This window comes from Sporosarcina limicola (assembly GCF_014873855.1).
Lineage (GTDB): Bacteria > Bacillota > Bacilli > Bacillales_A > Planococcaceae > Sporosarcina > Sporosarcina limicola.
The window spans coordinates 57,672-115,342 of the sequence record NZ_JADBEL010000001.1; the positions used below are offsets into that span (position 1 = coordinate 57,672).

At 41.5% G+C, this 57,671-nt stretch carries 55 protein-coding genes, 1 CRISPR repeat array and 1 riboswitch (1 of these 57 only partly in view); of the genes, 18 read left to right on the plus strand and 37 right to left on the minus strand.

Annotated features, from left to right (window positions below):
• The 5 genes from H4683_RS00315 to H4683_RS00335 form a co-directional block, all read left to right on the plus strand.
• A protein-coding gene (locus tag H4683_RS00315) for a DUF917 domain-containing protein (protein WP_192596835.1) crosses the window boundary here: on the plus strand, nucleotides 1-567 show its 3' portion. 540 nt of this gene lie to the left of the window's left edge; only the last 567 of its 1,107 coding nucleotides appear in the window; its start codon lies off the left edge, out of view; the stop codon is at nucleotides 565-567.
• A gap of 99 nt (nucleotides 568-666) precedes the next feature.
• Nucleotides 667-2,286 carry a BCCT family transporter gene (locus H4683_RS00320; protein ID WP_192596836.1) on the plus strand — a complete coding sequence of 540 codons (1,620 nt, stop codon included), beginning with the start codon at nucleotides 667-669 and terminating at the stop codon, nucleotides 2,284-2,286.
• Nucleotides 2,287-2,328: 42 nt separating this feature from the next.
• Nucleotides 2,329-3,852: an HAL/PAL/TAL family ammonia-lyase gene (locus H4683_RS00325; protein ID WP_192596837.1), complete on the plus strand. Its 1,524-nt coding sequence runs from the start codon at nucleotides 2,329-2,331 to the stop codon at nucleotides 3,850-3,852.
• Between the two features lie 84 nt (nucleotides 3,853-3,936).
• Nucleotides 3,937-5,292, plus strand: coding sequence for a dihydroorotase (locus tag H4683_RS00330; protein ID WP_192596838.1), 1,356 nt, complete (start codon nucleotides 3,937-3,939; stop codon nucleotides 5,290-5,292).
• Nucleotides 5,289-6,569, plus strand: coding sequence for a Zn-dependent hydrolase (locus H4683_RS00335; RefSeq protein ID WP_225941796.1), 1,281 nt, complete (start codon nucleotides 5,289-5,291; stop codon nucleotides 6,567-6,569). The genes H4683_RS00330 and H4683_RS00335 overlap by 4 nt, the downstream gene beginning before the upstream one ends.
• 126 nt (nucleotides 6,570-6,695) lie before the next feature.
• Here H4683_RS00335 and H4683_RS00340 read toward each other — a convergent pair whose 3' ends face one another.
• The 5 genes from H4683_RS00340 to H4683_RS00360 all read right to left on the minus strand — a co-directional run bounded on the left by H4683_RS00340 (nucleotide 6,696) and on the right by H4683_RS00360 (nucleotide 9,313).
• Nucleotides 6,696-6,854 (minus strand): hypothetical protein, encoded by a 159-nt coding sequence (locus H4683_RS00340; RefSeq protein ID WP_192596839.1) that lies wholly within the window; start codon nucleotides 6,852-6,854, stop codon nucleotides 6,696-6,698.
• Nucleotides 6,851-7,327 (minus strand): hypothetical protein, encoded by a 477-nt coding sequence (locus tag H4683_RS00345; RefSeq protein WP_192596840.1) that lies wholly within the window; start codon nucleotides 7,325-7,327, stop codon nucleotides 6,851-6,853. The genes H4683_RS00340 and H4683_RS00345 overlap by 4 nt, the downstream gene beginning before the upstream one ends.
• Before the next feature lie 43 nt (nucleotides 7,328-7,370).
• On the minus strand, nucleotides 7,371-8,024 hold the full coding sequence (locus H4683_RS00350; RefSeq protein ID WP_192596841.1) for a pentapeptide repeat-containing protein: 654 nt from the start codon (nucleotides 8,022-8,024) through the stop codon (nucleotides 7,371-7,373).
• A 129-nt stretch (nucleotides 8,025-8,153) separates the two neighbouring features.
• Nucleotides 8,154-9,014 (minus strand): putative RNA methyltransferase, encoded by an 861-nt coding sequence (locus H4683_RS00355; protein WP_192596842.1) that lies wholly within the window; start codon nucleotides 9,012-9,014, stop codon nucleotides 8,154-8,156.
• 53 nt (nucleotides 9,015-9,067) lie between these two features.
• Nucleotides 9,068-9,313: a hypothetical protein gene (locus H4683_RS00360; protein WP_192596843.1), complete on the minus strand. Its 246-nt coding sequence runs from the start codon at nucleotides 9,311-9,313 to the stop codon at nucleotides 9,068-9,070.
• A 62-nt stretch (nucleotides 9,314-9,375) separates the two neighbouring features.
• Here H4683_RS00360 and H4683_RS00365 point away from each other — a divergent pair, with 62 nt between their 5' ends.
• On the plus strand, nucleotides 9,376-10,500 hold the full coding sequence (locus tag H4683_RS00365; protein WP_192596844.1) for a CAP domain-containing protein: 1,125 nt from the start codon (nucleotides 9,376-9,378) through the stop codon (nucleotides 10,498-10,500).
• Nucleotides 10,501-10,914: 414 nt separating this feature from the next.
• Here H4683_RS00365 and H4683_RS00370 read toward each other — a convergent pair whose 3' ends face one another.
• The 7 genes from H4683_RS00370 to H4683_RS00400 all read right to left on the minus strand — a co-directional run bounded on the left by H4683_RS00370 (nucleotide 10,915) and on the right by H4683_RS00400 (nucleotide 17,882).
• On the minus strand, nucleotides 10,915-11,466 hold the full coding sequence (locus tag H4683_RS00370; protein WP_225941797.1) for a superoxide dismutase family protein: 552 nt from the start codon (nucleotides 11,464-11,466) through the stop codon (nucleotides 10,915-10,917).
• A gap of 174 nt (nucleotides 11,467-11,640) precedes the next feature.
• Nucleotides 11,641-12,363 (minus strand): amino acid ABC transporter ATP-binding protein, encoded by a 723-nt coding sequence (locus H4683_RS00375; RefSeq protein ID WP_192596845.1) that lies wholly within the window; start codon nucleotides 12,361-12,363, stop codon nucleotides 11,641-11,643.
• Nucleotides 12,360-13,016 carry an amino acid ABC transporter permease gene (locus H4683_RS00380; RefSeq protein WP_192596846.1) on the minus strand — a complete coding sequence of 219 codons (657 nt, stop codon included), beginning with the start codon at nucleotides 13,014-13,016 and terminating at the stop codon, nucleotides 12,360-12,362. The genes H4683_RS00375 and H4683_RS00380 overlap by 4 nt, the downstream gene beginning before the upstream one ends.
• A gap of 195 nt (nucleotides 13,017-13,211) precedes the next feature.
• Entirely contained in the window at nucleotides 13,212-14,024 is an 813-nt protein-coding gene (locus tag H4683_RS00385; protein WP_225941798.1) for a basic amino acid ABC transporter substrate-binding protein, read from the minus strand.
• 70 nt (nucleotides 14,025-14,094) lie between these two features.
• Entirely contained in the window at nucleotides 14,095-15,672 is a 1,578-nt protein-coding gene (gene gcvPB, locus H4683_RS00390) for an aminomethyl-transferring glycine dehydrogenase subunit GcvPB (RefSeq protein WP_192596847.1), read from the minus strand.
• Nucleotides 15,673-15,688: 16 nt separating this feature from the next.
• Nucleotides 15,689-17,098: an aminomethyl-transferring glycine dehydrogenase subunit GcvPA gene (gcvPA, locus tag H4683_RS00395; RefSeq protein WP_192596848.1), complete on the minus strand. Its 1,410-nt coding sequence runs from the start codon at nucleotides 17,096-17,098 to the stop codon at nucleotides 15,689-15,691.
• A 22-nt stretch (nucleotides 17,099-17,120) separates the two neighbouring features.
• Nucleotides 17,121-17,882, minus strand: coding sequence for an SDR family NAD(P)-dependent oxidoreductase (locus H4683_RS00400; RefSeq protein ID WP_192597157.1), 762 nt, complete (start codon nucleotides 17,880-17,882; stop codon nucleotides 17,121-17,123).
• 410 nt (nucleotides 17,883-18,292) lie between these two features.
• On the opposite strand from H4683_RS00400, the gene H4683_RS00405 reads away from it, so the two are divergent.
• The gene (locus tag H4683_RS00405) at nucleotides 18,293-19,696 is read left to right on the plus strand and encodes a sigma-54 interaction domain-containing protein (RefSeq protein WP_192596849.1); all 1,404 of its coding nucleotides are present in this window, start codon (nucleotides 18,293-18,295) and stop codon (nucleotides 19,694-19,696) included.
• 51 nt (nucleotides 19,697-19,747) lie between these two features.
• On the opposite strand, the gene H4683_RS00410 is transcribed toward H4683_RS00405, so the two are convergent.
• Nucleotides 19,748-20,431 (minus strand): phosphoribosylaminoimidazolesuccinocarboxamide synthase, encoded by a 684-nt coding sequence (locus H4683_RS00410; protein ID WP_192596850.1) that lies wholly within the window; start codon nucleotides 20,429-20,431, stop codon nucleotides 19,748-19,750.
• Nucleotides 20,432-20,848: 417 nt separating this feature from the next.
• A riboswitch (TPP riboswitch) is annotated at nucleotides 20,849-20,957 on the plus strand.
• A gap of 77 nt (nucleotides 20,958-21,034) precedes the next feature.
• On the opposite strand from H4683_RS00410, the gene thiS reads away from it, so the two are divergent.
• From thiS to H4683_RS00430, 4 genes are all read left to right on the plus strand, one after another.
• The gene (thiS, locus tag H4683_RS22090) at nucleotides 21,035-21,853 is read left to right on the plus strand and encodes a sulfur carrier protein ThiS (RefSeq protein WP_192596851.1); all 819 of its coding nucleotides are present in this window, start codon (nucleotides 21,035-21,037) and stop codon (nucleotides 21,851-21,853) included.
• A 2-nt stretch (nucleotides 21,854-21,855) separates the two neighbouring features.
• Nucleotides 21,856-22,623, plus strand: coding sequence for a thiazole synthase (locus H4683_RS00420; protein WP_225941799.1), 768 nt, complete (start codon nucleotides 21,856-21,858; stop codon nucleotides 22,621-22,623).
• A complete protein-coding gene (locus tag H4683_RS00425) occupies nucleotides 22,620-23,636 on the plus strand; it encodes a ThiF family adenylyltransferase (protein WP_192596852.1) in 1,017 nt (338 codons plus the stop codon). Before H4683_RS00420 ends, H4683_RS00425 begins: the two co-directional genes overlap by 4 nt.
• Before the next feature lie 964 nt (nucleotides 23,637-24,600).
• On the plus strand, nucleotides 24,601-25,320 hold the full coding sequence (locus tag H4683_RS00430) for a YebC/PmpR family DNA-binding transcriptional regulator (protein ID WP_192596853.1): 720 nt from the start codon (nucleotides 24,601-24,603) through the stop codon (nucleotides 25,318-25,320).
• 145 nt (nucleotides 25,321-25,465) lie between these two features.
• Here H4683_RS00430 and H4683_RS00435 read toward each other — a convergent pair whose 3' ends face one another.
• The 13 genes from H4683_RS00435 to H4683_RS00495 form a co-directional block, all read right to left on the minus strand.
• Entirely contained in the window at nucleotides 25,466-26,299 is an 834-nt protein-coding gene (locus H4683_RS00435; protein WP_192596854.1) for a hypothetical protein, read from the minus strand.
• A 221-nt stretch (nucleotides 26,300-26,520) separates the two neighbouring features.
• Complete coding sequence (locus tag H4683_RS00440; protein WP_192596855.1) at nucleotides 26,521-27,588, minus strand: toxic anion resistance protein; 1,068 nt, start codon at nucleotides 27,586-27,588, stop codon at nucleotides 26,521-26,523.
• A 5-nt stretch (nucleotides 27,589-27,593) separates the two neighbouring features.
• Nucleotides 27,594-29,222, minus strand: a complete 1,629-nt coding sequence (locus H4683_RS00445; protein WP_192596856.1) for a YceG family protein — start codon at nucleotides 29,220-29,222, stop codon at nucleotides 27,594-27,596.
• A 56-nt stretch (nucleotides 29,223-29,278) separates the two neighbouring features.
• Nucleotides 29,279-30,085 carry an HAD family hydrolase gene (locus H4683_RS00450; RefSeq protein ID WP_192596857.1) on the minus strand — a complete coding sequence of 269 codons (807 nt, stop codon included), beginning with the start codon at nucleotides 30,083-30,085 and terminating at the stop codon, nucleotides 29,279-29,281.
• Nucleotides 30,082-31,197 (minus strand): cysteine protease StiP family protein, encoded by a 1,116-nt coding sequence (locus H4683_RS00455; protein ID WP_192596858.1) that lies wholly within the window; start codon nucleotides 31,195-31,197, stop codon nucleotides 30,082-30,084. Before H4683_RS00455 ends, H4683_RS00450 begins: the two co-directional genes overlap by 4 nt.
• A 13-nt stretch (nucleotides 31,198-31,210) precedes the next feature.
• Nucleotides 31,211-32,587, minus strand: coding sequence for a phosphoribosyltransferase family protein (locus H4683_RS00460; RefSeq protein WP_192596859.1), 1,377 nt, complete (start codon nucleotides 32,585-32,587; stop codon nucleotides 31,211-31,213).
• Nucleotides 32,538-33,728, minus strand: coding sequence for an HpcH/HpaI aldolase/citrate lyase family protein (locus H4683_RS00465; protein WP_192596860.1), 1,191 nt, complete (start codon nucleotides 33,726-33,728; stop codon nucleotides 32,538-32,540). The genes H4683_RS00460 and H4683_RS00465 overlap by 50 nt, the downstream gene beginning before the upstream one ends.
• Before the next feature lie 200 nt (nucleotides 33,729-33,928).
• Entirely contained in the window at nucleotides 33,929-34,684 is a 756-nt protein-coding gene (locus H4683_RS00470; protein ID WP_192596861.1) for a TerC family protein, read from the minus strand.
• Between the two features lie 51 nt (nucleotides 34,685-34,735).
• The gene (locus H4683_RS00475) at nucleotides 34,736-35,314 is read right to left on the minus strand and encodes a TerD family protein (protein ID WP_192596862.1); all 579 of its coding nucleotides are present in this window, start codon (nucleotides 35,312-35,314) and stop codon (nucleotides 34,736-34,738) included.
• 57 nt (nucleotides 35,315-35,371) lie between these two features.
• Nucleotides 35,372-35,950, minus strand: coding sequence for a TerD family protein (locus H4683_RS00480; RefSeq protein ID WP_192596863.1), 579 nt, complete (start codon nucleotides 35,948-35,950; stop codon nucleotides 35,372-35,374).
• A gap of 27 nt (nucleotides 35,951-35,977) precedes the next feature.
• Entirely contained in the window at nucleotides 35,978-36,598 is a 621-nt protein-coding gene (locus tag H4683_RS00485) for a TerD family protein (RefSeq protein WP_192596864.1), read from the minus strand.
• Nucleotides 36,599-36,732: 134 nt separating this feature from the next.
• A complete protein-coding gene (locus H4683_RS00490) occupies nucleotides 36,733-38,082 on the minus strand; it encodes an RNA-binding domain-containing protein (RefSeq protein ID WP_192596865.1) in 1,350 nt (449 codons plus the stop codon).
• 155 nt (nucleotides 38,083-38,237) lie between these two features.
• The gene (locus tag H4683_RS00495; RefSeq protein ID WP_192596866.1) at nucleotides 38,238-38,474 is read right to left on the minus strand and encodes a hypothetical protein; all 237 of its coding nucleotides are present in this window, start codon (nucleotides 38,472-38,474) and stop codon (nucleotides 38,238-38,240) included.
• Between the two features lie 149 nt (nucleotides 38,475-38,623).
• On the opposite strand from H4683_RS00495, the gene H4683_RS00500 reads away from it, so the two are divergent.
• Nucleotides 38,624-39,094, plus strand: a complete 471-nt coding sequence (locus tag H4683_RS00500; protein ID WP_192596867.1) for a DinB family protein — start codon at nucleotides 38,624-38,626, stop codon at nucleotides 39,092-39,094.
• A 27-nt stretch (nucleotides 39,095-39,121) separates the two neighbouring features.
• Here H4683_RS00500 and H4683_RS00505 read toward each other — a convergent pair whose 3' ends face one another.
• The 7 genes from H4683_RS00505 to H4683_RS00535 form a co-directional block, all read right to left on the minus strand.
• The gene (locus H4683_RS00505; protein ID WP_192596868.1) at nucleotides 39,122-39,508 is read right to left on the minus strand and encodes a hypothetical protein; all 387 of its coding nucleotides are present in this window, start codon (nucleotides 39,506-39,508) and stop codon (nucleotides 39,122-39,124) included.
• Between the two features lie 322 nt (nucleotides 39,509-39,830).
• The gene (locus H4683_RS00510; protein WP_192596869.1) at nucleotides 39,831-40,283 is read right to left on the minus strand and encodes a GNAT family N-acetyltransferase; all 453 of its coding nucleotides are present in this window, start codon (nucleotides 40,281-40,283) and stop codon (nucleotides 39,831-39,833) included.
• Complete coding sequence (locus tag H4683_RS00515; RefSeq protein WP_192596870.1) at nucleotides 40,280-41,200, minus strand: aminoglycoside phosphotransferase family protein; 921 nt, start codon at nucleotides 41,198-41,200, stop codon at nucleotides 40,280-40,282. The genes H4683_RS00510 and H4683_RS00515 overlap by 4 nt, the downstream gene beginning before the upstream one ends.
• Nucleotides 41,190-41,936, minus strand: a complete 747-nt coding sequence (locus H4683_RS00520) for a nucleotidyltransferase domain-containing protein (RefSeq protein WP_192596871.1) — start codon at nucleotides 41,934-41,936, stop codon at nucleotides 41,190-41,192. Before H4683_RS00520 ends, H4683_RS00515 begins: the two co-directional genes overlap by 11 nt.
• Before the next feature lie 24 nt (nucleotides 41,937-41,960).
• Nucleotides 41,961-42,359: an NUDIX domain-containing protein gene (locus tag H4683_RS00525; protein WP_192596872.1), complete on the minus strand. Its 399-nt coding sequence runs from the start codon at nucleotides 42,357-42,359 to the stop codon at nucleotides 41,961-41,963.
• Nucleotides 42,356-42,913: a GNAT family N-acetyltransferase gene (locus tag H4683_RS00530; RefSeq protein ID WP_192596873.1), complete on the minus strand. Its 558-nt coding sequence runs from the start codon at nucleotides 42,911-42,913 to the stop codon at nucleotides 42,356-42,358. Before H4683_RS00530 ends, H4683_RS00525 begins: the two co-directional genes overlap by 4 nt.
• Nucleotides 42,913-43,725: a VanW family protein gene (locus tag H4683_RS00535; protein WP_192596874.1), complete on the minus strand. Its 813-nt coding sequence runs from the start codon at nucleotides 43,723-43,725 to the stop codon at nucleotides 42,913-42,915. Before H4683_RS00535 ends, H4683_RS00530 begins: the two co-directional genes overlap by 1 nt.
• 197 nt (nucleotides 43,726-43,922) lie before the next feature.
• On the opposite strand from H4683_RS00535, the gene H4683_RS00540 reads away from it, so the two are divergent.
• The 4 genes from H4683_RS00540 to H4683_RS00555 all read left to right on the plus strand — a co-directional run bounded on the left by H4683_RS00540 (nucleotide 43,923) and on the right by H4683_RS00555 (nucleotide 46,325).
• Nucleotides 43,923-44,642: an ABC transporter ATP-binding protein gene (locus H4683_RS00540; RefSeq protein WP_192596875.1), complete on the plus strand. Its 720-nt coding sequence runs from the start codon at nucleotides 43,923-43,925 to the stop codon at nucleotides 44,640-44,642.
• A gap of 12 nt (nucleotides 44,643-44,654) precedes the next feature.
• Nucleotides 44,655-45,398 (plus strand): ABC transporter permease, encoded by a 744-nt coding sequence (locus H4683_RS00545; protein WP_192596876.1) that lies wholly within the window; start codon nucleotides 44,655-44,657, stop codon nucleotides 45,396-45,398.
• 61 nt (nucleotides 45,399-45,459) lie between these two features.
• The gene (locus H4683_RS00550) at nucleotides 45,460-45,918 is read left to right on the plus strand and encodes a LytTR family DNA-binding domain-containing protein (RefSeq protein WP_192596877.1); all 459 of its coding nucleotides are present in this window, start codon (nucleotides 45,460-45,462) and stop codon (nucleotides 45,916-45,918) included.
• Nucleotides 45,915-46,325 (plus strand): DUF3021 domain-containing protein, encoded by a 411-nt coding sequence (locus tag H4683_RS00555; RefSeq protein ID WP_192596878.1) that lies wholly within the window; start codon nucleotides 45,915-45,917, stop codon nucleotides 46,323-46,325. The genes H4683_RS00550 and H4683_RS00555 overlap by 4 nt, the downstream gene beginning before the upstream one ends.
• Nucleotides 46,326-46,566: 241 nt before the next feature.
• On the opposite strand, the gene H4683_RS00560 is transcribed toward H4683_RS00555, so the two are convergent.
• A complete protein-coding gene (locus H4683_RS00560) occupies nucleotides 46,567-47,763 on the minus strand; it encodes a class I SAM-dependent rRNA methyltransferase (RefSeq protein WP_192596879.1) in 1,197 nt (398 codons plus the stop codon).
• A 122-nt stretch (nucleotides 47,764-47,885) separates the two neighbouring features.
• A complete protein-coding gene (locus tag H4683_RS00565) occupies nucleotides 47,886-49,982 on the minus strand; it encodes a DUF2339 domain-containing protein (protein WP_192596880.1) in 2,097 nt (698 codons plus the stop codon).
• A 271-nt stretch (nucleotides 49,983-50,253) separates the two neighbouring features.
• On the opposite strand from H4683_RS00565, the gene H4683_RS00570 reads away from it, so the two are divergent.
• Both H4683_RS00570 and H4683_RS00575 read left to right on the plus strand, forming a co-directional pair.
• Nucleotides 50,254-50,778, plus strand: coding sequence for a PadR family transcriptional regulator (locus H4683_RS00570; RefSeq protein WP_192596881.1), 525 nt, complete (start codon nucleotides 50,254-50,256; stop codon nucleotides 50,776-50,778).
• 13 nt (nucleotides 50,779-50,791) lie between these two features.
• The gene (locus tag H4683_RS00575) at nucleotides 50,792-52,315 is read left to right on the plus strand and encodes a DHA2 family efflux MFS transporter permease subunit (RefSeq protein ID WP_192596882.1); all 1,524 of its coding nucleotides are present in this window, start codon (nucleotides 50,792-50,794) and stop codon (nucleotides 52,313-52,315) included.
• A 194-nt stretch (nucleotides 52,316-52,509) separates the two neighbouring features.
• On the opposite strand, the gene H4683_RS00580 is transcribed toward H4683_RS00575, so the two are convergent.
• Together H4683_RS00580 and cas2 are read right to left on the minus strand one after the other, a co-directional pair.
• A complete protein-coding gene (locus H4683_RS00580) occupies nucleotides 52,510-53,106 on the minus strand; it encodes a hypothetical protein (protein ID WP_192596883.1) in 597 nt (198 codons plus the stop codon).
• A 320-nt stretch (nucleotides 53,107-53,426) separates the two neighbouring features.
• Nucleotides 53,427-57,205: direct repeats of the CRISPR family, unit length 32 nt; unit sequence ATTTCAATCCACGCACTCACGAAGAGTGCGAC.
• Between the two features lie 167 nt (nucleotides 57,206-57,372).
• Complete coding sequence (cas2, locus tag H4683_RS00585; protein ID WP_192597159.1) at nucleotides 57,373-57,663, minus strand: CRISPR-associated endonuclease Cas2; 291 nt, start codon at nucleotides 57,661-57,663, stop codon at nucleotides 57,373-57,375.
• Nucleotides 57,664-57,671: the final 8 nt, after the last annotated feature.

The following is a 57,671-nucleotide window of genomic DNA, read 5'->3' on the forward strand; positions in this document are numbered from 1 at the left end:
ACAGCTTCTAACATGTCGGGTGGGTTTATTGCTTCTGCACGCCATCCAATTCCAGCAAGTTATGTAAAAGAGCATGCAGCAGTTGGTGGGATTACAATGGCTATTGAATTAGGCGAAGCAATTATAGCGGCTGAACTAAACGGCCCGGAAGCAATTATTCAAGCCATTTGCGATAAAACAAATGGTGAAGTAATCGGGCGTGGAAAAGTTAAAGCGTTCAATGTTAAATATACCGATGAAGCGTTTGATATCGGGACTGTCACTGTCGAAACAGCGGATGGTAGTCTGACACTGCATGTTATGAATGAATATATGGCAGTAGACAATGGAAGTGGAAAAAGAGTAACTACTTACCCTGATATCATTACAACTATTTCGACAGAAACAGGCCGTCCGTTAAGCGTTGGCGATTTAAACGAAGGAATGGACATAGCTGTTTTCAGTATTAATAAAAAACATGTACCCATCAGCTCAAGCGTACGGGATGCAAGTGTGTACCCTGATGTCGAAGCTGCACTTGGTATCAATATTTCTGATTATGCATTAGAAAAAGACACGGTTAAATAAAGTAAAAATGAATTTAAGTCCTCTAGTATTCTTTTGAACCTAGAGGCGTTGTTTCTTGAATAGACGGAATATACTTAAAAATGAAGGTGGGTTATTATAATGAGAATCTTCCAGAACTTAAGGTTATCAGTTTTTGTTCCTATGTCGATTATTCTTTTACTATCAATAGTTGTTGGAGTAGTAGCACCTGAGGCTTTTTATAATGTTGAAAATACGATAGTGCAGTTTGCTTTTGAAAAATTCGGATGGCTATTTCAATTATCAAGTGTGCTATTTTTAGCTATTTGTATCTTCTTAACAGTTTCAAAGTATGGGAATATTAGGATTGGAGGTCCTGAAGCGAAACCCGATTTATCTACATGGAATTGGTTCGCTATAACATTGACTGCAGGTATCGCAACAGGAATTTTATTTTGGGGGATTGCGGAGCCAATCACTCATTTTATGAGCCCGCCAGAGGTTTTAGGATTAGTGCCAGGAAGTGAAGCGGCCGCGATGTTCTCAATGACTCAAACCTTCATTCACTGGACGTTCTCTCCATATGCAATTTACGGATTGGCAGGGGTTGGAATCGCATTTGCCATTTATAATGCAAAACTCCCTTATCAAGTTAGTTCAGTATTATACCCAGTGTTCGGAAAGAAAATTAAAGGTTCGATAGGAGCCATTGTTGATAGTTTATGTTTATTCGCTATTGTTGGCGGTGTCGCTGCTGTACTGGGTGTAGGAACGATGCAAATTGCAACTGGATTAAACATAGTTACCGGCATCCCCAATGGGAAAGTAACCTGGATTATTATTGTCAGTATTATTGTGGCGACATACATCTTTTCAAGTTATACCGGACTTAATAAAGGGATTCGTTGGCTTTCAGATAAAAATACAAAAATCTTTATTGGCATAGTAATCTTTGTATTTATTTTCGGTCCGATGCAATTTATTTTATCACTTGGAACACAGTCATTTGGCCATTATATTCAAGACTTTTTTGTTAGATCTCTTTATTTAAGTCCAATCGATGGATCAGAGTGGCCTAGATGGTGGCCAATCTATTATTGGGCAATATGGTTGGCATATGCACCACTAATGGGAATGTTTTTAGCAAGAATATCGAAAGGACGCACCATTAAACAGTTTATGACTATGAACGTAGGCGTACCAGCTATGGCCGGTGTCATATGGTTTTCCATTTTTGGTGGTTCAGCTATAAGCCTTCAGTTAAAAGGGGTGGGTATTTGGGAATCTATTCAACAAAATGGCATGGAAGTATCCGTGTTTTCTTTCTTGGAGCATTATCCTTTATCCACAATAACTAGCCTTATTTTTATCATCACCGTGTATATTTCAATCGTTACGATGGCCGATTCGATGACATCCACTGTATCTTCATTAACAATAAAAACTTTAGGCGGTGGGGTTTCCGAAGCTCCGGGTAGAGTGAAAATTTATTGGGGTATCATTATGTCCTCAATGGCGATTATTAACTTATTGTCAGCCGGTGGGAAAATTAGTGGAATTGATGCCACAAAGCAGATTGCTACTATTGCAGGTTTCCCGATTTTATTTTTCATGCTTCTCTTAGCTTATTCAACTTTAAAATTCATTACGCAACAAGAAAAGTACGATGTCGCGACGTATCCTGAAACAGCAAAAGTTTCATTGGAGGATGAAAATGAAAAAGTTCCTGAAATAACGTCGAAAGAAAGTAATGAAGCATAAAAGATAATGTATGAAGGACGATTAGAAGCGGAGGTAAAGAGGATGTACAAACAATCTATCTTGTTGAATGGACAGCAACTAAGTATCGAAGATGTTCATAAAGTTGCTGTTCTAAAAGTAAATGTAGAAATTTGTCCGCAAGCATTATCCAAAGTAAAGGAAGCTAGAAAGGTAATATTGGAAATGTTGGATAGCGATATCCCGATTTATGGCTTTAACAGAGGGGTCGGAGCAAATAAGGATCGGGAAATCGAACCAACCTTCTATGAGGAATATAATAGGAATTTAATTCTTTCACACAGCGCTGGTGTGGGACCAGAAGCCAGTGAGGCCGTTGTAAGAGCGACAATGTTAGCAAGGTTAAATACATTATTACTTGGTTGTACAGGAATTCAGCCTGAAATAGTAATGATGTACAAGGAATTCTTGAATAAGGAAATACATCCCGTCGTTCCTGAAAGAGGTTCAGTAGGCGTTGGCGACATTACATGTCTTTCCCATATCGGGCTTGCCATGATTGGTGAAGGAGAAGTCCATTATAAAGCCGAAAAAAAGACAGCAGCCGAGGCGTTGAAAAAGGCCAGATTACAACCAATAAAATTAGGACCCAAAGACGGCTTAGCCATTGTGAGTTCCAACGCACTTGCAGCCGGAAAAGGGGCACTCGTTCTAAAAGAGGTAACCGATATTCTTGAGATGGCTGAAATTATTTACTCCTTATCACTTGAAGGGCTTAATGGAAATGTAAGTCCACTAGATAAAGGTGCCTATAAAGTAAGACCTTTTCCAGGGCAAGAAGTAAGCGCTTCGAATGTTCGTAAATACTTGCAAAATAGCTATCTATGGCAATCCAACCAAACTAAAGCACTTCAAGATCCCCTCTGCTTCAGGGATGCCTGTCAAGTTCACGGAACAGTTCGTGATTCTTTAGAATACGTATCGAACTATATGAATTTGCAGTTAAACTCATCTGATGATAATCCCTGTCTATTATTTGAAGAGAAGCGGATTATTGCATGTTCTAATTATGAAGTTCTTACATGGGTGCTCGGTTTTGAAATGTTAGGCAATGCATTAAATCATCTTGCTAAGATCGCTTGCTATCGGACCATTAAACTTTCTACACCTTCTTTTACCGGCTTGCCAAGGTTTTTATCCCCCAGTAAAGAAACGATAGCATTCGGAACGATTCAAAAGACATTTACTTCTTTGGCAAATGAAATTAGACATTTGTCGAATCCATCATCTTCAGATTACTTTTCATTAGCTGAAGATATTGAAGATCATGCAAGCAATTCTATGCATGTCGTAACAAAAACAGCAACAATCATTGATAATCTCTATTATATTTTAGGAATTGAGGCGATGCACGCCGCTCAGGCTATTGATTTGAGAAGAGAGAATAATTTAGGTGTTGGGACTGCTACAGCATATACTCTTTTCCGGTCAAAAGTACCTTTCTTGGATAAAGACAGGAACCTTTCGATAGATATTAACGAAGCCTACAAGCTTTTGAAATCCGGGGAACTTCTAGAAAAGGTTAAGCTAGCAACAAATAAAGGTTAAGTGAATTGTTTAAGTAATAAACTTCGACGATCCAGTCAATAGATATAGATGTCCACGATACGTAGACTTGTTAGGAGGATTTATATGTACGATTCCATAACGATTAAAGGAAACATTGTTTTACCAACCGAGGTTCTATTTGATTCTTATTTAACGATAAGTAACGGAAAGATCACATCCATTTCCAAAGAAAAACAGGATGACTCCGAGATTATCGATGCTACCAATCAGTATATTCTACCCGGAGCAATCGATGCGCATGTTCATTGTTATAGTTCAATGTTAGAGGGATTTTCCAATGCGACCAAGTCGGCTGCTGCCGGCGGGGTAACAACAATCATTGAAATGCCTTATGATGCAGATAAATTAATTTGTACGCAAGCTCTTTTTGAAGAGAAAAAAATACTTTTGGAGCAAGAAGCTGTTGTTGATGTCGCAATGCTTGCAACAATTGCACCTAAAGATGGTCTATATCAAATTCCTTTACTTGCGGAATCCGGAGCATGTGGTTTTAAAGTATCCTTATTCAATACGGATTCGGTCCGCTTTCCGAAGATTGACGAAGGCGAATTATATGAAGCATTTAAAGAAATTGAGAAAACGGGTAGGCCTGTTGGGGTCCATGCAGAAACGGACTCAATTGTAAGGAAATTTATCGATAACTATGCAGATGAGGGTGAAAATAATCCATCCGCTCATTGTAAAAGTAGACCAAAAGTTGCCGAGTCAACCGCTGCACTCACTGTAATGGAACTGGCACATTATACAAATGCAAAGCTTCACTTATATCATTGTACATTCCCGCGTATATTTGATTTGGTAGATTACTACAAAAGCCAAGGGACGAACGTAACAGCTGAAACATGCACACATTATTTAACCTTGTGTGAAGATGATATGGAGAGGCTGAAGGCAAAGGGTAAAATAAATCCGCCTTTGCGTTCAGCAAAAGACATGGTTGACTTGTGGGAATTATTACGACACGATCGAATTGATATGGTCACATCTGATCATGCACCTTGGACAATTGACAAGAAACAAGCAACTGATATATTCAGTAATTCCTCAGGTGCACCAGGTGTAGAGGTGCTACTTCCCATTTTGTATAGTGAAGGCGTAGCAAAAGGGAGAATATCGATCGTACAACTGGTTAAGGTGCTAAGCGACAACCCTGCAAAACATTTTGGTTTAGGACATAGAAAAGGGAAAATTGAAGTTGGATATGATGCAGATATAGTCATTTTGGATCCCAATGAAAAATGGATTTTAGATGAAACGAAAATGTACTCTACTGCCAGATGGAGTCCATATGAGGGTATGGCAATGCAAGGGAAAGTAAAACGGACTTTTGTTAGAGGGAAAGAAGTATACAATGGAAAAGTGATTGGTCAGCTTGGTGACGGAATATTTATTAATGCTATTCATGGAAGTGAATTATGACGATGACCCATTACTTTGACTTAAATACTGATAGAATTCAAAATGACATTTTGACCCTTGCAGGAATGATTAATGAGGAAGCGGAAGGTTACACCCGCAGGCCTTTCACAAAATGGTACGCACAAAGTAGAGCTTGGTTAGCGGAAGAAATGAGAAAATGTGGATTGGCAGTTCAGATAGATGCTTCTTCAAATCTAATTGGTCGACTTGAAGGGATAAACAAAAGTTTGCCTCCGCTCATGATTGGATCGCATACAGATACAGTAACAGGCGGTGGTAGATTTGATGGTATCATCGGTGTCTTGGCCGGTATTGAGATTGTTAGACAATTAAGTGAAAAAAACATGGCGCTAGATCACACTCTACTAATTGTAGATTTCACTGCCGAGGAACCAAGTGAATTCGGGATTTCCACGATTGGTAGTAGGGGTATGGTTAATAATCTATCTACAGAGATGTTAAGCCGAAAGGACCCCGACGGATTAGTGCTAAGTGAAGGAATAAAGCTTGCCGGAGGAAGACCTAAAGACATTCCAGTAGAAGCATTACAAAAGGGAGACCTCTCTTTGTATTTGGAATTGCATATTGAGCAAGGACCCGTTTTGGAGCAAACGAACACTGATTTAGGTATTGTGACTGGAATTGTTGGAATACAACGCTATCGTATTGAAGTTGTCGGCCAAGCAAATCACGCTGGAACAACACCTATGAATATGCGTTTTGACGCGTTAACTGCGGCCTCAACACTACTATTGGCGATTGAAAGTATAGCCAACCAGCAATATGAAGAACTTGTCGTCGGGACTGTAGGTAGACTATTTAATGAGCCCAATGGATCGAATGTCATTCCTGGCAGAGTTATTTTCGATGTCGAATTGCGTTCGTTAAGTACGAATGCTGTGGATCAAATGGTGAATCAAATAAAAGAAGAAATCACAATTGTCGAAAGCAATAGAAGTGTGAACATTGTAATGGATAAGCTATCGCAGTCGGATCCAATCATTGTTGATCAAGAAGTAGTTAATGGTATTGAAAAAAGTTGTAGTAAGATAGGAAAAACAACTCATTTGCCGAGTGGGGCTGGGCATGATGCAAATCAAATTGCTAGAATTTCTCCAATCGGTATGATTTTTGTTCCTAGTAAAGATGGTAAAAGCCATTGTCCGGAAGAATTTACGGAATACGAGCAAGTTGCAAAAGGTGTTCAAGCACTAGGAAATGCTCTGCTGCATTTCGACCAAGTACTCGTTAATCCTACAACCTGCCCGCAGCATTGATAGGGATTGTCCCTATAAAGAAGCCTCACTTCACTTTACGTAATAAAAATCGGCAACGGTACTGTTGCATAACCTACAGAACCTAAAAACGCACTTGGATTTCATAAATCCGAGTGCGTTTCATTGTCAAATTTCCATATTCTTTTCCATCATCTCAATAACCGGAACTACGGATTCCATTCCCTTTTCATCTTTTTTAAACTCCGCCATCATCGAGAAGTAAATGACTGCAACGATAATAATGACAAACAAAATGAGGCCGATAACGAGGTGCTTTCCCTTCATTCAGAAGCACCCCCGCCCTCCGCACGTTTGAATTTCTCTTCTTTCAAGTAAGCAACAGCTTCCACGTAATCCCCGAAGCTATCTTCCAAGTTTAAGCCATGGTACAGATTCCAGGCACCGAGTTCTTCCATGAGAACAAGCTCTTCCCCATCGGCATTCATCCATTTCTGTTCAACAGGTTGATCTTCATCCTCTTCTTCAGATAAAGCTTTGATGGAATCCGCGATTACTTCACGCAGTTCCACTTCTGATGCTTCACGAACATTGACAAGACCACGGTCATCCGCGTCGTAGCCTGGGATTCCCGCAACATAGACAAAGGCGTTGCCGTTCGGGTGAAGATGTTGAACGACAACTGTTTTATCGTACAAACTTTCTTCATAATGATAGTTGACCCGTTTCAATGAGATGTCTTTTCGTGTTAGTTCAGGGAATGATTCGATGATTGCTTGTTTCTGTTCAAATGTCAGCATAATTGTCCACTCTTTTCCACTCTGATTTCGTTCAAGTATAGCATTATTCTTCTTTCACCGATAATCCAAGCACACGTGCGAAGCTGATTGCTTGATCCTTTGACACGATGCAGCCCGCGATTTTGGACAACGTCACTTCAATTCTCTCGTATGTACTATCCGATAGGTCTACCCCAACCAAATCCGTTTCAGTGAAGTTGATATTGTCCATTTTGCACGTTTTGAATCGGACCTGCTTGAAATTACATTCATATAATTCCCCGTCACCCAGATTACAGTCGGTGAATTCAACTTCCTTCATTTCTGAAAAGTTAAAATTGATGTAACGACAATCGTTATCTTTGAATAACGTATGGGCGACGTTAGCATTTGCAAAATCTGCACCCGTTAACTTTGAATTCACAATTTCACATCTATGAAATGTGGCATTTTGAAAATTGACATTAGAAAAATCACATGTGTCAAACACCGCATCCACGAATTCTACTGCCGTGAAATCACTTGCCACAAACGATACATCTTTGAAAAGACAATCATCAAAAGAGAGCCTTTCCCCTTCGGTACCTGCCATAACGCCACCTTCAAAACGCATCTTTTGTACATAGCCTTCACTCTTCCAAACGTCAGCTGTCTGCATCAGCCCGTGTTCTGCGGATAATTTCGGTTTCTGACGTTTATCGGTCTTCTTTTTAGTCATACTAAACCCTCCTTATCGCGTTTTCCATTCTATGAAAATGACCAACAAAATGATGGCCGCAATCGCGAGAATGTAAAACCAACTGGGTACGCTACTAATTCCACCAAACATTTCACCCGCCCCTTTCTGTTAACCCGCTCTTTTCACGCCTAAAATAACATTAAAATCGATCGTAATCGCAGGGAGTATAATCCGAAGCGCCTCTGCAATTTTCTCTTCACTTGCCCCCCATGAGAGCGGCGTCATACGTATAAGTGGCTCAAGAAGCCCTTCATCCAGCGGGAAACGGTATGTGATGCGTTCCGTTTCAACAGCATCGAAATGCTCCGCAAACCGTGCCACTGGATCCGATTCTTCCTTCTGCACTTTATCCTCATAAAAAACTTCCCTCAACTCTTTCAAGTACCCACTTTCTGGCACCACCTTCACGAACAGCCCACCTGGTTTAAGTAAGCGGGTGAATTCCGCGTAATTCGCGGGCGATAAAATATTGAGGATTGCATCGAATTGTGTATTTTGAAACGGACAGTTTGCCAAATCCGCCACACTCCAAATGACGCCTGGATATGCTTTCGAGGCGGCCGCCACTCCCTCTTTCGCAAGATCGATGCCGACGCCAAGTATATTTCCTGGCAACTTGGCAAGAATTTCCGATAGATGCGTTCCTTCCCCACAGCCTGCGTCGAGAACAACAGCTTGATTGTCCCCACTGTCCAATCGCTTAACAAGCGCATCTATGACAGGATCGAAAAATCCGCTGCTCATCACGACTTTTCGCGCCTCAAACAGCGATTTATCGTACTTCGTTACATGTGCCTGCGGGGCTAGGTTGACGTAGCCATTCTTCGACAAGTCGAACGAATGATTATCCGCACAGACAAGGCGTGATTGCTCCACCATCTCCATCGCCTCCGAGCAAATTGGACATCTGAATAGATACGCATTCTGCTGCATCACTTGTGCGTTCATTGTTTTTTTCGATAAAGTCATAAATTTTGTACTCCGTTCATTTGTTGTCCTACCAGTATACCGTTTTTCGACGGTTACGGGAAATATGCGGTCGATTGTGAGGTTATCACCGCCTTGGTGGTGTTTATCACCGACTCGAATGGAGTTATCACCGTCTTAGTGGAGTTTATCACCGACTCGAATGGAGTTATCACCGCCTTGGTGGTGTTTATCACCGACTCGAATGGAGTTATCACCGCCTTGGTGGTGTTTATCACCGACTCGAATGGAGTTATCACCGCCTTGTGTTTAATTCTATTCAAAAAACTTGTTTCCGACAAAATGATTCCCACTGTATTCATCACACACCAAAAGGTTACAATAACAAGTAGGAGGCGATTCCATGAAACGATTATTTCTGTTTATATTATTCATAGCTATACTTTATATCGCAAAGCCCTATTGGGAAGAGCCAGTCTCCAAGTATATCGACATCTCATTCCTTGAACCCGTTGACGAAAAAATCAACACTATTTTGAATAAAGATACCTTAGGTACAGCAATGCACTATATTAGTGATATGACGGACAAGGTAATCCTCTACCTGTCACCAAAGTCGGCAGACGAGGAAGAACCTTCTGGAACAATAGAAAAACCGCTGTTGGAACAACCAGTGAACACTACCATTTCGATTCACAACATCGAACTCGGTAGCTCAGAGGAAAAAGTGGAGGCTGAACTCGGTGAACCGAAAAGCCAATCCATGAACGAATATGGAACCGAGTGGCAGACCTTTCACGAAGGCTACCATAATTTTGTTATGGTAGCCTTCGATGAAAAACGTAAAGTAAACGCCGTCTATACAAATGATGACCTTATTTCATCAAATGTCGGCATCCGTTATGGATCTTTGAAATCTACGGTACGCGAAACTTTTGGCGAGCCAATCAAAGAGATTCGAAAAGGATTGAACATTTATATTCTCCAGGAAAGTGATGGATTCGACGTCTTCAAATCAGGAGATACCTATACGTATGTTTTTTATGACCTTCATCAAAATGACAAGGTTACAGCCATTCAACTCATTTCTACTTCACTGGAAAAGAAAAAAACCGGCATTTATACCGGCGGGGATGCTTCGTTACGAAACGGATTCGAACAACAACTTTTCGATTTAACGAATGCCATACGCGTTCGCCACGGGTTAAACTCCCTCGAATGGGATGACGCAGTCTCAGGAACAGCCAGGAGACATAGTGCCGACATGGCGAACAACGACTATTTCAACCATAAGAACAAACAGGGTAAATCCCCATTTGACCGGATGAAGGATGACGGTGTCAAATTTCATGGAGCTGGTGAAAACCTTGCGTACGGCCAATCAAGCAGCATATTTGCACATGAAGGTCTCATGAACTCCGCGGGTCACCGTGAAAACATCTTGGATGACTATAGCCATCTCGGTACTGGCGTCGCCTTCAATGAAAAATTGCAACCCTATTATACGGAAAACTTTTTGCTCAAGTGAAAACGTGCTAGTGAGTGGTTTTTCACCATGACAGTTCAGGCGTGCCATTACAGTTTCTCCCGTTTCCCCTCACAGTTTCGCGATTTGCCATGACAGTTTGGGCGTGCCATTACAGTTTCTCCCGTTGCCCTCACAGTTTCGCGATTTGCCATGACAGTTCGGGCGTGCCATTACAGTTTCTCCGTTTCCCCTTACAGTTTCGCGATTTGCCATGACAGTTTGGGCGTGCCATTACAGTTTCTCCGTTTCCCCTTACAGTTTCGCGATTTGCCATGACAGTTCGGGCGAGCCATTACAGTTTCTCCGTTTCCCCTCACAGTTTCGCGATTTGCCATGACAGTTTGGGCGTGCCATTACAGTTTCTCCCGTTGCCCTCACAGTTTCGCGATTTGCCATTACAGTTTGGGCGTGCCATTACTTTCCAATGGCGGCGCAGGCGATTCGCGCTCCGGAATTACCGGACGGATCTGTTTTGTAGTCGTCCGCTTGTGCGTGGATAACGACCGCACTCCCATCCGTATCGAGAATGGAGTTTGCGGCGCCTGGTTTCAGCGTAAATTCCTTCGTCGTCAACTTGGCAGCCACTTTTCCTTCTGCATCAACTTCGATGTTCGGCAAATCGCCTAGATGGAACCCTTTTGGATTTTCAAAGCCGTGCTCTTTGTGCTTCGGATTGAAGTGGTTTCCTGCCGATGTGAAATCCGGCGGTGTACATACGCCCGTTTCGTGAACATGTACGCCATGTACGCCAGGTGGTAGCCCTTCAGCAGCAATGCTAATTGTCACACCATCTGCCGCCTCCGAAAGAATTACTTCACCAATATTATTTCCTTCCGTATTCAAAATCGGTGCTGTGACACTTTCGATGTTTTCCCCACTTACGGGTATTTTCGAACCACTCTTGCCACATCCACCCGCAATAAAAAGCGCACCCAACATTATAGATAATACAATCTTATGTTTCAATCTGATTCCTCCTCGAAGTCTATTCTCTAGAAGGATGCCCCAGATTTAATTAACTATGTATTAAAGCCGCTGTTGATTCCAATAACCTTGGGATCAACAGCGGCTTTACCTCATTAATATTTCATGTCACCATTTCATTACTGAATTCTAAAATAGCTAACATACATGCTCCCCTTACAATACCTTCGAAAGAAAAGCTTTGGTTCTCTCATGTTTAGGAGCAGAAAATAAAGTCAGGGGACATGCCTCTTCAACGATATACCCTTCGTCCATAAAAACTACACGATCGCCGACTTCGCGTGCGAAACCCATTTCATGTGTAACGACAACCATCGTCATTCCGTCCTGCGCTAAGCCCTTCATAACTGCTAAAACCTCTCCTACCATTTCCGGATCTAAGGCGGAGGTAGGTTCATCAAATAACATTATTTTCGGTTCCATCGCCAACGCTCTTGCAATGGCTATTCTTTGTTTTTGTCCTCCAGACAATGAATCTGGATAAACTTTCGCCTTCTCTACAAGTCCTAACTTTCTAAGTAGGTCGTAGGCAATCTTTTCCGCCTCTTCCCTGCTTTTTTTCCGAACTTTCATCGGGGCCAAAATAATATTTTCCAAAACAGTTTTATGTGGAAATAAGTTGAAATGTTGAAAAATCATCCCGATATCCGCCCGGACACTGTTAATATTCACTTTTTTGTCCGATATATCAATGTCTTCGATATGAATCGTACCCGATGTCGTTTCTTCCAGCCTGTTTAAACAACGTAGAAACGTTGACTTACCGGAGCCTGAAGGACCTATTACAACCATAACTTCTTTCGTTTTGATTTGTACATTAATATCTTTCAATACCTCAACGTCTCCGAACGACTTTTTCAAGTTCTTGACTCTAATCATTTATTAGACAACCTCTTTTCTACATAGTTTAATAAATAGGTCAAAGAGAGTGTTAATAATAAATACGTAAAAGCTACTGCCAAATAGGGTTCCCATACGCGGAAGTATTGACCTGACGCAGCCCTACCCCAATACATCAATTCTGGAGTAGCTATAATGGCAGCCAATGAAGAATCTTTTAGTAATGTAATAAATTCATTCCCTAATGGGGGTATCATCCGCCTGAAAGCTTGTGGGAAAATAATATGTCCCATAGTCAGCCTACTGCCCATCCCAAGAGAGCGAGCTGCTTCATCTTGTCCCTTGTCAATAGACTGGATACCTGCGCGGAAAATTTCTGCAACATATGCAGCAGAATTCAAAGACAACGCAACTAACGCAGAGATAACTGTATTTGTTGGAGACATCAGTAACGGCATTAGCCCGAAGTGAACAAGAAATAGTTGAACTAATAACGGTGTCCCACGAAAAAAGTTGATGTACCAAATAAATGGAATACGTACTAATTTAAATTTCGACATTTTTCCAAGCGCTATGAAAAAACCAAGTACAGTACCAAGTACAATTCCGCCTACTGATAATCCAATTGTATACAGTAGCCCCTTCAATAAGAAAGGTGCATATTCAATAATTATATCAAATCTAAAATCCATCCTCCAAACCCCATCTCAAAATCACCGAATGAATATATTCCCATTATATAAGTTGAACGAAAGATCATCGGCCCATTTATACTTGAATAGTTGAAATAAACGCGTCAAACAAGCATATGTAGAATCAACAAGAGTGTAAAACTTAAATTCAACTTATATAGTTTGATGACTAACAATTATTTCGGGCATCCACTTTTAATCGACTGTCGATTGCGCCTTAATCACTTCTAAATCCGGTGACTCATCAAACCAATGTTCATAGATTTCAGTATATTTACCATTGTCAATGACCGTTTTCAATGCCTGATTAAATTCGTCGGCAAACGTACTCCCCTTTTTAAACAGAGCGCTGTAGTATTCCGGCTCGAAATTCACATCATCCGCAATAGCTATAAATTTATCATTGGGATTATTTCTCACATAGTCGTTTGCAACCGTATTATCAGTGATTACCGCCTCTACATCACCGTTCTTCAATGCCATAAAAGCTACCGCAAGCGTTTCATACTTTAGTACGGAAGAATTATTCTCCCCAACTATTTTTTCGATTGCAGTTTGGCCAGTAGTCGCATTTTGGACTCCGATTTTTCTACCTTTCAAATCAATCGCATTTTGAATATCCGTGCCTTCTTTTGCCAAAATCATTAGGTTTGATTCAAAATACGGATCTGCAAAATCATATGTTTGTTTTCTGTCAGCGGTAATCGATATGGAGGTCATACCGATATCCACCTCGCCGTTTTTAACCAATGCAAACAAGGGATCCCAACCGACATTCTCCACTTTATATTTATGGCCCGCCTCTTCTAAAATCGCGCCAATCAAATCGACATCAAATCCGACAATTTCTCCCTTATCCATAAACACAAATGGAGGAGTTACTGCGTCCGTCCCCACAACCAATGTTTTATCTTTACCGCTAGAATTATCTTTACCGCATGCAACTACAAAAATAATGAGACATAAAGAGAGTGCAATGAGTGTCATTCTTCTATACATGCCGTTCATTACTTCACTTCCTTAGAGTTTTTATAATCATCTTCCACCTGCAAGGAATTTCCCCACTGGTGGCTATTCCTTAAGACCTTACCGCTTCCACTTGCTTTGCCTTTTTCAAATAAGAACGCCACGAAATCGCCCACTTATCCGGATTATCAAAATAATCTTGTTCATCCACACGATGAATCGAACTGTTATGTGGGGCATCCTTTACCTTTTTAGGGTTCGTATACGCTTCACTTGCAACGTAAGTCAATGAAGCAATGTATTCATCCAAATCGGCTTTTGAGAGAGATTCTGTAGGTTCAAGTGTAAATGGTTCTGGTACGATGAAAGGATGATGACTGGACCAATACTGATGAGCAAAATCAGCCATACGACGGGATATATCCTCCGTTGTCACACCCGTTTCTTTTGTTAACTGCTCCCAACTATAACGAACTTGTTCAAGTCTTTTCCCTTTAATATACGGCGCACTTGCCCCACGGATTCCCGCTATTTTATGGTAGAGATAATTGTTATTTAACACAGCGATTTTTGCTACATCTTTCAGCCCTTCTGCTCCAAGTGCTCTGACCCATGCATACGCACGTAGAACTGTTTGGGGAACTCCCTGGAAAGAACGGACTTTCCCGATACTATGCTTCAAATTATCATTCAAAATATAACTCTCACCCTGTTGTTCAACAAGGGGACCTGGCATGAACTCTTTTAATCTATCGACAACACCCAGTGCACCGGTCGCAGGTCCTCCGCAAGCGTGAGGGGTTGAAAACGTTTTATGAAGATTAAAGAAGCACATGTCGAAGCCTGCTTCTTTAGCTCGCGTAATGCCAAGGAGCCCGTTTGCATTCGCTTGATCGTAATAGCAGATACCACCAGCATCATGAACAATTTTCGTAAATTCTTTGATGCGTGGATTATAGATTCCCGTATCTTCAGGATTGGCGACAACGAACCCGGCAGTCCTCTCAGAAACTACGGCTTTTAGTTTCTCAATATCGGGAAAACCATCTTCATCCGGATGTAGCGTAATGATTTTATATCCTTTTACAGCAGCAGTTGCCGCCTGCGATGGATGCGAAAAAATAGTCGTTATAATTTCATCACGTTGATCGTTTTCACCGTTTTTTTCGTGGTAGGCGTGGACAATTGAAGCCATTGCGAATAATGATTGTGTTCCACTCCCCGGTTGGAATGAGAAAGTATCCATGCCGGAGATCTCTCTCAGGCAAAGGTCCAATTTATACATCACTTCAAGAATTCCCTGTACTGTGCTTACATCTTGCAAAGGATGAAGTTCGGACATTTTAGGAGATGAAGCAAACGCTTCGTTAATTTTAGGTGAGTATTTCATCGTACATGTCCCTTGTCCGATTTCAACGTTGAATGCTGCTCCTAACGTTTCTTGGGATAATCGTAAATAATGACGCAACACTCTGTTCTGTGAAATTTCAGGTAATTTAGGCGCTGTTTTTCTAACCATTTCAGCTGGAATAGCAGTAATGCCATCTCCCACATGATCGACAATTTCTTGTTCAACCTGCGGAAGAGTAATTCCTCGCTCACCACTTTGATGAAGTTCAAAAATAATGGGTTCATCCCATTTCGCCTGGTGATAATTTCTAACTTTATGATCCCTATTAATCTTTTGCATTTACACCCATCCTTCCTTAGTTACTCCCGCTCGAGTCTAAACATTTTCGGATTGCAGTTACAAGTTGATCAATATCTTCCTTTGTATGAACTTCTGTAATACAGAATAAAGAGGACTGTCCTAGTTCAGGAAACTCTTCAGATAGGTCCTTTCCCCCAAATATTCCGTTGTTCAATAAATTTTTATTGATTTCTTCAACAGATTTATTTGTGTGAGAAAAGTTTACTACAAACTCTTTAAAGTTCGTTGATTCAAACCGGGATGCCACGACGTTTGGAATATTCCCAAGCTGTTCCATTGCATATTGTGACCTTTGCATGATCGACTTACCAAGTTCGCGCATGCCACCAGGTCCAAGCAATGACAAATAGACACCTGCTGTAATTCCCCATAAAGCAGTTTGTGTTCCGACAGACTCTTTTCCCTCTTCCCTTTGCGCAAAAGACGTCCTGTCGTAGAAAACATCGCCAAAGCCGTATTCCCCTTCAACAACCGTAGGAGCAATCCCGAATAATCGTGAAGGATATTCCTGAATAACGGTCAAGTCATCATGTGATCCGATAAAACCTGACTGACCTCCTCCATAACTCATATGCATACCTAGCGGTTGAAGATCCCCACAGACAATGTCAGCACCATAATGGCTTGGCGGAGCAAGTACACCCAACGAACTAGGGTCAACTCCAACGATCGTTAGTGCATTGTGACTTTTTGCAAGGTTACTGATCTTTTGACCTTTCGTCTCAATAAATCCTAAATAAGATGGATTTTCAAAATAGATAGCTGCGGTATTGAATGAAATCTTATCCTCCAGATCCCTCATATTTATTTGCCCGGAATCCTCTTCATAATCAACGAGAATACATTCAATTTGTGGAGAGCAGTAGTTTCTAATTACTTTCAAACGATCGGGTGAAATTGTTTTCGGCAACAATACTTCATATCGATTTGTAATCCGGCTTGCCATCCGTATCGAAGTTGCTGCCGCCTGTGCCCAATCGAATGTCGGAACATTGACTACATCCATATCGACCAGCTCAGCCATTAGACTTTGATACTCGAACAACGCTTGATATCTACCCAAATCTTCATAAGGATCACCTGCATATGCAGTTAAAAATTCTGCACGTTGATTTATTTCATCACATATTGCCGGGACATAATGGTTCCAGCAACCAGCCCCTAAAAAGTTCAAATACTCTTTTGTAGTAATATTTTTTTCCATGATTCCATCAATATATCTTCTAAGCTCATACTCTGATAACGCCGCTGGAATGTTCATTTCCTTCATATATTGCAAGTCCTCCGGAATTCCATCAAAGAGTTCTTCAATTGTGTTTGCTCCAATTTCCCTTAACATTTCCGCTTGTACTTCAGGTACTGTATTCGGAATATATGGATGGACCATTTTACGTTGTTCACTCATCATTGTTCCCCTCCAAACTTTTTTAGGCTAAGCCGCCACCATCTACTGTCAATACTGTTCCTGTCACCCATGATGACATATCACTTGCTAGGAAAAGCACGCCTTTTGCAATATCTAGAGGCGTTCCAATCCTTGCAAGCGGTCGATCAACGGCTGAAGAAGCAAGGAATGATTCTTCCTCACACTGCAATTGCTTTGCCTCGTCCCTCAATAACGGTGTATCCGTATCACCAGGACATATACAGTTGACACGAATATTGTCTTTTCCATGATCAATTGCCATAGCTTTCGTCAGATTGACTACTCCTGCTTTCGCTGCACAATAAGAAGCGGCTGCATCTCCGCCTTTCAATCCCCAACCCGAGCCCGTATTAATAATCGTTCCGCCACCATTTCGGGCCATTATCGGAATGACATATTTTGATAATAAAAAGGCTCCTTTTAAAGAAACGTTAAGAACTAAATCCCAATCTTCTTCTGTATGGTCTACAACTGTTTTCCTTCTAATCACACCCGCATTGTTAAATAGCGAATCGATTTTTCCGAAATCTGTTGCAATTTGATGTGCTACCCTCTCACACTCAGATGATGAAGTAACATCACATTTGAAAAATGCTGCTCTCCATCCCTTTCCATTCATTTCATTCGCAACTTTTATTCCTTGTGCTTCGTTGATATCAATCAACGCTACACTGGCACCCGCTTCAGCAAACAATTCTGCAGTAACCAAACCAATACCCGAAGCAGCACCTGTAATGGCTACAACCTTATTATTTATTCCCATTAGTTCTTCATAGTTCAATACAATTCCCAGCCTTTCTTATGTCCTCATATTTCATCTAATTGCATTTAACTCTTCATGATTGGATGAAACTTCCGCCTTTCATAGCACTTTTCACTATCACCCATTCCCCTCTCTTTCCCCTCCTTGATTTCTTATGCTAAATACTAATGCAATTATTGTGCCAATATTTAAATTTGACTGAAGGTGTCGATAATTGGCATTTTAATTTTTAATCATCAATAATACTGCTCAATTCTATGTCATTTCTGTCAATTAGCAGTCAACAATGACACGTAATTAGGAAGCAACCATTTGGTTGACTATTTGAAATTAAATAATTACGCTATGCTATAATTAACATATTACGGAAATATAGCAAGCTATTTTGTGAGAGGTGGATTTGACATGATATGATTTTATTTAATTCAGTCTCGAAAGTAATACAAGCTTTCTCAAAACTACTCGAAGTAGAGATTGCTTGCTTCAATAATAGTGGGAATCTAATTGCAGCAACGGAGGAATATATCATTCGTAAAGGGAGAAAAGTTCATATTCCGTTTTTTAATAGTTTATACGGAAATCATGTTACTTTATTGCATCAACCTGGAAAAATGAAGATGTGTGAAGGCTGTCATTTTATCAACAGTTGTCCTTCCAAAGCTGAGCTTGTTCAAGATATGATCATCAGCGGAGAAAAATATGGTTACTTATCATTCGTTAGTTTTTCTGAGGAAAAAGAAAAAAATCTCGTAGAAAACATAGATTATTATTCCGAGTGGCTGTCTCGTTTAAAAGAGATTATTGTTTCCATCTTGCATGATATTGACGAATTTAAAATCAATGACTTTCCTACTCCAACAAAAACAGACTATATATTCGGGGATAGTAAATCATTTACTCCTATACAAAAATTAATTTGCAACATCAAAAATAGCACTTCAACTATACTGATTACAGGTGAAACTGGTACGGGAAAAAGCCTATTAGCGAAGTATATCCACCAAACAAGCCCTGTTCGAAAAGGAGCTTTCGTAGAGTTAAACTGTGCTTCTATACCCGAAAGTCTATTTGAAAGTGAATTGTTCGGCTATGAAGAGGGTGCATTTACGAATGCGCGGAAGAGTGGGAAAAAGGGGTACTTTGAACTCGCACACAATGGCACTTTATTTTTAGATGAAATTGCTGATTTGCCTTTAACTTTACAGCCGAAATTGCTGAAAGTACTGCAAGATGGCATGATCCAACGAGTTGGAGGGACTGTTTCAAAAAAAGTAAATGTGCGCCTTATTGTTGCAACAAATCAATCATTTGAAGAATTAATGAACAAAAAATTATTTCGTTCTGATCTTTTTTATCGATTAAATGTCCTTCCGTTCACTATTCCACCATTGAGAGAAAGACTTGAAGATTTACCGTTATTCATGACGAATATAATCGAGAAATTACAAGATCGAACAGGTAAATATGTCCGCTCGTACACCAACGAGTATATAAATCGACTATCTGCCTATCACTGGCCCGGAAATTTACGAGAACTTGAAAACGTTGTCGAGTATAGTATGAATATGGAAACTGAGGACTTGCTAACTGAAAACTCACTTCCCCCATACTTGCTAAACTTTTGTCTCCTTCAACACAAAGATGACAAGGAATCTGATCTTAACGAAGCCGAAAGAAAAGTAATCACACAAAAACTGCAACATTACGGGTACAGCTATAATGCAAAGCAGCTTGTCGCAGACGATTTAGGAATAAGCATTCGGACGCTATATCGAAAAATAGATAAACTTCAAATTACTCCTTCTAATTCGTAACAAAAGCCGCTGTTGATTCCATTTATCGTGGAATTAACAGCGGCTTTCTTTTTAAGCTACTACTATTTTTTCAAGATCCATTGGTGCACTATATACGCCATCTTTATAGACACGCATATTACCTCCGGAAATTTCATCGATCAACATGATGCTACCTGTCTCACTATCGCGACCGAATTCAAGTTTAATGTCGTATAATTCAAGGCCTTTCGCCGCAAGTTCTTCTTTAACAACACCCGAGATTTGTTTCGTCAATGCTTCGAGTGTGCCAAATTCTTCATCCGTCAAAATACCGAGTTGTGCAAGGGCATCCTTGTTAATCGGTGGATCTAAACGGTCGTCATCTTTGATTGTAACTTCGACGAATGCGTCCAAAGGTTGTCCTTCTTCACAATATGCGCCGTATCTACGTAGGAAACTGCCAACTGCACGGTATCTGCAAATCACTTCAAGCCCTTTGCCAAATACAGTCGCAGATCTCACTGTCATTGTCACCGCATCGATATCTGCGTCGACATAATGAGTCGGAATGCCCTTCTCCGTTAACTTTTCAAAGAAAAACTTCGTCATACGAAGCCCTGCTTGCCCAGCGCCTTCAATTGTCAATCCTACTGTGTTGGCTCCTGGATCGAATACACCATCTTCTCCAGTTACATCATCTTTGAATTTCAATAGTACGTTACCGCCATCCAATTTGTATACATCTTTCGTCTTTCCTTTATACACAAGTTCCATGCCCACGTTTCCTCTCCATTCGAAAATGTAGTGCCTCCTCTAGTATAAGGTACTTTTACAAGAAGAAAAAGAAAAGTTTTGAACTTCTTGATGCATATCAAGGATTCATTGCCAGAAATGCGTTGAAAAAGGTGCATGGGGTAAGTGACGCAAAGGTTCTGTTCCATTCTCAGAAAGTACGTGCACAGTTCGATGAAAGCCTTGCTCATCCAGAGACCGTAAGTCGGAAACTCACTGACTTCGAGAATGCAGGTTGAATTAGGCAAAACACGCAACGGGGAATTGAAATAATGGATGTGGATTCTCTGTTATTGGATTGAATTGAACTATTTAATACGAGCGAATTATCTCACACTTTTCTTCCATTCAAAACGGGGTCATGCTATGCTAGGTATAGAATACTAATTTCATATCAATTTCGACCATTAGGGGAATCCTTTTAAAGGACTGAGAGACGAGTAAAACTCCGATACCCTTATTACCTGAACAGGTTTGTACCTGCGGAGGGAAGTGGTGTGTCTTTATTGTGCATTCCTATGCCTTTTACAGACCACTTTCCTTCTCTGGAGAGTGGTCTTTTTTGTATAGAAAGGAGATAGACAGGTGCAGCTAATCGCCGTAACGAATGACCAAATGAGCAATGAAAAACTGGTCGACACCTTGCTTAAATTCGAACCATTTATCGATTTGGTCATCTTACGTGAGAAGTCTAAAACAGCTATTGAAGTACTTGATTTGATCGACCAATTAACAACTTTGGGGTTTGATTGCACGAAAATCATTGTGCACGAGCGGGCGGATATCGCATCCCTTACTAGCGTAAATAAAGTACAGCTCCCAGGGCATGGATTGCCCCTTTCTTCCGCCCTTCATCATTTTCCTAGTATCTCATTCGGAAAATCTATTCATTCATTCGATGAAGCCAAGGAAGCTTATGTAAACGGAGCGGGTTGGCTTCTTTATGGACATTTGTTTCAGACAGCTTCGAAAATCGGATTGCCCCACCGCGGAACAGAGGAGCTTTTTCGAATCACAAAATCATTTCCGATTCCCGTATATGCCATCGGGGGCATCCATCCACAGCACCTTCAACTGCTGCATGAAAATGGCGTAGCAGGTGTCGCCATTATGTCGTCCATATTTGGAAGTGATAACGTTCTGGAATCCGTGAAGAGCTATGCAAACATGATTTTATTGAAAAATGGGGGGGATCTCTTGAAGAAAACGATTGACCTAAACGGCAACCGCTATGAAATGCCGTCAGACACTGAAGATGTACAGACGTTGCTTAGTCATCTTGGTCTATCAGAACGTATCGTCATCGTGGAATTAAACCGGGAAATTCTTGCCAAGGATTTGTATGATAAACCCATCAATGACCGGGACCAAATTGAAATCATTCACTTTGTAGGAGGAGGATAATTATGCTTACAATCGGCAATAAAACCTTTAAGTCTAGATTACTTTTAGGAACAGGTAAATACCCGTCATTTGATATACAAAAAGAGGCGGTGCGTGTCTCGGAATCAGAAATTTTGACGTTTGCGGTACGGCGGATGAACATATTTGAACCTTCTCAACCTAATTTCTTGGAACAACTCGACCTTTCTAAGTATACATTATTGCCCAACACAGCTGGCGCAAAAACAGCGGAGGAAGCAGTTCGCATTGCTAAATTGGCAAAAGTATCCGGGCTTTGTGACATGGTGAAGGTTGAAATTATTGGCTGCGACCGGTCTTTGCTTCCAGATCCAGTTGAAACGTTGCGCGCTACCGAAATGCTGTTGAATGAAGGATTCATCGTCCTACCCTACACGTCCGATGATGTTGTGCTTGCACGAAAATTATGCGAGATGGGCGCCCACGCGATTATGCCAGGTGCTTCCCCAATCGGATCGGGACGCGGCATTCTGAACCCGCTCAATTTGTCCTTCATCATAGAACAATCGACTGTTCCAGTCATTATCGATGCCGGAATTGGATCACCGAAAGATGCAGCTTATGCGATGGAACTTGGCGCAGACGCGGTATTATTGAACACTGCGGTGTCCGAAGCATATGATCCAGTTAAAATGGCGAAAGCGATGCGTTTGTCGATTGACGCAGGTCGACTGGGGTTTGAAGCAGGACGTATGCCAAAACGTGATTATGCTGTCGCAAGTAGCCCGATGGTAGGACTCGTACCAAATTGAACGGAAAGTATTCGCGTCAGGAACTATTTTCCCCCATCGGAAATGCAGGGCAAAAAAAGATCCGCGAGGCAAGCATTTTCGTGATGGGCGCAGGCGCACTCGGTTCCTCAAGTGCCGAGATGCTTGTCCGTGCAGGCATCGGACGCATAACAATCGTAGACCGTGACATTATCGAGTGGACAAATCTGCATCGTCAACAACTGTACACAGAGCAAGACGTCGTTGACCAATTACCTAAAGCTGTGGCAGCTGCGCGAAGATTATCGGCCATTAACAGCGATGTCGCTATTAATGGGATTGTCGCTGACGTGACATCACAAAATATCTTGGAGTTGATTGACGGACACACTGCCGTTTTGGATGCGACTGATAATATTGAAATAAGGTTACTCATGAACGATGCTACCCTGAAACTGGACATCCCTTTTTTCATGGGCGCATGTGTCGGGAGTTATGGACTAACGTTTCCAATTGGTATTGAGGAGGGACAGCCTTGCCTTCACTGCATGCTTGAAACACTGCCGGCCCAATCACTTACTTGTGATACGGTCGGCGTTATCAGTCCGATTGTCGTCACAACCGCTGCTCGACAAGTGACTGATGCATTGAAGTTTCTAATCGGAGCACTGTTTAATCCGAAGCTTGAATCTATTGATTTGTGGACGGGTGATCGAGCATCTATTGGTGTCAAAAGCCTAAAGAAAGCTAACTGTCCTAGTTGTTCAGAAAATCCGGTTTACCCGTTCCTTTCAGCACGCGAATCCCTTCGGACAGCTGTGCTTTGTGGACGCGATACTGTTCAACTTACTTGGCCAAGCAGCAGACGTTTCGAACTCGCTTCATTCGCAGAATCTATAAGAGGGATTGTATCAAAGTTAATCCACAACCCGCATCTCGTAGCCTGTGAATACGCCGGGCATCGAATCGTCCTGTTTCGGGATGGACGTATGCTAATCCATGGGACGAAGGATATCATGGCAGCCAAGCGGATAGCCGCTGGGTTGTTGGGATGAATGAAAATGGCTGTGGCAGATGCGGAAACTGTAAGGGCAATCTACAAAACTGTCATGGCTCGGACGAACTCTCATGGCAATTTGTGAAACCCTAAGGCCAATCGCCTAAACTGTCATGGCTCGGACGAACTGTCATGGCAATTCGTGAAATTGTAAGGGCAATCGCCTAAACTGTCATGGCTCGGGTGAACTGTCATGGCTCGCGCTAACTGTCATGGCAATTCGTGAAATTGTAAGGGCAACCGCCTAAACTGTCATGGCTCGCGCTAACTGTCATGGCAATTTGTGAAACTCTAAGGGCAATCGCCTAAACTGTCATGGCTCGCGCTAACTGTCATGGCAATTCGCGAAACTGTAAGGGCAATCGCCTAAACTGTCATGGCTCGGACGAACTGTCATGGCAATTCGCGAAACTGTAAGGGCAATCGCCTAAACTGTCATGGCTCGGACGAACTGTCATGGCAATTCGTGAAATTGTAAGGGCAATCGCCTAAACTGTCATGGCTCGGACGAACTGTCATGGCAATCGCCTAAACTGTCATGGCTCGGACGAACTGTCATGGCAATTCGCGAAACTGTAAGGGCAATCGCCTAAACTGTCATGGCTCGGACGAACTGTCATGGCAATTCGTGAAATTGTAAGGGCAATCGCCTAAACTGTCATGGCTCGGACGAACTGTCATGGCAATTCGCGAAACTGTAAGGGCAATCTCCAAAACTGTCATGGCTCGGACGAACTGTCATGGCAATTCGTGAAATTGTAAGGGCAACCGCCTAAACTGTCATGGCTCGGACGAACTGTAAGGACAATTCGTGAAATTGTAAGGGCAATCTACAAAACTGTCATGGCCCACCGATAAACTTTCAGCCTATTTCTCAACCATTCCCACTTGTCTCCTTTCACTCAACTGATGTATAATAATTCGATTAACTATATGCTTACATCGAAAGTGAGTGGGATATAATGGGACGTAAATGGAATAATATCAAAGAGAAAAAAGCCTCAAGGGATGCGAATACAAGTCGTATTTACGCAAAATTCGGCCGCGAAATTTATGTAGTCGCTAAGCAAGGTGAGCCAGATCCAGAACTAAATCGGGCGCTAAAGGTAGTCGTCGAGCGTGCTAAAACATATAGCGTGCCGAAAGCAATTATTGACCGAGCGATTGAAAAAGCGAAGGGTGGTTCAGAGGAAAACTTTGACGAACTCCGCTATGAAGGTTTTGGACCCGACGGATCGATGGTCATTGTTGATACGCTGACTAATAATGTGAATCGTACTGCATCAGAAGTGCGTGCAGCATTCGGGAAAAATGGCGGCAATATGGGTGTCAGTGGATCGGTTGCCTATATGTTCGACGCAACTGCCGTGTTTGGTCTTGAAGGCAAAACAGCCGATGAAGTGCTTGAACTGTTGATGGAAGCGGACGTCGAAGTTCGTGATATTCTCGAAGAAGAGGAAGCAGTCATCGTCTATGCCGAACCCGACCAGTTTCATGCAGTTCAAGAAGCACTCAAGAATGTGGGCATTAACGAATTTACTGTTGCCGAGCTAACGATGCTTGCGCAGAATGATTTAGTCCTATCACCTGATTCACAAGCCCAATTCGAGAAAATGATTGATGCTTTGGAAGACTTAGAAGATGTACAACAGGTCTACCACAACATCGATTTAGACGATTGATAATTTTCTTGATTAAGAAGATGAACTATTAGGTGCAATATTACCTATAGAGAATTTTTCGTTGAATGAGGAATAGATAAAACTTAAAATTAGTGCCTGTGCAGAAATAACTGAGAATGTTGAAGGTTAGGCACAGGCCACTATTTTACTCTCTCAACCAATAAAAGAAAATCATCATGTAAGCAAGCTTTTCTTCGGATGAAACATGTGTCCCAAATCGGACATGTTTATGATATGCGGTACTTTGAAAGGCGGGTCTCATCGCATAGGGAAAAATCCCAAAACGATAAGACGCTGTCATCAACCCTTCCTCGTCCTTCACATCGATGTCGCCCGCCAAACTCTTCGCTTCAAGTTCGCGCCAAACCGTTCCATCTGCGTGATACAAAATCCCTCGATTCTTAAAAGCTGATTTGCTCAGTTTCTGAATATAATAGCCCATTAACGTACCATCTGGTTTCCTTAATGAAAGAACAAATTTCTTCACATTGTCCCTGATTTTAATGGTTGCAAACCGTTCTCCATCTATAGTCGAAATATCATAGTGAACAGGAAATAAAAATCCACACTCGAAAACTTTGAAAAACATTAGCCATCTCGACATATGTTCTTTGGATGGTTCTATTTTTAAAAGAGGGTTACCGTCCGCATCGACGCTATAAACTTTCGGTAAAAGTGAAGGCACCCGCTGTATGTTTAGCTCTTGCATATTTTCTATATCAAACGTAATTTCATTACCTTCGAAATCAACTTCTGCTAACTTCGCATATGCCCCTCTAAAGTAAAACCCCGCTCCAATAAAAACGAATGCGAGCAAACTACTTTCAAATAACACATCTCCATTTATCCGAAAGCCTTCATATATATAAAAATAATGGAAAATAGAAAATATCATCATCCCAATACCGCCGACAAAACTAAACAGCGATGTCTTTTTATAAATTTCTTTCATTTTCACATTCACCATACCTTTCCACATCCATAAAACCCCGTAAACTCTCTATAATTACAATCCAGACCCGTACAATTGATACCTACTAAATATATACGATTGATCAGTCGAAAAGTTCCAAATACTATCTAAAGGAAGTATAAACTGATTAAAAAACAAATATAAAAAAAAGGAGAATCCAACTTCTATGGATTCTCCTTTTTAACTTCCTACTAAACAAATCACGTTCAATCACACCAGTTCCTCACTTACCGTGCATTCTTCATAGTTTCCTGCAACTGAGCAATCCGTTTCATGCCGTCTTCCCTTGCCCGTTTGTTCTCTTCTTCAATCGCTCTCGTTTCATCGAGTCCTTTGACAATCGTGCTCCAACTCTCCTCGATTGTTTCGATTTTAATACTTGGACCACCAGCAATTCGAGCAATGTCCGCACTCTGTCTGGCAATATTTTGCGAATTTTTCAATAGCATTTCATTTGTCCGTTTATCAAGCTCATTCATCGAATCCGCTACAAGCTTCTGACGTTTCGCCGCAACAGCTTGGATGATGCCGTTTTTAAAAATCGGAATTGTCGTGATGAATGCCGAATTGATCTTCCCGATTAGTTTTGTATTTCCTCGTTGGAGAAGACGAAGTTGTGGCGCCGTCTGCAACGCAACCATTCTCGCCATTTCCAAATCATAAACGCGTTCATCTAGCGACTGGATTGCATTATTCATAGTATCCAATTCCATCTGTGCCAACTGATCGCCGCCCGCCATACGCTGTTCCAGATTCGGGACAAGTTCTCTTAACTCTTCAACTTTAACCTGTCCGGCAACGACATATTTCTCAAGCGCCATATAATAGTTATAGTTTTGCTCATACATTTCATCCATATTGTTTGTAGAACGAATCATTTCGTCTTTATACTTCGAAATTTCAATATGAATCGTCTCGATTTCCTTGCCAATCGTCTGGTATTTTCCGAAAACTTTTTCAATCAGTTTATCGCCCTTTTTGAAAAATTTACCCAGAAACCCTTTTGGTTCATCGAAATCATTTTTATCGAATTTGTCCATCGTTTTACCCAGTTGCTTTAGCATTGTACCTGAATCAGTGACACTTGATGAACGCATTGAGGCGAGGATTCGGTCTGCAAAAGTGGAAATTTCTACGGCCGGTTCTTTCCCGAATTCTAGAAGTCCTGTCTGATTTCTCGTATCAATTGACCGGACCAAATTTTGTACTTCCGGGTCCTGTCGCAACTGAAGACGTACCACTTCCGCTTTATTTTCCGTCAACACTTCAACCTCATAATTCTTTGCTTCTTCCATACCGATCAATCCCTCCCGTTAAAAAATCTATTTAAAAAGCCGCCCACGATGGGTATTTCCTTCCTGCTCCCCTGAAAGGCTAAGTCGAACACCATATCTTCCAGCAAATGATGATCAAAATACTCTTTATCAATAAAAGGTTCCAAATCATTATGTCCCGGAGGATTATATAAAATAATATCAAGTCCTAACTCATTCAACAGTAGCAGTAACGCTGCATCCGCCCTCGACAATACACCATTTATTTCATTATTATATAAAATAACTTTCGGGATATCCTGCGAATAATCAAACGTCTGCATCAGATTAAGTAACTCTTCCGGAATAGACGTAGCCTGCGTGAACAGATATAGTCTAACCTGTTCTTCACTTTCCCCATGCTGTGCCTTCATTTTTGGATTGGCGCACATCCGTGAAATCGCCGCTGCAATCCCTTTTTGCACACCATCATTAAGATTTCCATATTGCCACCAGTTGCCCTTCAGCATTTTTTCCGGCTCCAGCTGTCCATCCTTACCGAGTGCATGCTGATAATGAAACTGATTATTCGCCTTCTTTTCCTGCATGTAAGGAAAAGTTTTCACCGTTACACAATGCGGATGACTTATGAGCTTGTGCATTTTATCCCAATAGTCTTTACGGTTTGTCGAAACACCAGAAACTTTTGCGAATAGTGCTGGAATTTTCACCTCTTCTGCACTGGAGGAAAAGTTAGGGCGTATAAAGGCTTTTTCTTTTGCCAGTAAGAAAATCTCATCATATGTCGTTTTCAATGTAACAGACATGGGTTGATGGTTACGGAATTGCCATGGTTTGTAAAAAGCCGAACCTTCGTGATGCAGTACATGATCAATTTCCTTCGATGCGCGGTATGCGACGGTCCCTTGGCGTTGCGGCTCTTCTTTTGGAAATGGCTGAATGTTCATCGTCGTTGGGTATTTCGCCAAAACAGACCATTTGTTTTCTGAATCAATTTCTTTAAAATTGTCATTTCCTTCAGGATGAAGAATGACGACATCTATTCCTAACAATATTAAATAATAGATAAAATACACCTGACTTTTATTCATATCCCCGTACCAAATGACATGTGGGACATCCTCTGTGATTGGCGTTTCCTTCACCCACAGATCAAGATGGTTCCACGTCCATTTAATAATATCGAGAAAAACTCGCCTGAATTCAGGATGATTAAATGCCCCTGCATGATTTTTTTGAAACAATCCGAACACATCAATAAGCGCTGCCCGGACAAGCCTGTTAAAGTCAGGATCTTCGCCGTACTTTGGAAGCAACTGCGCCCCCTCCAAAAATGCGACAAATCGATTGATGGACAGGTTCGGTTGCTTCTGAATCAGGTCGTATATTTGCTGGATGGACTTAAAGCGTTCCGGCGGCATCGTTTTATCGAGCCTTTCAGATAACACATACACACCAGAAGCTTGGCTTGCCGAGTAAAGTTCAATCATATATTCCGTTTCATCGAATCCTGTGCCCAGTACACGGGCAGCTATCCGACTATATTGCACACTGTCCGCTTCTAACCGATAATCGGGACGGGCGGCTATCGGCTTGCTCAGTTCAGCCGCCCAATTCGTATAATCAACCGGTTTCAATATCGGTTTTCTTATCATCCCAGCTCCCCCTTTCCATACTTTCACGCAAAAAGAAGGAGTGTGAGCCGGTGCAATTAGCGGAGGTTAAAATCCGATTCAAGCCGCTTTGAAAGCATCGTTTCAATAATTTCTTCCGCTGCCAGTATGCCTTCTTTTTGCGTCAATCCTAGATGACCATAATTCGCTGCCGCTTCCCCATGCCGCGGAATTAAACCAAACTGTGATTGCTCGATTAAACACACATCAAGATGGGAATCCCCCGCTGTAAAGACAGTCTTCTTTCCTTCTTTTATGGCAAGATAACGTACCGCATCCCATTTATTTATAAAGGTTGGGATGAAGTACACTCTTCTACCCTGTAAAGAAAACACCCAACCATGCTTAGTTGCCCACTCCGAATAATCATCCAACCGTTCTACCGGAGCCAATTCAGGCTTTATAATTAAATAAACAAAAAATCGGTCCACTACACGAATCGATTCAAGCCATGATTCATCCGATGTTTCTTCTATTCTTCGTTTTACATCTTCTACTGAAATTGTACTTCTATCTATTTTAGCACTGATATGGTCCTGCCAGTATAAATCCACTTCTCCATCTTTCAGCACAACTCCGCCATTGCATGTAATCGCATATGCTGGACGAATTTCTTCCCAGAAAAGCGAGATACGATTGTACTGTTCAACTGTTCTTGTTGTCACAGGAACGAACATCATCTCTTCTGACAGTTCCTTTAAAAGCGCTATTGCTTTTTCGGTCATAAACGTAATTTCTCTTCCATTGTATCGTTCAATATTGCGAACGGGGACATCCTGTTGTCCCCGACTTAAAGACCTGTGTGAATAAATGAGTGTGCCGTCTAAATCACTCGAAAACATCATTTGTCCTTCTCCAACGGCTTAATGAGTCCACAACAAGTATAAGACATCTGTTCAAAAACCTCCACCGGCACATTCCGTTCTTTCGCCAATTGAAAAATATGTTTCAACCGGGGATCGTTTAGATCTTGCACAAGAATTTTCCAAGGAACGCGACGCAATAGGACACGTGTCGTTTCTCCTACGCCGGGCTTGATAAGATTCGTATCTTCAACCCCGTATTGTTCTTGAATCGACGAGATTGTTTGCAGCCCTTTCCATGTTGGGGTCCTATCGGTTTCCTTTAACAATGCCTTCGCCTCTACAATAAATGGAGCCACCGCATTGAATTCAGCCGTAATCACATCGATATGATGATTTGACACATCTTTTTCACGCAGTTCCCAATACACTTTCGCTCCATGGAAATCTGTTTCATTGATCCAACGGCTATTTAAAACTGTCCGACTAACAAGACCAGATACCGTTGAATTTAAACAAGCGCTTGGAATAAGAAAATCTTCCCGCGTTCCAAATAATGACGAACAGTAACCCGGATCTGCCAATACAGCAAGTTCATCATCAAGGATAATCCCATACTTTTCTTTAAATAAGACAGCTGATTGCGTCAGTTCTTTGGATATCGCGCCTTTCCCTGTCCAGCCATCGACAAATACAATCTGCTTGTCCGGATGCTGACTAACTATATACAGTATCGCATTTTCATCGATACCACGCCCCCGAATAATCGAGACACTATAATGAGGGGCATTAATTTCATACACCAATTCTATATAACGCTTCATCAAAATACCGATCGGCGTGCCAGCCCTAGCGAGAGAAACAAGGACAATGTTCTTTCCTCTTTTCTCAATGAGGAGTTCGGAAACCGTGCCTACAGCCACAGCTACTTTTCGCTTATATGTATCAAGCGACTCGTAAAAAAGCTTTAAATAGTCTTCAGTCGGTTCATATTCAACTGGCAGCATTTCCGAATAATGGACACCACTCTGAATGGCCAGTTCTCTTTCATCCAGACTTTTTTCAAGACTCGCTTCCGAAAGATCTTTTAATAGAAAAACAACATCTTCAGATGAATAACTACCTGTAAGCGTTTGCACTTTATGCTGTAGCATCCAAACACCTCTTTCAAGTAAAATCAACAATATGGATAATAGGTAGTTCACTAAACTGACTTAACATCGGCTGTAATCTTTTTTCATCGATTGGTCGTTCGAAAAACAGGAACACCTCATCATATTGCTGGTCAGCTATGTTGTACGCGTAATTCATAATCGAAGGGTCATCTGGACTCTCAAAAGCAAAACGGTTTTTTATCGGATAGCCTTCCTGGTCCATCGGGAAAATAGGACTTCTCGTTGTCGAATGATAAAAAATGCCATCACCCATATAAACAGCGGCTTTCATCGGAATATGCATAAACTCTCCTGTGCCGAGACATAAGGTTTTTTTCCCTTTACGATACGTCTGTAAATAGGCCCCTACCTTCTGACAATAAACCTCAATATCTTCCCTACTAGTTGACGTAATCCCGAATCTTCCGGTCAGCGCAGAATAAGCTGAACCATTTTCAACTCCAAGGGAATCAATTGATACATACGAATAATGCTGGAGATGTACGGGCAGTGAGCGCAGACTGATTCTATCAAAATCGGGCGTTCCAACAATCGCTTTTTCAGTAGCAACAGTCGTTTCGGATAAATTAGGCGTCCCTTCCACTCGAATCGTTCCCGACAGTAAAGAGTACATATTGATGGTCACGTCATGCACTTCTTCAAATTCCTTCAAACGTCGACAGTCCTCCTCACCCCGCCAGTCCAAAAGAGATAAAACCGCATATTCCTTGCGTGGATATCGTTTCTGAATGGAAGCAATGATATTCAAAGCCGTTTTCCCTGTCGTAATTTCATCATCTACAAGGCAGATTGGTCGATCATTATTCAAGTACTGGTCCGGCGCATAGCAACGCTGGTCGGTCGCATGAGAATGCTCTTCTTCAAAGTAAAGTGTGACTTCTTGATCGACAAGTATTTCCCTTGTCGAATGAATATAGGCAGCATCCGAAAAACAATCAAAAACGCCATGGCCGAGCGCGGTCGCCGTTTCCGCAAAACCGATAAAAACGACCTGCTCACCTAGTGAGAGGCTTAACTTTTGAACAACAGAATAGGCAGCCTGTAATTTCTCTTTTGAGCCATCTTTCAACGACTCAATCAGTTGCGCTTTTTCAGCCAATTGTTTAGAAGTCTTTTCTTCATAATAAATGGACGCCAGCAACGCCGAGGCGATTAATGGTACCTGAGGATCGAGAGGACTATGCTTTCCGAGTACCTTACTGACGAACAAAAAAGACCGCTTTTTATTGATCCGCGCAGCCATCTCATACAATGATTCCCTCGGGAGCCCGTATGGATTTTTGTCTATCCGTACGTCTACTTTCATGGACTCGCCAACTTCATGTATATACTGGTTCGGATAACAAATCGATGAATGTGCAATTTTCATGGTACACCCCGTATATGTCCGACTTTATCAACACTTTTCGCGCCCAGTTCAAATGGGGTTTGATCTCGTTCATTTTATTTTGAAATTCACTTTTAAAGACGCCTTTTTCTCCTGTCGCCTGTTGAACAATACTAAGCGCATCTACATATTCTTCCTTCGTTACGATATGCAGTGCCTGGACGGGTAATAAATGTGATGGATGAATGATTGTTTTACCGACTAATCCATTCGCTTTATCCAGCAACGTTTCTTGAATTAATCCATCAAAATCTTTACGAATTAGTTCTTTTCTTAAGAGAAGCCCTTCCGAACCATAGTTCTCTTCGAAAGGTGTCTGACGCAACTGCGGTTTCAAAATACGATCGTTTGACGAGAAATGTTCCCACACCGGACCTGATACAACATAGCCATCCGGCTCTCTACCAAATATATTAACGATATCCGTAATTAGTTCATTGACAATGGAAATCTCATACACTGTGGTCTCACTGTCTCTCCTTAAGCCGTACAGGCCACATAAATCGGTCGCACCAATCCGTATGTTCAGGATAATGTCACGATACCGATCAATAATTTCCTTCAACCGAAGCAGCTCATCTATACGCAGTTCTTTATAAAGTACATGCGGTGATTCAAGAATTGGCATGCCGTATAGAATTGTCCCTGCACGTTCATTCATCAAACGCAGTTCGGACAAGAAACCTTCCGCATTATCTGATGAAAACTTTGGAAACACAAATCCCACTATGTTCTTAAGCGCATCGCCAAGCCGCCCTGCCATATCTGCCATCTGCTCCGCACTTCGCACCCGGACAAAAATAAGCGGCGTCGTTTCATCTGTCAGCCGCCCATCTTGAATCGCAATGCTAATGTTTTGCATATGGTTAATCAACAAATTTTCCGCCTGCTCTACTTCAAGATCTCCAACCGCATCCTCCAGACAAATGACCAGCGTGACAAGTTCTTTAAACTTATTTGTAATGATTAAGTCAGCTATATCCGCTCGTGTCGCCGGCATATACAACACTGCGCCAAGGCTATACGATAGCTCTTTTTTATCGGACCACTTCGTAATTGTTTTCGGTTTTTGATAAAACAAGCCTTCCATCTGAATCATGGGTAAGTCGTTAAAATACCTCAATCCATTCACCTTCTTCATGTGTCTATTTGCGGAAAAGAGTAAACAAAAAAGAAGGTCCAAGCCTTCTTTTTTGTTTTGTCGTCTAGCTGCGGGCGCCAAACGCTTGGGTCATAAGCTGTCCGGCTATGCGGCAAAAGACGCCGCGGCGCCAGCCTGACTTATACCCAGCGCGTCTGGTCGGCGCCCTCCGCTTTCCTTTGTTAGTTCACTTTACGCTTATTCCTGTTGTGAACAATAAATGTCCCAATAAACATAACAATCAATACGATAAAGAAATGTAGATGTTCAATCTCGATACCGACAACGCCCAGCAACATCTTCAAGGCGATTAAAGCAATCAGTAGATAAGCTGTCGTTTCAAGCTCCGGTACTCTATCGATTAGCTTCAAAAACACGCCTGCAATTCCACGCATCATCAATACACCGAGCATTCCACCCAGTAACAGGATCCAGATTTCTTCACTGACACCAAAAGCTGCAAGTACGCTATCTACGGAAAAGGCAATATCCATAATCTCAACAGCAGCAATGGTTCCCCAGAACGTACCGAAAAGACGAATCAGAATACCTTTCGCTTTTATACCTTCAATTTCCTCTTCCGTGTCTCCACCTTTTGACTTTTCAATAAAGTATTGAATCGCCAACCAAGCTAGATAACCGGCACCCAAAACTTTGACCCACCATAACTTAATCAGGAATACTCCAACCCCGATTGCGATGAACCGAAAGATATATGCGCCAAGTAGCCCGTAAAACAAGGCTTTTTTTCGTTGTTTTTCAGGTAAATGCTTAACCATAACAGCTAATACAAGCGCATTATCCGCTGATAATAACCCTTCAAGAATTACAAGTGTGCCAATCAAGCCCCAGCTAACTGGATCTGATAATACATCTACCCACATCTGCCAGTCAAAAAAGGCAGCGTACGTATCGAGTATGCCATTGAGAATTTCCATTAGTTCCTCCTGTTAAATAAGCAATAGAGTGAGATTTATTTCCTGTAAACGTTAAACTTCTAAGCCATAATTCTTACAAAGTGCCGCCAAACCACCCGAGAATCCACTACCAATCGCATTGAACTTCCACTCGCTTCCATGCCTATAAAGCTCACAGAATACGACAGCTGTTTCAATCGAGAAATCCTCGCCCAAATCAAAGCGAAGTAGCTCCTCCCCAGTCGCTTCATCCGTTAAACGAACAAAAGCATTCGTCACCTGGCCGAAGTTCTGGCTCCGTGCCTCTGCATCGTGAATCGTTACCGTAATGCCGATGCGGTCAACGTAGGCTGGAATCTTGGAAAAGTCAACAATGACCTGCTCGTCATCCCCGTCCCCTTCACCCGTCCGGTTATCTCCAGTATGCAAGAGGGCTCCGCTTGGATGTTCAAGATTATTATAGAAAATAAAATCACTTTCATTCTGACAGCGGTTGCTTGCATCTACGAGAAACGCCGAAGCATCAAGGTCGAACTCTTGCCCGCCTGAATACTTATTCGTATCCCAACCGAGTCCGATAACCGTTCGTACAAGACCCGGATTCGTCTTTGTCAAATCAACTTTTTGTCCTTTTGATAGCGTAATTGCCATCTGAATCACCCCTCTTTTTAATGATAGAATACAGCATGCTTACACCGAGAGAAAAAATCAAGCCTGCAATCCGTAATCCTTCACAAGCGATCCAAGACCGCCTTGATAGCCACTGCCAATCGCGTTAAACTTCCACTCACTGCCATGTCGGTACAATTCCCCGACAACAACAGCTGTTTCAATGGAGAAATCTTCCCCGAGATCGTAACGAATTAATTCTTCACCATTCGCATCATTGATAATTCGTACATAACTATTTGACACTTGTCCGAAGTTCTGACTGCGCTGTTCCGCATCGTGGATTGTAATCGTAAACGCAATTTTATCAACCGATGTCGGTACATTCGCAAGGTTGATTTTAACTTGCTCATCATCCCCATCACCTTCACCCGTCAAGTTATCGCCTGTATGCACAACAGAACCATTTCCGCCTTCAAGATTATTAAAGAAGACAAAGTCCTTTTCATTTTCACATTTTCCTGTCGTGTTTAATAGGAATATAGATGAATCTAAATCAAAGTCTTGACCACCATCATACTTATTTGTGTCCCAGCCAACACCCACCGTAATATTCGTCAACCCAGGATTACTTTTCGTCAAATCAACTTTCTGACCTTTGCTCAATGAAATCGCCATTTAATTCGCCTCTTCTCGTTTAATTTTTTATTTATAACGTTCGACCATACTAGAAAGCCCCGCATCTGTTGACCCAGAACCAACTGCACCAAACTTCCACTCGCTACCGCTACGGTATATTTCAGCAACAGTCAAACTTGTTAAACCCGCATAGTTCTCCGATAAATCAAACTTCAGTAACTCCTCATTATTCCCCGAATTGATGACGCGGATAAACGCATTTTCCACCTGGCCGAAATCCTGCTTAAGCTTCACACAGTTATAAATGTTAACGACAAACACTAGCTTGTTAATGTTCGCAGGTACCTTCTTTAATTCAACTATCACCTGCTCATCGTCCCCATCGCCTTCACCTGTGGTGTTATCGCCTGCATGCTGAACACTGCCGCACTTACTTTTCAAATTACCAAAGTAAACCAAGTTGTTTTTATCCACAAATTTATCATCTTGAAGCATGATGACTGAAGCGTCAATATCCATATTAGAATTACTGCCACCGCTGCCACCGCCGCCACCAAAAAGTCCACCTAGTAATCCACCAGACTTTTTCTCAATCGGATCCCAGCCTAGACCAACGATAATTTTCTCAAGTCCAGGATGCCCTTTTGTCAAATCAATTCTCTGACCTTTTTGTAAGACTATTGCCACATTAAACACTCCCTCATAATTAGCAAGAACATTCATCCTCTTGCATAAAATGCTATCCTTATTAATTTTACTACATTTGAAATGAGACTACAAAAACGACGTAACGTTTCTGGCATTAATAAATAAATAATTAATTACGACAACCGATAAATCCGACCTTTCTTCTCGCCTTCCGCTGTTAGACGATTTTCATCCACCATGCCCCTTAACAATTGCGTGGCTTTTGCAGGTGACACATCCAATAACCGTTGGACATCCCGATTACGAATAAACCCATGACCACCTACGTACTGAACAATCTGTTCTTCCGGTGGTTCATTCAACAAAGAAGTTCTTTCCCTAATCACTTCCGATTTTTCCGTCTCATCTAGCCTTGGCAAACTAACCCAAAAACTATCTTTGAACTCACGGATTTCCGGTAGTTTCTCAGCTCCCATTTCCTCGTAGGTCTCCATTGCACGTTGAACACCTGAAGCATAGCGCTCACATAATCGTAAATCGTAAAACACATTCGATAGCTCCGGATTCCGTCGAACAGGTCTTGCCGCAAACAGGATTGTCTCAATTGTCAGGTCCCCATATAACCCGCCAGTCGAAGCGATTTCCAAGTGGTTGTCGTACACCGTTACTTTCGCATCCCCTTCTAGTCGATAATCCCTATGAATAAAAGCATTTACCAAAAACTCTCTCACCGCCACTTGGGGAAACTTGCGATAGGGAGTACTCAATAAGCCATTAATCTTCGTTATACTAATATCATTTATTAATTTCTCAATACTATCCAATTGATGAATAATTGAGCCAGTCAAATCCAATGATTTTTCAATATAAGATGTTGTTCTTTCCCCGCTATATTGCAAAAAAATTGAGCGTAACGAGCACCTATCCGATAACCACAATCCCAATTGCGTCAATTTATATTGTTCATTGACAAATCGAATTGCCCCGTAGTTTTCCAACGCCTTCTTCGGATTCTCCAACAAATCCAGCGCCTTTTCCCTGACACTCAATTTATTCTTTTTCACAAATGTCATTAGTGACTCAAATTCGTCAAGATTGAAGTCGTAATCGGTTAGCGTTACCTCGAAATGATCGTTTCTTTTTTTACGGATAAAATCATATATTTCCTCGGGCGTTGTCAACATTCTTTTCGTAGATCCTCTTCGGACAAAAATTTCGTCAACAACCGTTCCTCTTTTTCTATATACATGCCCACGTGCATCGATTGTTATTTCGATTACTGGCTTATCTTTCAAATAAATCAATTGCACGCTCATATCCAATGCAGGCTCAATATTATCAGTGAACTGGTTAATGACTTTTTCTTCTTCCAACCGTGGATTTTCCAATCCAACAACTTCCCCATTATCACTGATACCGATAAATATTTTCCCACCAGATGTGTTGGCAAATGAAATTGCCTCTCGATATAATTTGGGCGTTACGCGATCTTTCCACTCTTCGAATTCTGATTCAGCTTTCAATTAATCACCTCTTTTCTTTTTATATCGATATTACCAATTGTTATATCCTGTAATAATAAATTTATTGATATAATCCGCGAATTATATCGATAAACATACCCTGAATTCTATAAATTACCCTTTCTTTACGTTATCTTTGGTTAACAATAGACTTTTCAACCCGAAAAGTCCCTAAACAACACCTCCAATTCCTGCACATTATAAAGATTAGCATCGCTAATGAATTTCTCAATCTCGACTGTTCCATCCTTCATAAACTCTACCTCCCATCGCTCACCCGGGACAGCAACTTCGACCATAACACTTTCATTCCTTACTTTGCTTAAACGGTAGAAAATCTTATTAGCCTCTAATTTATTTAAGAAATGAATATACGATGTTAAGCTCTCCAATTCCCCACCCCACACTTCGTATTCTCAAAATGCGCCCGAACCATTATCACCATCAGCGACCTTTGAAATCACCTCTTCATACTCTTACGGAATAGAACGTGATATAGTTTCATGAAATATTCTTTTATATGAAATTTAAGGAGGAAGAAATGAATATCTACTGTAAAGCCGCACTTCATCAAATTAACATCGCTGTAAAATCTATTATAGAAATAATCGATAAACTAGAAGATAGCGACTTACAAAAAAGACCTACCCCCACTAAACATTCAATCGGAGAGCTATTAGAACACATCACCATGATTTGCAGAGCCGATTCTCTCATTGCTGATGGAGCTTCCAAAGAGGAAATGCATACATTCTATACCAGTGCATCTCTAAATACCTTAGATGAAATGAAAGAAGCATTGCTGAACAATTATCAGTTGTTGGAAGATAAATATGAACAATTCACCGAGGATGAGCTTCAGCAAGTAACTACTTCTTATTGGGGGATCACATACACATATTATGAATGGTTGTTAGAAATTATTTCACATTTATATCATCATCGTGGGCAATTGCATGCAATACTTATTCATTGCTATGCCAAAGACCCTAAAGTTCCATTGTTTGAATAAAAAAAGAACCCACATCGTATGGATTCCTTAAAATTTCACTTCATCGCTCATCTCAAACACGTCAAAAATATCCTTCTGGATGATGAGCGATATGATTTTTCCTTCTTTCTTGAAATAATGGACATGACCGACCCGTTTGTCTTCCATCTCCGCCCATCCCCAGTTTTGAATTTCCTCCAAATAGTCCTCAGGAGGTGTTCCTTCCTCATCACCAATGTTTTCCAAGCTGTACTTGGCCGATTTTGCAATTTCAGTTGTACAATCTTCAGGTTGAAGCTCATACGCATTTTTCGGAACCGGAAAACCGTTATTGATGACCGACATTCGATAGCCGTCCTCCTCGGTAAATTGATACACACAACCTGTCATCACCATGGAGGCCAACAGAAGAATTGGAATTAGAATTCGTTTCATCACGATAACCTCCTCACAAAAACTTCACAACCCATTTCTTCCAGATTACTATCTAAGTTATCTATTGTCGACCGACTAATTTGTGACAATACGAGGTAAATTTCCAGCGTCGGTGATAACACGGTCCATGGCGGTGATAACCGCTCCGAGACGGTGATAAACCACTACATGGCGGTGATAAACTGCTCCGAGTCGGTGATAAACCACTCCATGGCGGTGATAAACTGCTCCGAGTCGGTGATAAATCACTCCATGGCGGTGATAAACCGCTCCGAGTCGGTGATAAACCACTCCATGGCGGTGATAACGCCTCTCACAATCGTCAGACCTCCATCGAAAGCCGAATCATATCTCGACATTGAATGCCATTTTCGAAAATCGCTTCCTCATAATTATGGACAAAAAAGTCCTTTATCAAACCCGTCACACCGAATCCACATTTCTTATAAAGCGCCAGTTGACCTACGCTAGAATTACCCGTTCCAATTTCAATCGATTTATACCCAAGCCCCTTCACAGTCTGGATCGCATCACGAATCAGCTTCTTCCCAATCCCACGACCTTGCATCCGTTCATCAACCGCCACATTCATTATCTCCATCGTTTCAACATTCAACTCGACTAGCACATAAACGCCGACAACTTCGCCTTCCACTTCAGCGACGCGGCATTCCCCATTTTCCAGATACTCCTCCACCAGTTCACGTGACGGATCAGCAAGTAGCAAGAGATTAAATGGCGGCGTCTCACCTTCCACTAACTGTCTAATGTTCATCCAATCACCTTCCTCGCAAGTAAACTAATCATATAACTCTCCATCCGCTCACGCATCATCTCATCCGTTAAACTTGTAACCCCCAAAGAAACCCAGCCTTCATAAACCGTCGGCGGCTCATTTCCCTCAATGAAATCAAACACAGCAAGAAAATCCCAATAAGGGCTGTATTCAAATTCCGAGCTCGCAACCCTCAAATAAGCATCTAAAAACTGATCTGCTACCTCTACTCCATGCAATAAGGCAAGATTCACTCGACAATGTCCAACATCAACATTCGCAGGGCCACGACAAGCATTTACCCAGTCGACAACCCCACTCACCTCTCCAGCACGCCATAAAATATTTGTAGGATGAAAATCACGATGAATAAACGTTTCTTTTATAGTAGGAGGTGCCCCCTTCACAATACGAACTGCATGCTCCCATTGCTCAGACATCGAACTCCAAGTAGGTACTGCGATGTCATCCCTACTCGTATACGTTGAAAACGTCCTCGGAAATTCTGCTGCATCAATCGTATGAATCAATGCCAACGCATTCGCCATTCCCTCTGTCCAAGTTGTAAAATCATCTGGTTCAAGCACAACATTTCCATCCAGTTTCGTCATAAGAATAGAAGGGTATCCCGTTTCCTCACCATATGAATCCAACGCGATTGGTGCAGGAGTCAGACTTATTTTATTTTGAATAAACTGCAGATTACCCATTTCATGCAGCGCAAGATCCGGTTCTTCAAGCAGCCATGATTTATTTGTATATTGTTTAATGACGACTTCCTTTATTTCCACACCGGCAATAACAATCACTTCATTAATAGCTGCAGAAATACCGCCATGAAGCTGTTTCGTTGAATCAATTTCCGAGTCAATTCCGAGTGTTTTTTTGATCCATAAAGAAGTTGGTTCAGTTAACATGGTTACCACCTTTTCTTAATCCTTTCTTCCCCGCTGAAAACCCTTCAAATAACCTACCGCCATACGGTTCCAAAATTTCATCTGCAAGACCGATAATCTCATCCTTACCGCCTGTTTTATAAAATATATCAAAGGCTTGTACAAATCTTTGTGTAAACTCTTCGTCATACTGATTCAAAGCCCGTACAACCCATTTAGATGCCCCAATCCATTGACCATTCGTTCTCAAAACAAACTCATGAATCGCTTCGGCGAGTGAATTCGCAATGAAAAGATCTTCTGCATGATTTGTTGAGCCCATCAGATCATCAAGAGCATCCGTTATCATATATCTCTTCATATCAAGCATTTCCATCGACCATATTTCTGGCCCTTTCTTCAATAGCTCATTCGCTTCTTCTTTAATTGCACTAACAACTTCCGAATCAATTATGACAAGTCCTTCGGAGACCATCCGTGGCAATGAAGGGCGAGCCCCTTCGCAGTCCTGCTTGAAAAAAACCTTGTAAGAAGTAAAGTTGTGGACAAAAACTTCTATGGGCCAATCATATTTAATAAACGATTCACGATACGCCGAGTTTACCTTTTCATCGAAAATAACGATGTCCAAATCTGATGTTGCAGTATCTTCACCTCTTACGACACTTCCCGCCAGCAACGCAGCTTGGCAGTTCGGGAACTTTTCCTCTATAAATCTCTTTGCAGCTTCTATCGGCTGTAATCTACTCTTGTTCATAACTTCACCTGTTTTCCAACTATTTCAAGGCCTATGTAATAAATGCAGTTTTTCTGCAATCTCAATCGGACGAACATCTAGCGATAACAGACGTTCTAATTCAATCCACATCGGCTCATAAGTACCCCGATTCCTAAATTTATCCGTAAACTCATCTCCTCCCCCCGCACCAAATATTCCTCCTGTAATTTCCGCAGTGAAAAAATACTGTATGCCATTGTGATGAACAATTCCAAGATCGTCTTTAATGTCAATGTGTACGCCTAGCTCTTCAAATGTTTCTCTTATTGCAGCCTGTTCTGGACTTTCTCCATTTTCAATTCCACCGCCTGGAAAAACATAATACTCTTGTCCGACCCTAACTCTTTTAATCAATGCAACTTTGTTGTTTTCGATAATTACAGAAGAACCCCGGTTTCTCACATTTCTTCACCTACCTTCCCTCGATATTCAATCAACCAGCAATCCCGATACTCGCCCTCATGCCACTCATTCGCCTGCAACAATTTCACTTTCTCAAATCCACACTTTTCATAACAACGAATCGCACGCCCATTCCACGTTTGTGGATCCATGACAATACAACCTGCCCCTTTTTCTTCAATTAAGTATTTCACCATTGAACTGACAAGTAGTGTTCCAACTCCTTTATTCCAGTAGTCAGACTCACCGATGAACTGATCCATTCCATAAATCAATTCCGTCGAATCTTCGTAACCGTATGTAAGTTTCTCCTCTGCATCCACTTCATAAAACTGAATATAGCCGATGGGTTCGCCATTGAATTCAATCAGACAGCGTGTAGCATCGTCCTCTTCCTTGAAAAACTTCTTCTCTACTTTCTCCAGATAAAAGGGATTATCCCTCCCTTCGTAATACTGAAGGATTTCAGGGTCAGAAAGCCATTTGGCAAGTAGATATTTATCCTCTTCTTTCAATATACGCACAAGCAATTTTCCAGCTTTTATAATTGTCATCACTCCTCATAAGTCAAAAATGGTTCGTACATTGTAATCGCATGATTTCCCGTGATGAATTCATCATCGATGAAATCATCGTTCAAATTGTACACTTCCCTGAAAATCGAGTTATGTCGCACATAGCCGCCCCATAATTCTCGCGTGAAACTATGGTCCTTCTCGTACACTTTATACGTTCGATTTGCTGGATTTGCCGCTCGCCACTCACCAACAAGCGAAGTATCCGTTAAATATATGATCAGCTGATACGATTCAACTGTTTCGTTTTTAATTTGCAAATCCAGATAGTTATACGCACATGTTGCACCACTGCCAAATGGTTGGCTCCGTTTCGAATCCGGAAACACGTCATAACTATGCCTATATCTCTCCGTAACTGTAAGTGGAGCATGAAGCGTCATCCAGTATATCAAGTTCGACAACTGGCATAACCCTCCACCCACGCCCGTCGTCACCTGTCCGTAATGCAAAATCATTCCGTCAACATACCCTTTTCGCTTCGTCGTACTGCCAATCAATCGCCAATACGAAAACGTTTCCCCTGGTTGTAGAACAACCCCATTCAACTGTTTCGCCGCAATTTTCAAGTTGGTAATTTTATTAGTCTGCAATTCCATATCGACATCCTTCAATACACGAAGCAAAGGCGTTCGATGTTTGAAAACAACATGAGCCAACTTTTCATCCAACCGCTTTGTTGCATACTTCTTTCCATCTATATACCATTCCGAATATCGCTTCAATCGGTACACTTTCTTTCCAATAAATATACGTAACTTACTACGCTTTTTCGGCTTCAATGAATTCATCGCGGACAGCTCCTCTACTACTTATTCTCCTAAGAAACACCGATGTCCTTTGAAACCGTCCAAAAAGTGAATGTATTTCACCCATCAATTTCCGCAAGTCACCTTTGAATTGTTGCAGTTCACGAGGATACCGAAGACAGCAATGGCGATACAACATACACTTTGGTTACAAAGAACAATCAAACGGAGGGAACAGGATGGCTATTATCGACGTTCGCAATCTACAAAAATCATATGGCAACAACCAAGTTTTAAAGGGGGTAAACTTTCAGGCACAAGAGGGTGAAGTGATTGGGGTTATCGGGAAAAACGGGGCAGGTAAGTCGACGTTCCTAGAAATATTGATGACCATTAAATCATATGACATTGGGACCGTCATCGTATTTGATGAAGATATAAAATCCATCCCAACAAATCGATTGGAACAACTACGACAAAATATTTCCGTCGTCTTGCAGCCCACACAATTTTATAAAACATTAAAAGTAGGCGAATTACTGAAGCTATTCAAAGCGTATTACCAGTCTCCCGTAGACATTGAAAAAATCATTGCAGATTTCAAACTCGAAGCACATCGTAAAAAGTACTTCGACAAACTTTCAGGAGGCTGGAAACAAATCGTCAGCTTGGCGATAGCCTTTTTATCGGAACCGAAGCTTTTAATTCTCGATGAACCAACAACGGGATTAGATCCTCATATGCGTAATCTACTATGGTCGTATATCAAAAACTACAATGATAAAACAGGTGGCACAGTCATTTTGACCACACATAATATGGACGAAATTGAACTGTATTGCGACAAAGTAATGCTCATCAATAACGGGGTCAATGAAGTATTTGAAACAACGGAAAATATTTTAGCATCTGGATACAAATCAATCAACGCGTTTTATCTGCAAAGCGTGTCCATTTAAGGAGGAAACTACATGTTAACTACACAACTGAAGTACGACTTACTCATGTTTTCACGGGAATTGTTTTACTTAATTTTCATCCTTGTCGTTCCACCCGCCACCTATATTTTCATGGGGCAACTATACGGAGATTTCACCTATGCTGGAAATCTAACATACGCACAAACGTATACCCCTTCGTTCATTTTGCTCATTACATTCGGCGTCGTTTTCTTCTCCTTCGGGTTTGAGCAAGTGATGCATCGTACAACCGGTGTAGAAAAAAGGATTAGCCTCTCACCCGTACCGAAAAAAGTGCTCCTTCTTTCAAGTATTTTAAAATCCATTATTCTGACGAGTTTCGGCTTTTTCATCGTTTACCTAATTGGAATAATCGTATATAATCTCTCCTTCAACCTACTAAGCTTAATAAGCTCTTACGGATTTTTCATCTTACTAAATGCATTATTACTCACCATTTCTTCTGCCATCTATTCGTTCTTCAGCAATATGAATAGTGCGTTGGTGTTTTCAATTATTATATTCCAAGTTGTCATGATTACAGGCGGATTCGCTATTCCCGTTGAAATGATGCCAAAATTTGTTACAGTTATTGCCGAGGTAAATCCGATTTATCATATGAACAAGTTGTTCATCGCTATTTGGAATGAACAATTTCAGTTAGATAAAAGTACATTTATTTCCATTGGCTATATTGTTGCATTAATCATTATCGCATTGGTGATTATCCGATTTTCTACTAAACGACGCAATTGATTTGCCACTACAGACAATGAAAAATTCATCAGTTACACTATTGTTAAGGGGGTGTCTTGAGTTGAAAATCTCGTTAAACATAGACGCTAATTACGAAGAAAACAAAGTGACCATCCAGTGTAAAGAACTAGACGATTCCATACAAGAAATTCTTGATTTTTTCAAAGGAAGAGAAACAGAATTCCTCGTTGGAAAAGATGGAGAAATGCAACATATATTGAAGCCCGAAGATATCCATTACTTTCACACTGAAGCAGACGGAGTCGTGGCGGTCACCGCCGATGGGTCCTTTAAGTTGAAGGAAAAGTTATATGAACTTGAACAACTTCTCCCCTCCAATAAATTTATCCGTCTCTCAAAATCCGTCATTGCAAATTTACATGAGTTAAGTCGGTTCGAAGCGTCATTTAACGGGACACTATGCGTTTATTTCAAATCGGGTGCGAAAGAGTATATCTCGCGTACATACGTCAACACCATTAAAGACACACTGAAAATGAACAGGAGGAAAAACGGATGAAAACCTTTTTAATTAGAAGCATACTTGGTATTTTCTTTGGGTCATTTCTGGCTGTTCTCGCGACGTATTCAGCCATTTATTTCGGTAAAAATGATGTACTTAACTCCCAACTATTCGTTGAATACTCCTTACGTAGCATTTTCTCTGGATGGTTTTTCACGGTCACGCCACTCTTTTTCGAAAATAAGAAGTTGAGCCTGTCTCAACAAACTGCTTTGCATTTCAGTACCGTTATCATCCTCTACTTCATCGTGGCATTCGGCTTCAGTTGGATTCCGTTCTCTATAAAGAACGCACTCTTCATTCTCGGATCATTCATCGTCGTCTATACGCTCATATGGTCCGCTTTCTATCTTCACTTCCGAAGCGAAGCGAAGAAATTGAATGCAGATCTTGATGATTTTTGATTAAAAACTGCATCTAGTTCGAACTAGATGCAGTTTTTAATATTCACTACTTATTTTGCTTTTCGAATCCCAAGCCGCTCTTTAATTGCATATTGTAGCAGGTGTGAAAAGTTTATATTCTCTTTTTCCGCTGTATCATTTAACCATCTCGGAATCATTAGCGTTTTCTTGACGGCTTTGCTTAAAACATATAAAAATCCGCACCAGGTGACTACCCAGTGCGGATTTTCGTATTAAAAACTTATTTCAATTTCTGCAGAATAACCACTTTCAAATAGTTGAACTCCGGATAATCGCGATTCGTGCGGAAATCTTTCGGCAATGATGATTCCTCAAGGATTTTATATTTCGATCCTGCACCAGCGAATCCCTCTTCGATGAACGTCTTGAACTTCTTCATGCTGAATGACGCATTATTCGTCGATGCAACGATGATACCGTTTTTTTCCGTAATCGCAATTGCATCCATAAGCAATGCCGGATAATCTTTTGCCGTACTGAACGTGTATTTCTTTGTACGTGCAAAACTCGGTGGATCGAGAACGACTAAATCGAACTTCAATTCATTCCGCTTCGCATAACGGAAGTATTCAAAAACGTCCATCACTTTAATATCCTGTTGTTCGTAATCGATGCCGTTCACGCTAAACTGTTCAATCGTCTTCGCAAGACTGCGCTTCGCCAAATCGACACTCGTTGTGTTTATAGAGCCACCCAATGCAGCCGCAACAGAAAATGCACCCGTGTACGAAAACGTATTCAACACGTTTTTCCCTTTTGAATACTTATCGCGGATTGCCTGACGCATATCCCGCTGATCAAGGAAAATTCCCGTCATGGCACCCTCATTCAAGTTGACCGCAAAGTTCATGCCATTCTCTTTAACGATGATTGGAAAATCCCCTTGCTCACCTTTAACGAAATCATCTTGCTCCATATATTTTCCTTTTGTATCAAAACGTTTTTTCTCATAAATCCCTTTAAAGTCCACGATTTTATCGAAAACGCTATAGACATAATGCTTAAGCGAATAAATTCCCTCGCTATACCAACTCATCATATAGAAACCATCGAAATAATCAATCGTCAATCCGCCGATGCCGTCGCCTTCCCCATTGAATACACGGAACGCCGTCGTTTTAGGATCTGCAAACAATGCTTCACGTCTTGCCATTGCCGCATCAATTTTTGATTCAAAAAAGTCGAAATCGATTTCTTCGTTCTCATTTTTAGTAAGAACCCAGCCTAGCCCTTTGTTCTGTATACCGTAATAGCCCTTGGCGACGAACTTCCGATCACGGTCAATCAGTCTGACAATGCTTCCCTCTTTCGTCAGCACATCAGAATTGATAATCGCGTCCTTCAGAATCAATGGATAGCCCCTCTTGAAATCCGATATATTTTTTGCATTTACTTGTAGATCGATTGTTTTAGCCATTTTGTCATCCTTACTTCATCTTTTTTCTTATTATCGCACGTTTAGTCCTAAATTGCGAAATGTATAAAAGCATAAGCGCCTTACAAAGAGACGCTTACGCTAGTTAATTTCATAAATATCTTCTAATCCTTCAACAACGTCCGCGAATAAAGCAAGCCTACAACACCCACTACCATGAACAAAATAGCTCTGATAAGGATAGAGATACTTGCCAAATCTACAAGGAATAGTTTCAGGATACAAACACCTATAAGCCCCACTCCGATAATCTTTACATGTTTCCAATTCAGTTTTCGTCCGATACTAATGGAGATGAAAGCGAACGTAAACAACAGGAATGTATGCACAAGTAAAATATACTCCCATGACCAATTATGGCTATTCACATATGCAAAATACCATTTGTTCAAGAAGATGAAATACACAATCTGCATGACAATTGCTAATTGTGGAAGTTCAATTTTAATTGACTTAGGCGTCACATAAAACCTGTTCTTCATAATCGCTAAGAACATAATCGTCAAAATGAGTACATACAGTATTTGCACGAAAAGATTAAAGAAAAATCCTCCATCGGCATAATAACTACTCAAACTAAACCTAATCACAAAAAGGCCCAACAACAGATATTCAATAACAACTGCATGCGTCAAATAAACCCCGTGCTTCCATTTGTAGAACATATACATTAAGCAAAGCGCCACAATAAACACGAGAATCTGGACATGCATCCCCGTTTCAAACGACAGCTGCGCATTCACAATCAAAATCGTCACTACTTTGTAAATATAGTACAAGCTAATCACTTGCCCTATAATTAAACCTCGATCAATTCTTTCCAATTTCTCCTTCAATACAGCCGGAACGAATTGATAAAGCGTATAATAGATCCACAAAATCGTACCTAAGAAAACAAGCCACACTGCATGTTCCAACGACAGCAACAAATAGAATTCCGTAGAAACCAGTATGACCAATGCAGTTAACAGATAGACCGCCGAACTCGTAACAATCGTCCGTAGCGTGTCAAAACGCAAGCCCACCCATAATCCAATCGCCCCATTGATAAGCAAGAATATCAATTTGATTTGTTCATTATCGAAATCCAATGACAGGATGCACACACTGACGGCAAATACCGCCACTGCCGACAACACGCCGCGTAACAACTCGTCTTTCTTCGAAAAAAAATAGACTGCTAGCGCAACATACAGCACTGCAAAAGCACCGTAAACATACACTTCCTGTTGATAATCTAGCAACTTAATCCAACCAATCGCAAACAAGAAATTCGTATAAATCAAAGCCTCCGAAAATACCTGTCTTGAAATACTACCTTTCAAGTAAAAGAATAGCAATGCCAAATGTTGAATCAATGCCGTACCAACCAGTATATTGTCATCCCCATCAATGCCATCTAAAATCCCATAGGTCAACAACGAAATGTGGAATAACAGAAACGTTACATAAAACGTATATTTGTGTTTCTGACTAAGCGAAACGTAAAACAGCGATAAGAACAATAGCAACGTATACAAACAAAACTGAACAGCAGTCGCTCCCTCACCTTCCAATAAAAACGGCAAAAGAAATCCGGCAATCGCAGAAAAGATTGTCAAGGTCTCTGATTTCGTCTTTATGGACAATAACAAGCCGATGACAATATAGGCCACGCCAACAATAAGCGCCATTGGGAAATTTAGATAACCATATAAATGATGCGCGGCAAACGTCGTCAAAATCCCTAATGCGATGAAACCACCAAGCAGCGTTAAACCGAAACCTTTTTTCCCATTATTGATATAGCGTATCCCAAGGTAATAAAGTAATCCCGTTCCAGCATATCCCATACCAACCCGGACCGGATTCGTAATCACGCCATACTCCATTCCTACCTTCAATCCCCAAAGAACACCCAGCAGTAAAATGAACATGAACACACGCGGCAGCCAAATACCCAATTCCTTCTCAAAATCGATTTCCTTTTTCGGTTTCTTCTGCATTGGAACAGCAAGCGACACGTTTTGTTGCGGCTCCAAAATTGGTTCCACTTTCACGGCGATAATCGGTTCTTTTGCTGGAATAGATTCAACAACCTTCATTCGTTGAACCTCAACCATCGAATCACCACGCACTTCCGCCAACTGACTCTTCAACGTCTCAACTTCACCCTCCAAAGCCGAAACTCTTGTTAAAATCGCCTTCATATCCTCATTCAATTGCACCCCTCCATTCCCTATTTTTCTCCGACTCATTTCCGTTCTTTACAATAAATTATAGCATAACTAAAGTTTTTCACCCTAATAACCCATAAAAAGTCCTCTTTAACAAAGACAAAAAGACACTAAAAAACCGTTTGAATTAAATTACCACTATATATTGACATGATATATATCATAATGATATATTAAAAAATGTAAAACGATTACAAACCGTATAAGTTCTCCGAAAGTAAGTCCATCTTGGGAAAACTAGAAAGGAGACAAATTTATGAACAGTCAGGATGTTATTCTAGGCACACTAATGAAGCATTCATTATCAGGCTATGAAATTAAACAATTATTCGAAGACGTGTTTTCTTTTTTCTACGGCTCTAGCTATGGAACGATTTATCCTATGCTTAATCGGCTGGAGAAAGAGGAATTTATTACGAAGGAAATTGTTCTTCAAGACGGTAAACCGAATAAGAATATGTTTACTATAACGGAGAACGGAAGAGAAAGGTTTAACGCCTATTTACATAGCCCGATGGAATCAGATACCGTAAAATCAGATTTTTTGACGAGACTTTATTTCGGCGAATTTATGGGAAATGATAAGGTGATTGCTTGGTTGAGACAGGCTCAGGAGCATACACAAAAACAGTTAGACCTGTTAAGTGAGAAGTACTCATTTTATAAAGATGAAATGCAACCATCCCATATTATATGTATAGAAATAGGGCTAAGTGAATATAGCGCTAAGCTGGAAATAATCCGTAAAGGGTTAGCAGGTATGGAACAATTAGAACAATGAGAGAAGGTTTAGAATGGCCGAATCAAAATCAAATAATAGACTCATAATTGTTGCGATGGCACTTGGACTATTAATGGCATCATTGGATAATACGATTGTGGCTTCATGCCTTAACAAAATAAGTGAGGACTTTAATATTTTCGATAAAGTAAGCTGGGTATTTACAGCCTATATGTTAGCAGCAACAAGCACGATGTTAGTGTTTGGGAAAATGTCCGATTTATTCGGTAGAAAGTTGTTCTATATGATCGGAATCGGGTTGTTTCTTATCGGTTCTGCATTATGCGGAGTTGCCCAGAGCGCCGATCAGCTTATTTGGTTTCGCATCATTCAAGGGATTGGTTCTGGTGCACTGTTACCGATCAGTTTTGCGATTATTTATACGATATTTAAAGACCCAAAAGATGCAGCAAAAATGGCTGGTGTCTTCGGAGCAATCTTTGGTCTTTCTTCCGTTGCAGGTCCACAGTTGGGCAGTTTTATCGCCGAACATTTAGGTTGGAGATGGAATTTCTACATTAACGTGCCAATTGGTTTGGCCTCAATGATTATTTTGATGATTTCTTTAAAAGAAACTCGTTCAGAACACAAACCGAAAATCGATTATATGGGAACGTTATTTCTAATCATTACAACCGTTTCTTTAATGCTTGCGCTTGAATGGGGCGGCAAAGTTTACGCTTGGAACTCTTGGCAGGAGATTAGCTTATTCACAACATCTGTTGTAATCGGGATTTTATTTATTTTAGTTGAGCTGCGTGCAACAGAGCCTATACTTCCGCTTAGCATATTTAAAAATAAGATGGTTTTGGGAACAAGCGTCCTTTGCTTCTGCCAAGGCGTTATCATGTTCTCGGCTATTACGTACTTGCCTAGTTTTACTGTAGGAGTATTAGGTCACTCCAATTCTAACGGCATATTGACGCCTATGATGGCTTCCTTAATTGCTGGAGCTGTACTATTCGGTTTCTTACAATCTAAATTCGCCTTCCGTACGCTGATGCTTTTCACAATGCTGATGACCGTCATTGTTGCATCGTTGCTTTCTATCGTTAGTTCTGATGCATCTAGCGGGTATATGATCGCACTTATGATTTTACTTGGCTTTGGTGCAGTTGGCCCCTTAATGAGTGTTGCGCAGAGTGCCATTGCTGTAAACGTTGATCCAAAATATATAGGCGTCAGCTCTTCCATCGTTGGCTTCTGGCGCAACATTGGCGGTATATTAGGCGCTTCGATAATGGCAACGATTGTTAATAACAACCTAGCCAGATTAATACCTGTCGGGGCTGAAAAAGTCGGTATTCCTACTGATAAAATCGGTACATTAGCGAATCCTGAGCTACTCATGCAAGCAGGAGTTGAAATGGACCCACACATTCGCGCCTTTCTTCAGGAGGCGATGGGAACAGCCATTAACCATGGTTTTATACTCAGCATTTGTGTCGGCATTATTGGTTTGATTACGGCGATGTTTGTGGGAACGAGCAGGCTAGATTCCCCAAAGAAAAAACAATCTAGTGCTGCACATACGTAAAACAACTTGGTGAAGATCACAAGGGATTATCCAGTGTCCTGTTAGCCTCTTTTAAAGAGGCTTTTTTTATTGGGTTATCAGGAAGTCGTACTAGTCAAATTGACGGCATATGTATCCAAACAAAAAAGCAATCACCCGACTTAAGGCAATCGCTCTGTATATGAAAAATAAATGAAGAAATAAATAGCTTCGAATCAAGCAAGCAACCTAAAAACCAAACTCTTCCACATATTAATGTGAATCGGTTTTCGCTCTTGTTGCCCTCTTACTTTTTGCAAATAAACCTGTAGATCACCTTCATATATTTGAATCAAACAAGGTACATCTGCAAAATGATGCGGCTGTACCAAATACGGCTTGATGGCAAACATCGGCACCCCACTCTCGTTGACAATTGTCGCGACAAATTGGGAACAGAAAAACGCACGCTTACGTTGAATTTTCACCTTAAAGGCAATACCAAATAAGCCAATGAAATTATATCTGTATTGCTCTTTATTTTGTTCAATCTGACGGATCTTCATCCGCATCTTGTCGTATTCCTCATCACTAACTTCACAGCTGAAAATCGCACAATCTGCATCCCGAAATATCCCTTCAGCAGCCTCTTCCTTCACGAAGCCACCAACAAATGGATTATGCCGCTGCTTTCTGCCGAAACTGTACATCTCCGTCAGCTGCTCATCAAACGCAATCGACGCATGATTCAAATCTTCCCGTGTGTACAATCCAATCGCCCTAGACAACAATGTCCCCGTATCGGTTAGTACAATATATATCGTTCTTCCCATTGCACCCAACCCCTTGCAGATCTCTTCTATCCATTATGTACAGTCCGGTTAACATTCTAAACAGTCCGTAGATGGAAAACTGTCTAAGACCCGGGACCTAGTAAGCAACGGGAAAGCTGGACAGTGTCATTATTATAATTTCGTCTATATACTATACGTTCTATTATACATCTAGGTTTCATTTTTTGGATATAATTCGGTTTCGGAAATGAAAAGAGGGTGGGTTGGAAGTAGGTTTAATGGGAAGATTCAAACTTTAAATCCCTGCACTCATATAGAGTGCGATATCTTCCCAATCAGCGACAAGGTCAAAAGTGACGATTTCAATCCACACACTCATATAGAGTGCGACCCAAATACAACGATACCACCTAAGTGATATAACGATTTCAATCCACGCACTCACGAAGAGTGCGACGAAAAAGAAGCTGAGTTAATATCTAATCCACCTGAATTTCAATCCACGCACTCACGAAGAGTGCGACTGAACGGAGCCGCTTTCGGCAATTTCATCCCGTTATTTCAATCCACGCACTCACGAAGAGTGTGACCATTGGTAATCTTTCTGTTATATTAAGTAGTTGTAATTTCAATCCACGCACTCACGAAGAGTGCGACACTAAATTGATTCACATCAATCATGATTTCTTTCATTTCAATCCACGCACTCACGAAGAGTGCGACAGCAGTATCTCCGCGCAACAAGCCGCCCATGTTATTTCAATCCACGCACTCACGAAGAGTGCGACTTCACAAAAATCACTTCGATGTTTAAAGGATTCGATTTCAATCCACGCACTCACGAAGAGTGCGACACAAACCAAGGTGTATTGCTCGGATACTTTTTGTCATTTCAATCCACGCACTCACGAAGAGTGCGACGACGACGAAGGTCAACACGCTTCTTAAACAGGCGGAATTTCAATCCACGCACTCACGAAGAGTGCGACTTCTACTGCCCGCTTTGACCAAAAAACCATAGACAGATTTCAATCCACGCACTCACGAAGAGTGCGACCCGGATTAATCGGAACGCAATCGCGAACTGGACCATTTCAATCCACGCACTCACGAAGAGTGCGACATCAAACAACTGAGGAAATACGCAAGAAAAATCTTATTTCAATCCACGCACTCACGAAGAGTGCGACCACAATACCTTGACCTCGAAAGGTTTCGACAACCATTTCAATCCACGCACTCACGAAGAGTGCGACCGCTTATGTATCCAGGGGCTTCACATTTAAAAGCTATTTCAATCCACGCACTCACGAAGAGTGCGACGAGATAAAGACGTCAGGCGGTTCATTGATGACGCTATTTCAATCCACGCACTCACGAAGAGTGCGACGCATTTCCTGTCGTTTTCTCATTGCGAGGTGATCAATTTCAATCCACGCACTCACGAAGAGTGCGACTATCAAAATAGGCTTGTACGATTTGGTCCATTGTATTTCAATCCACGCACTCACGAAGAGTGCGACAAAGATTTGAGTGTCCAGTCCTGCCGCAAAGTCGATTTCAATCCACGCACTCACGAAGAGTGCGACCTTATTCCTCTGTGACCCCCGTATGAGGGACAAGATTTCAATCCACGCACTCACGAAGAGTGCGACTATTGCCCCTCGACCGAATACGCTCCTGCAACTATTTCAATCCACGCACTCACGAAGAGTGCGACGCACACCCTCAAGTTCTAAAATACGTGTTTCCAACTATTTCAATCCACGCACTCACGAAGAGTGCGACTACACCTTTAAGCACTACCACTGGAGGCGTGCCTTCCGATTTCAATCCACGCACTCACGAAGAGTGCGACCAACCTTGCAGCAAGTTCTTTCGCGCAGTCCTCACAATTTCAATCCACGCACTCACGAAGAGTGCGACCAACAAAACATGGCGTGAAAGATTCAACGATTCATTTCAATCCACGCACTCACGAAGAGTGCGACCTCGCATACGTGTAGCAGCTGGACAGCCGCAAGTATTTCAATCCACGCACTCACGAAGAGTGCGACAAATAAAAACGCCCGTTTGCAGACGGACGCTAATTATTTCAATCCACGCACTCACGAAGAGTGCGACTTCCCGATCAACGATATCAATCAGTACGTCGCCGACATTTCAATCCACGCACTCACGAAGAGTGCGACTTGGCATATTTGAACACACCTTTTAACACGTTTCCATTTCAATCCACGCACTCACGAAGAGTGCGACCTAATATCAGCTGAAACAATTTGAGTCGCATCGCGCTATTTCAATCCACGCACTCACGAAGAGTGCGACTACCGACAAATTGCGGGATGGTTAGGCGTTCATATTTCAATCCACGCACTCACGAAGAGTGCGACAAAGTCTATGCCGACCAGGTGCAATGGTAAAGGGGTATTTCAATCCACGCACTCACGAAGAGTGCGACTCGTCAACTTCATCTTCATCATCCAACTTGCAAATATTTCAATCCACGCACTCACGAAGAGTGCGACCATCCATTACGGGTGTGGCTTTTTATTATGCCTTATTTCAATCCACGCACTCACGAAGAGTGCGACGTGGCATTTGCGTGAATCAGATGAATACGTCGTTAAATTTCAATCCACGCACTCACGAAGAGTGCGACACCTGCAGTAAAAGTTATCGAGCGATACAACAAAGAATTTCAATCCACGCACTCACGAAGAGTGCGACTCGGAAAAATAATCCCATTAAAAACTCTATATCCGATTTCAATCCACGCACTCACGAAGAGTGCGACGCAAAGCGTTTGTTGACGAGTGCTGTCATGAGGACATTTCAATCCACGCACTCACGAAGAGTGCGACGGCGAATATACGACGACTAGGGTTGTGGATGGTGATATTTCAATCCACGCACTCACGAAGAGTGCGACAAAGAATATGAGTCTAGCGGAATGACATTACGAATTTCAATCCACGCACTCACGAAGAGTGCGACACATTAAGTATTTCAATGCGACCAAGGCTTATCAATTTCAATCCACGCACTCACGAAGAGTGCGACTTGTTTTACATGTATATGTACAACTACACGACGCCTGATTTCAATCCACGCACTCACGAAGAGTGCGACATAGTTAGTGCGGCAAGTCATTTTGGCGATTTGATATTTCAATCCACGCACTCACGAAGAGTGCGACAAAAGGTATGAAAGATGATACTCAACGCCGTTTAATTTCAATCCACGCACTCACGAAGAGTGCGACACTTATGATTCGTTCCACAGAGAGTTCCGTCTAGGATTTCAATCCACGCACTCACGAAGAGTGCGACTTAGCTCTTTCGTGATCTTTACATACTCCTGCTTGATTTCAATCCACGCACTCACGAAGAGTGCGACTAAGCTACGTACTCATGCTTACAGTGTGTGCACCTATTTCAATCCACGCACTCACGAAGAGTGCGACTGCTAATGACGAGTGGCAGTGTAAAAACAACAAAGTAATTTCAATCCACGCACTCACGAAGAGTGCGACTCCAGGTGGATGGCTTGCCCTCCATCGGCGGAACTTATTTCAATCCACGCACTCACGAAGAGTGCGACGATTCAGCATGCGTTGCGTAAGGGTAGTCTAGGACTATTTCAATCCACGCACTCACGAAGAGTGCGACCGCCGTCCATCGCAGCTAGCCCAAAGCGTGTTAAGATTTCAATCCACGCACTCACGAAGAGTGCGACAGGCGCCTATGAAACTATCGCTCTTTAATAGAAGATTTCAATCCACGCACTCACGAAGAGTGCGACGGAGCAGTCATCAATTTAACTTAACAAGGAGTGATAATTTCAATCCACGCACTCACGAAGAGTGCGACGTAAAATGGATCGCGATAAAGATGGGTGGGCGTGTATTTCAATCCACGCACTCACGAAGAGTGCGACTGAAGAGAATCAACGCGTCATCACGGCTTGGTCAATTTCAATCCACGCACTCACGAAGAGTGCGACCGCGAAGTATTAGGAATATCCCCTTCTACACTCGCATTTCAATCCACGCACTCACGAAGAGTGCGACTTTAAACAGCTCATTTTTCAGCTTGGCGGTTGGTATTTCAATCCACGCACTCACGAAGAGTGCGACTGCGAAAAAGTACTAAAAAAACTTAATTTCAGCAAATTTATAGTAAAAATAGATCATTAGATACTTATCCACTTACTTACTCTACTAATATTACCCAATCTTCGAATGTTTTTCAATCATTTCTGGTGCGAGTCTCCTAGGGTTTTCATGTGTGCTTCAGGTTCGCACTAGAAGATTAATGGCCCTTCGACATTTAAACTTTCTTTTGCGCCTACATGCTTCACTTTATTTTTATAATTGTTTCCTAGTTTATAAAATCTCAAACTATCGACAGCCGGATTAATTATTTTTTTTAGTTCAATTTCTAGTATTTTTAACTGAGTTGCATCAACAATACATTCGAAGACTGAGTTTTGAACGCGTACACCAAAATCCTCACACTTTTTCGCTACTTTTCTTAGTCTTCTTTTCCCACCATCTGATATTGTACTCACATCGTACGTAATTAACACTAAAATTATCGGTC

Excerpts from the sequence above, each read along its gene's own strand:
- H4683_RS00320 (WP_192596836.1), top strand. The coding sequence starts at position 667 with ATGAGAATCTTCCAGAACTTAAGGTTATCAGTTTTTGTTCCTATGTCG.
- H4683_RS00325 (WP_192596837.1), top strand. The coding sequence starts at position 2,329 with ATGTACAAACAATCTATCTTGTTGAATGGACAGCAACTAAGTATCGAA.
- H4683_RS00330 (WP_192596838.1), top strand. The coding sequence starts at position 3,937 with ATGTACGATTCCATAACGATTAAAGGAAACATTGTTTTACCAACCGAG.
- H4683_RS00335 (WP_225941796.1), top strand. The coding sequence starts at position 5,289 with ATGACGATGACCCATTACTTTGACTTAAATACTGATAGAATTCAAAAT.
- H4683_RS00340 (WP_192596839.1), bottom strand. The coding sequence starts at position 6,854 with ATGAAGGGAAAGCACCTCGTTATCGGCCTCATTTTGTTTGTCATTATT.
- H4683_RS00345 (WP_192596840.1), bottom strand. The coding sequence starts at position 7,327 with ATGCTGACATTTGAACAGAAACAAGCAATCATCGAATCATTCCCTGAA.
- H4683_RS00350 (WP_192596841.1), bottom strand. The coding sequence starts at position 8,024 with ATGACTAAAAAGAAGACCGATAAACGTCAGAAACCGAAATTATCCGCA.
- H4683_RS00355 (WP_192596842.1), bottom strand. The coding sequence starts at position 9,014 with ATGACTTTATCGAAAAAAACAATGAACGCACAAGTGATGCAGCAGAAT.
- H4683_RS00365 (WP_192596844.1), top strand. The coding sequence starts at position 9,376 with ATGAAACGATTATTTCTGTTTATATTATTCATAGCTATACTTTATATC.
- H4683_RS00375 (WP_192596845.1), bottom strand. The coding sequence starts at position 12,363 with ATGATTAGAGTCAAGAACTTGAAAAAGTCGTTCGGAGACGTTGAGGTA.
- H4683_RS00380 (WP_192596846.1), bottom strand. The coding sequence starts at position 13,016 with ATGGATTTTAGATTTGATATAATTATTGAATATGCACCTTTCTTATTG.
- H4683_RS00385 (WP_225941798.1), bottom strand. The coding sequence starts at position 14,024 with ATGAACGGCATGTATAGAAGAATGACACTCATTGCACTCTCTTTATGT.
- gcvPB (WP_192596847.1), bottom strand. The coding sequence starts at position 15,672 with ATGCAAAAGATTAATAGGGATCATAAAGTTAGAAATTATCACCAGGCG.
- gcvPA (WP_192596848.1), bottom strand. The coding sequence starts at position 17,098 with ATGAGTGAACAACGTAAAATGGTCCATCCATATATTCCGAATACAGTA.
- H4683_RS00400 (WP_192597157.1), bottom strand. The coding sequence starts at position 17,882 with ATGGGAATAAATAATAAGGTTGTAGCCATTACAGGTGCTGCTTCGGGT.
- H4683_RS00405 (WP_192596849.1), top strand. The coding sequence starts at position 18,293 with ATGATTTTATTTAATTCAGTCTCGAAAGTAATACAAGCTTTCTCAAAA.
- H4683_RS00410 (WP_192596850.1), bottom strand. The coding sequence starts at position 20,431 with ATGGAACTTGTGTATAAAGGAAAGACGAAAGATGTATACAAATTGGAT.
- H4683_RS00420 (WP_225941799.1), top strand. The coding sequence starts at position 21,856 with ATGCTTACAATCGGCAATAAAACCTTTAAGTCTAGATTACTTTTAGGA.
- H4683_RS00430 (WP_192596853.1), top strand. The coding sequence starts at position 24,601 with ATGGGACGTAAATGGAATAATATCAAAGAGAAAAAAGCCTCAAGGGAT.
- H4683_RS00435 (WP_192596854.1), bottom strand. The coding sequence starts at position 26,299 with ATGTGGAAAGGTATGGTGAATGTGAAAATGAAAGAAATTTATAAAAAG.
- H4683_RS00440 (WP_192596855.1), bottom strand. The coding sequence starts at position 27,588 with ATGGAAGAAGCAAAGAATTATGAGGTTGAAGTGTTGACGGAAAATAAA.
- H4683_RS00445 (WP_192596856.1), bottom strand. The coding sequence starts at position 29,222 with ATGATAAGAAAACCGATATTGAAACCGGTTGATTATACGAATTGGGCG.
- H4683_RS00450 (WP_192596857.1), bottom strand. The coding sequence starts at position 30,085 with ATGATGTTTTCGAGTGATTTAGACGGCACACTCATTTATTCACACAGG.
- H4683_RS00455 (WP_192596858.1), bottom strand. The coding sequence starts at position 31,197 with ATGCTACAGCATAAAGTGCAAACGCTTACAGGTAGTTATTCATCTGAA.
- H4683_RS00460 (WP_192596859.1), bottom strand. The coding sequence starts at position 32,587 with ATGAAAATTGCACATTCATCGATTTGTTATCCGAACCAGTATATACAT.
- H4683_RS00470 (WP_192596861.1), bottom strand. The coding sequence starts at position 34,684 with ATGGAAATTCTCAATGGCATACTCGATACGTACGCTGCCTTTTTTGAC.
- H4683_RS00475 (WP_192596862.1), bottom strand. The coding sequence starts at position 35,314 with ATGGCAATTACGCTATCAAAAGGACAAAAAGTTGATTTGACAAAGACG.
- H4683_RS00480 (WP_192596863.1), bottom strand. The coding sequence starts at position 35,950 with ATGGCGATTTCATTGAGCAAAGGTCAGAAAGTTGATTTGACGAAAAGT.
- H4683_RS00500 (WP_192596867.1), top strand. The coding sequence starts at position 38,624 with ATGAATATCTACTGTAAAGCCGCACTTCATCAAATTAACATCGCTGTA.
- H4683_RS00505 (WP_192596868.1), bottom strand. The coding sequence starts at position 39,508 with ATGAAACGAATTCTAATTCCAATTCTTCTGTTGGCCTCCATGGTGATG.
- H4683_RS00510 (WP_192596869.1), bottom strand. The coding sequence starts at position 40,283 with ATGAACATTAGACAGTTAGTGGAAGGTGAGACGCCGCCATTTAATCTC.
- H4683_RS00515 (WP_192596870.1), bottom strand. The coding sequence starts at position 41,200 with ATGTTAACTGAACCAACTTCTTTATGGATCAAAAAAACACTCGGAATT.
- H4683_RS00520 (WP_192596871.1), bottom strand. The coding sequence starts at position 41,936 with ATGAACAAGAGTAGATTACAGCCGATAGAAGCTGCAAAGAGATTTATA.
- H4683_RS00530 (WP_192596873.1), bottom strand. The coding sequence starts at position 42,913 with ATGACAATTATAAAAGCTGGAAAATTGCTTGTGCGTATATTGAAAGAA.
- H4683_RS00535 (WP_192596874.1), bottom strand. The coding sequence starts at position 43,725 with ATGAATTCATTGAAGCCGAAAAAGCGTAGTAAGTTACGTATATTTATT.
- H4683_RS00540 (WP_192596875.1), top strand. The coding sequence starts at position 43,923 with ATGGCTATTATCGACGTTCGCAATCTACAAAAATCATATGGCAACAAC.
- H4683_RS00545 (WP_192596876.1), top strand. The coding sequence starts at position 44,655 with ATGTTAACTACACAACTGAAGTACGACTTACTCATGTTTTCACGGGAA.
- H4683_RS00555 (WP_192596878.1), top strand. The coding sequence starts at position 45,915 with ATGAAAACCTTTTTAATTAGAAGCATACTTGGTATTTTCTTTGGGTCA.
- H4683_RS00560 (WP_192596879.1), bottom strand. The coding sequence starts at position 47,763 with ATGGCTAAAACAATCGATCTACAAGTAAATGCAAAAAATATATCGGAT.
- H4683_RS00570 (WP_192596881.1), top strand. The coding sequence starts at position 50,254 with ATGAACAGTCAGGATGTTATTCTAGGCACACTAATGAAGCATTCATTA.
- H4683_RS00575 (WP_192596882.1), top strand. The coding sequence starts at position 50,792 with ATGGCCGAATCAAAATCAAATAATAGACTCATAATTGTTGCGATGGCA.
- H4683_RS00580 (WP_192596883.1), bottom strand. The coding sequence starts at position 53,106 with ATGGGAAGAACGATATATATTGTACTAACCGATACGGGGACATTGTTG.